The organism is Paraburkholderia agricolaris (assembly GCF_009455635.1).
Lineage (GTDB): Bacteria > Pseudomonadota > Gammaproteobacteria > Burkholderiales > Burkholderiaceae > Paraburkholderia > Paraburkholderia agricolaris.
The window spans coordinates 3,040,564-3,098,234 of record NZ_QPER01000002.1 but is presented as its reverse complement, the minus strand read 5'-3'; the positions used below and the strand labels follow the sequence as shown (position 1 = coordinate 3,098,234).

The window sequence follows — 57,671 nt, the reverse complement described above, 5'->3', positions numbered from 1 at the left end:
TTCGATGTGACCGCGTGGTTGCAACTGTTCGGCGAGCAGGGCGGCTGGCAATACATGGATGCGCTCGACAAGAACATCGCGCAGTACAACCATTCGGGCTCCGCACCGTGCACGATGGCTGCATCAGGCGAGTACCCGATCGGGATCTCGTTCGAATACCGCGCGGCAACCCTCAAGGCGCAGGGCGCGCCAATCGATCTTGTGTTTCCGAAGGAAGGGCTGGGCTGGGATCTGGAGGCGTTCGCGATCATGAAGAACACGACGAAGCTGGATGCCGCGAAAAAGCTTGCCGACTTTGCGTCAAGCCGGGAAGCGAACTCGCTGTATGCGAGAAGCTATGCGATCACGGCGGTGCCGGGAACGGCCAAGCCTCTGCCGAATGTCCCGACCAATTACGCAAGTCTGCTGGTCAAGAACGACTTTACGTGGGCGGCAAACAACCGCGCCAAGATCCTTGCACAATGGGCTCAGCGCTATTCTTCGAAGAGTGAGGCCAAGCAGTAACCCGGGAAATCAGCGCGAAGCGACAAAAAAGAAAACTTGCAGGTGCGCTACGCCGCGCCATGAATGGATCCTTGCACAGCGGCGGGCGGTGTTTTGACGTAGTGTGTTGGGGTTGGCGGATACGTGGCCCACTGTCTCTGTGTGCAACGTGCATGCCAACCCACTCCGCTATCGTGTGCGGGCGGAAAAAAACAGAATATATGGAGGTGGCAAATGTTGATTGGCGTACCGAAGGAAATCAAGAATCACGAGTATCGTGTAGGCCTCACGCCGGCAAGTGTGCGTGAGTTGACCGGGCGTGGTCATCAGGTGGTGGTGCAGACAGCAGCAGGTGCCGCAATCGGTCTTTCCGACGACACCTACGTCGCTGCTGGCGCGACCCTGTCCGACAGCGCGGCAGAGATCTTTGCGAAAGCGGACATGATCGTCAAGGTCAAGGAGCCTCAACCCGTTGAGTGCGCGATGCTGCGTCCCGGGCAGATTCTCTATACGTACCTGCACCTCGCCCCGGATCCCGAGCAGACCGCGGCATTGGTGAAGTCGGGCGCCGTTTGCATCGCGTATGAAACCATCACCGGTCCGGGGGGCGGCCTGCCTTTGCTGGCGCCCATGAGCGAGGTGGCCGGCCGTATGTCGATCCAGGCAGGCGCGGCGCATCTGGAAAAGTCAAAGGGCGGTATTGGCGTATTGCTTGGCGGTGTTCCAGGCGTGGCGCCGGCTCACGTGGCGATTATCGGTGCAGGTGTCGTGGGCACCAATGCTTTGCAGATGGCCGTGGGCCTGGGCGCCAAGGTGACGATTCTCGACACGAATGTTGACCGCTTGCGTCAGCTCGACCTGGTCTTCGGAAATCGTATTTCCACACTCTACTCGAATAGTCAGAGCATTGAGGAATCGGTTCTGGACGCGGATCTGGTGATTGGCGGCGTACTCATTCCGGGTGCGGCAGCACCCAAGCTGGTCACACGCAGCATGATCAAGGCGATGAAAGCAGGGACGGTCGTCGTCGACGTTGCGATCGATCAGGGCGGTTGCTTCGAGACGTCGCATGCGACCACCCACGCGGAGCCAACCTACGTGGTTGACGATGTCGTCCACTATTGCGTGGCTAACATGCCGGGGGCCGTAGCGAGAACCTCGGCTTTCGCGCTGAATAACGCGACGATCCGGCACGCGGTCGCACTGGCAGAAAAGGGCTGGAGACGTGCGTTGAGTGAAAACGCGCATCTTAAGGCAGGCCTGAATGTCTGCGAAGGTCACGTCACGTACGAAGCGGTCGCGAAAGATCTTGGCTATACCTACGTACCGGCAGATCAGTTGTTGAACTGAGCTGGCAAGCGAGTGTAATAACCGGTCGCGAGTGCGAGGTCAAGGCTGGTGACGCGGGTCGACGTGACTATGTCCGCAACGCCTGACCCGGGCTATCGCATTCGCAACGCGTTCCATTTTTCGCCGTAGGACGGTCGAAACGGCACCAGAATATAGTTAGACATACGAAGTTTAACACCGGGACTCGCCCGTCCATTCGACGGCCGGGAATGCATTATTTCAACAAGATGATAGTCGCGTTTGCGGCTGTCGTCGCGTACTTATCATCCTCAAGAACTCCCGCTGTTCTTACTCCGGAGGCGGTGCTGAATGGGCTGAACTCAGTGCAGACGCGACTCTTAAAACCGTGGAGGGTATGAATGTTTGAGTGTAACGACAACGAAAGGACGCAGCGCCGGGAGGTTCGTTGCGATGGCAAGCTCATCCAGGAAATACCGCGCGAACGGATCGATGATCCTGGCGTTGATGAGGTGCGCCCGCGTTGGGGGTACTACGTGGATTCCTCGGCTGTACCTGACCAGTAGTCCGGCGAGTGTAAAAGACGGCCGATATCTTTTACCGCGAGCTCCAGTGCGAGTCGAAAGAACAGGTGGTTAAGCCCGGGTTTTGACGCTCACGAGCAAGCTTGGGGTTGGAATACCCACGCAAGAAGCCGTCGACTCGCACCTGCCGCCGGTGCCGCGTTCGTATTTTCACAGGGGATTCGCAGAGACGGGAAGACATGAAAAGTACCCTCGCAGAGTTGCTTGCATTCGCTACGATTGCAGATACTGGCTCGATGACAAAAGCCGCTGAACGGCTCCTTCTGAGCACGCCGGTGATAAGCCGGATATTGCGGCGCCTCGAAAATAAGCTTGACGCGACCCTGATCCGACGCACCACGCGCAGGCTGGAGCTAACCGAAGAGGGCGCGATCTTTCTCGAGCAGGCTCGTAGCATCATTGAATCCGTCGAATTTGTGGAGGCTCAGATCGCGCTACGTCGGGAGGTGCCCGCCGGCTTACTGCGGGTCAGTGCGGCGGGGCCGTTCATGCAGCATTTGATTGTTCCGCTGATCACAGACTTTCACGCCGCCTATCCAGGTATCGAAATCGAGCTGAGCACCTGTAACGAAATCGTCGATCTGATGGAGGAGCGCACCGATGTTGCAATCCAGGTCGGTGAACTGCGCGACTCATCAGTGCATGCGCGGCGCCTGGGCAGTAGCCGTTTGCGCATTCTCGCGAGTCCGTCATATCTGACTGAACACGGCGAACCCGAGCGTGTCGCCGATTTAAGCATGCATGCGCAACTCGGTTTCTCTCAGACGGAGACATTGAATCATTGGCCGCTTTGTCATTCCAGAGGGGATTCTTTTCTCATCAAGCCAGTCTTGCGAGCGTCGAACGATGAGACTTTGCTTGCGCTCGCTGTGGCAGGCGCAGGAATCGTCTGTCTGGCCGACTACATGACGAATGCGTTCCGTGCGCGCAATGAGTTGGTCGAGATACTGGCCGACAGCACTGCGGATTGCTATCAGCCCGTCTATGCCATCTACTTCCGAAATACAAAGCTGTCTTCGTGGATGACGAGATTTCTCGACTGTGTCAGTTCGCAGCTACGCAAGTGCGATCAGATTGACCAGAAAGAACATGTGACGCGCAGCCAGCTCACCTTGATGGCGCGAGGCCTTTCTGTGGCAGTACCGATATCTGCTCCGTAACACTCATTGACTCAGACGAATCGTTATCGAACCGGGGCTGTTGTCTCACGTAATTTTCGAACCTCCAGACGTTCTCGCGGCGCTCTTCACTCGCTGTAGCAAACCATAATTTTGTTGACAGTTGACGATTTAGTCTGCTAATGTTAGACATTACTTCTGCTCGGTCTGCCATGATTGACGCGCCATCGATCGGTACAATCCAGTTGCTCAAAAAGCACTCGCTTACAACGCTTGTGCAGGACGAACTCGAACGCCTGATTCTGCGCGGCGAACTCGCTCCGGGTGACAAACTAAACGAAGCACAACTGGCCACTCGTCTGGGCGTCTCGCGTGGTCCGGTGCGGGAAGCATTTCGCGCGCTCGAACAGGCGGGATTGCTGCGCACGGAAAAGAATCACGGCGTATCGGTGAAGATGTTGTCGCTTAAGGAAGCAGAAGAGATCTACCAGGTTCGCGCCATGCTGGACGAACACATTGGCCGGTTGCTGGCCAACGGTATCTCGGCCGAGCATCTGAACTCGCTGCGCCAGATCGTCGAGTTAATGAAACGCGCGCAGAACAGCCACGACGGGCAGACTTACGGCCACCTGAACCTGCAGTTTCATGACACGATGGCTGCGGCGGTCGGTAATGAGAAATTGCTTGATACGTACCGGGGCCTCGTCCGGGAACTCAGCCTGTTCCGGCAAACAGCCCTGACGCTTGACGAAGAAGCGATCGATCAGTCTGCCCACGAGCACGAAGCGATCATCGAGGCAATTGCCGCCGGTGACTCGAATCTCACCGAGAGCTTAATCCGAAGCCACCTGGATCATGGCCGGGAACGCATACGGCGGTCTCGTCAGGTCCGCCAGGCGAACGAGCAGAGTTCGGTACCCGAGGTGAATTGAGCGGCTTGCTTGCGCAGTCGCTCAATGTCCCGCTTGCGGACGAAACGAACCTCGCCGAAACGTCACCGGCTTCTTGCCTGGATCAATACCTGTCTGCTTACCGCATGTGGTAGATCTGCGTTGAGAAACGTACGCCGATTGCTGCGGTAGAGAACGGTGTTCAGATGCAGGCGATCAACTCGACCGATATCACCTCGCCGTGAAATAGCGCTTTCAGTACGCGCAAGAGACGTTCTGCTCAATCGACCCTGCACTGCGTAGTGCCTTCAATGCGGTCGCACCTCGTCAACGCCAGGATATTCGATCCGCCCGCGCGATACTTCTTTCTCCTGCGCCCCCTACGCTGCACCGCCCCATCACATTCTGCTTACACTCGTTAGTGAGGCATTTTGAGGCAATTTCTGACGAAATGTTGCGCTCAAAATTCTGATGGAGTAGGCTTCGAAACAGTCGCCAAGTTGTCTACCGTTACGCGGGGTTCTTCTTCAATCACTTTGGATAGCGAAGCAAGTGCTGAAGGTTATTAGGCAATCGAGAAGAAGAAAACGGCGATCAGTACCTTGAAGGCGTTCGCCTGCGCGGGTGCGATTTGAAGTATCGCAATACTGGTTCGACACAGGGGCGGAGGATATCGCTGCCTACAGCGCGTCGCAGGTACGAAGTCAATCATCTTTTCAATCTGGAATGTCACGTCGTCTGTCGCATTGATGCAGGGCGCAGTTGCAGGGTCTTATGGCAGGAAGGGTACTGGAATCATGGAGAATCCAGGCCCGTGTCGATTGAGGCAAGCTGCAGAGAAATGCTCCACCTTCACTGAGGTCTTTGTGAACGGTGACAACAGAATAACTTTGTCTGGCAATAGTAAGCGCTGTTGAGTCCTTTTACAGCGGCCCAGCGTTTGACGTGTAATCAAAGTGTCAGAAACTGATAGACCGACTGACGGTGTTGTCGCTCGCTGCGACAGCCGTTGGCGGCGCGCGCGTATTGGCGATGCATCTTGACGATCTGAAAAGACAGGCGAGGCACGTTACTTTCATAAGCTGCTCCTGGAAACACATGTAGTGCCTGGACCACCATGTAGGACCTAAAACGTATCGAGGAGATGTCATGGAAAAAAGCTGGCAGAAAATTCGTTTGAGTAAATTAGGATTCCTACTAACAGCGCTCGCTCTTGGCGGAGTGTCGGGCTGCGGCGATGATCTGGGTAAAGCGGCGTCGACGGGGCAAGTTAGTCCCTCAGCGACGAACAGCCTTGCGGGCGGTTCTGGCGCGACGCAAAAGGTACTCATAGTCGGTCTTTCCGGTGTTCAATACAGCGCTCTGCAAGCCGGCATCGCAAATAATCAGCTGCCAAATTTGAAGACCATGGCAGTCGTTCCAGCCTTGGCCGGTGGATTCGGCGGCACAACGACACAGCAGGCTACCCTCTCCGGTCCAGGGTGGGCCAGTGTCTTGACCGGCACATGGGCAAATCGCCACGGCGTTCGCAGCGACTATGCGGATCAGGCACTTGAAGCCGATCCGCTTTTCAAACTCGCTCAACAGGCGGGCGCAAATGGAACGGCTGCTTTCGCCAGTTGGGGGACCATAAACGCTCTTCTTTCGCCTGCGATCGGGGCGGGCTACGTCAATACGTCAATCAACTGTCAGGGAGTGGACAGTTGCGTGATGAGCGCAGCCACTAACGCCATCTCATCGGGCGCCGACAGTGTGGTCTTTGCAAACCTGACCGGACCTCAAACGGTAGCGGCGGCATCGGGTCTGGGCGGCAACTACCCCAATGCGATCACGACAGCGGATGGTGAAATTGGTCAGTTGCTGAGCGCGATAAAAACACGCGAAGGTCAAAGTGGAGTAAATGAAAACTGGCTTGTGCTTGTCACGACCGACCAGGGGCTCGATGCAACGGGGAGCGAAAGCGGCTTGCCGCTGCTCTCGAATGAGACCGGCTTTATCGCGGCAAATCAGGCGCTGACTATCGGCAGTTCGACGGCCGCGCTCGGCACAGTACAGCCTGCGCCCACGTTGGCTCAACTCACCACCGGCGCAACGCAGGCGGATATAACGCCTACTGTTCTAACGTGGCTTGGCGCGGTGCCGAATCCGAGTACCTACGCGATCGACGGAACCTCTCTGATTGGCAATATCGGAGCCAGGTCGCTTCAGGCGGCACCACGAAGCGATCTCGCCAGTTTTAATCTGACCTGGACGCCCCCTCCGACAACGCCTTCTCAATTCCAGTTGTACCGGGGCGGGAATCTCATTGCGACATTGCCCGGGAGCACGCAATCCTACGTCGACTCGCAACTCGGCGAGAGTAGCAACGGACTCTACACGTTCAATTACACGCTGGTTGGAAATAACGCAGCGGTGTCGACTCTTGCACAAATCAACTATGTCCAACCCGTGGCATTGGATCCGACACTCGCAAGTGGCCTGATCCACTATTTCTCTTTTGACAGTGGACTATCGGACGTCATCACACCTTCGGTCGCGATCGCTCAGTTCAATTCAAGCTCCACGACCACCGCGTCGTTCGTGACTGACAATTTCAATGCGGAAGCGCTGCAGGTCGCATCGCTGAATACGGCGTCGAACGCGTTGAACGGAATGAAACTGGTGGATGACGTCACCAATAAACCCCAGTTCACCATCGGCTTCTGGTTTTACTCCGGTGACGGTCAAAACGACTCCCCCGTGGTCACGAACAAGGACTGGAGCACAGGGCTCAATCCTGGTTTCACCATTGCGGAGGAAAGCAGTGGCCAACTGAAGTTCAATATTGCAGACGGCTCAGTTCGCTCCGACGGCTCGCTGAACTTCACGAAGAATGCGTGGATCTATGTCGCCATGACTGTGGACACGACAAGTACAAAAACGGCGATTGGCTACATCGATGACCCGGTCTATGGGCTGGAAACGACGACGCTCAGTATGAGCTCGATGAATATGTCGAAGATACCTGGCGTGTATGGAACCATCGGATTCAACGAGAGCGCAACCGGAAAATACTATTCAAGCGGACAGGGCGTTCCCGGAACAATGACGTTCAATGACATGACGATGTGGAACAAGATACTGACCTCGGCGCAAATCAATTCGCTTTACGCATCGAACAAGTCTTTGTCGACACTCAACCCATAATTGCAGGTGACGTCATGAACATGAACGACTTAACTTCATCGTCTCCTGATCGGATTCGCGCTGCCATACCGGCATGGTGCGTGGTCGGAATTATCTCTGTGTGTTTGACGGCGTGTGGCGGGGACTCATCCTCGTCTTCCTCCGCCAGTTCGAGTGCTGGAGGAGCGCCAATGCAGGTCGCGGCAAATCCGGCCTCTGGCGCGAGTTCCGTGGCTCCCGTGCTCCATTGCGCCCCCTGAGCGTGATTTTCAGGCGCATAGGCGAACAAGATAAACAGAGGTGAGGAAATGCATTCCAATACACGACGCAATTTTCTGAAGATGGCAGCGGGGTCCCTTAGCGCTTCGGCAATGAGCGCCTTGATCCCCTCGCTTATCCGTGAAGCGGTTGCCGCGCCGGCGGCGAACACAACGGGAACGATCAACGACGTCCAGCATATTGTCATTTTCACTCAGGAGAATCGGGCTTTCGACCATTACTATGGTTCGTTACAAGGCGTGCGAGGTTTCAACGACAGATTCGCCATCAGCTTGCCAAACGGTGCACCGGTCTGGCAGCAGCCCACCAGCAGCACGGGCAGCTATATTCTGCCGTTTCATATCGACACTACGACTACCAGTGCGATATGTATCAACGCCGCTGCAATGGACTATCCGACCGACATCGGTATCTGGAACAAAGGTCTTTACAACGCGTGGAATACGGCGAGAACCCCCGGGTTGGGGATGAGCTACTTCACCCGCAATGATTTGCCGTTCTATTACGCACTGGCGGATGCGTTCACGATCTGCGATCAGTATCACTGTTCGACGCTAACGCAAACGAACCCGAATAGACTTCACGTGTTCAGCGGCAGCAATGGTTTGTCGGTCGGACAAACAGCGGTACTCGACAACTCGGAACCCGTATCGACGTGGCCGACGGTCGCCGAGACTTTGCAAGCTGCGAATATAAGCTGGCGCGTCTATCAGGAAACCGATAATTTCGATGACAATGCGCTCGCATGGTTCGCAAACTTCAAGAACGCTCCAACGTCCAGTCCGCTTTACAAGAACGGTCTCGCAACGGTACCGGACATCGTGCAGGCGTTCGCCGCGGACGTGGCCGCAGGAACGCTTCCTCAGGTTTCGTGGATTGTGGCGCCGGCAGCGCAGTCCGAACACGCCGATTATCACCCGTGTGACGGCGAGGATCTTACCGCTCGTTTGCTGGCGGCCCTGGTTGCCAATCCCACGGTTTGGGGGTCGACAATCTTCCTGCTTAACTATGACGAGAACGGAGGGTTTTTCGATCACGATCCGCCGCCGATGCCGCCCGCTTCCAGCACGCAGGGGCAGACGACAATGACGACACAGGGTGAGATAACAGCGGGGCAGCCGATCGGCCTCGGGTTCAGGGTGCCCATGCTCGTGATTTCACCGTGGAGTAAGGGCGGCTATGTCTGCTCCGAACTGTTTGACCACACTTCGACGATTCGCCTCATTGAAGAGCGATTTGGGATTCATTGCCCCAATATCAGCCCGTGGCGTCGGTCTGTTTGCGGTGACCTGACCTCGGCCTTTAACTTCAAAACGCCTGACGCGACCGCGCCGAGCCTCCCAAGCACCAGTACCTATGTATCGACGGGAAACAGCGAATGCAGCAACCTGCCGGCTCCAACGGTACCGACAACTCAATCGATGCCGGCACAGGAGTCGGGCACACGCCGGTCGCGCGCTTTGCCCTATGAACTCCACGCCAGTGGTCGAGTCGTACCCTCCGCTACATCGTTCTGGCTAATCGTTGCAAACTCAGGCACGGCAGGCGCGGCCTTTCAGGCTTTCGACCTCGATACGCCGTCTAATCCGCCGCGTCGCTACGCGGTAGATGCGGGCGCTCAGATTACGGATAGCTGGAGCGGAGCCACGTTGACGGGTACCCGATACTCACTCGCCCTGAAGGGACCAAACGGCTTCTACCGTCAATTCTCCGGCGACATTGCCTCCACTTCGGGAAGCAATGCCGCGAATCCAGAGATTAGAGTCTGCTACGACGTAGCGAACAGCGCGGTGTATCTGACCATGATGAACACAGGGAGCGCGAGTTGCACGTTTGTGGTGGCTGCCAACGCATACGTGAGCGGAGGGCCGTGGACTTTTCAGGTCGCTGGCGGCGCGGTGGCGGAGACTAACTGGTCCGTCACGTCGAGCGCCAACTGGTACGATTTCACCGTAACCGTTCAACAACAGTCCTCGTTTCTTCGACGGTTCGCGGGGCGGCTGGAGAACGGAAGCGACCTGACGAGTGACCCAGCGGCAGCTTGAACAGTTTTAGATCCTGCGTCTAGCCGGATATGTTGGAGCGCAGTACCGCAATACTGCGCTCCAACAGCACGGTCACGCCGCTTCTCCACCACGCGTATCGAACTCCGGACGTCATTCGATGACATCGTAAGCCGCTTGAATGTAGACGTATCAGCGGAACACAATAGTCCGGTGACCGTTGACGATTACCCGATGTTCCAGATGCCACTTCACTGCCCGTGAGAGCGCGACACATTCCACGTCACGTCCGATCATCGTCAGTTCCTCTGGATCCATCGCATGGTCGACGCGCTCGACGGCCTGTTCGATGATCGGTCCTTCGTCGAGATCGGTCGTCACGTAATGCGCGGTTGCTCCAATCAGCTTCACGCCTCGGTCGTAAGCCTGACCGTAGGGCTTGGCACCCTTGAAGCTCGGCAAAAACGAGTGGTGAATATTGATCGCGCGCCCCGTGAGCTTCTCGCACAGGTCTGGTGACAGCACCTGCATGTAGCGCGCGAGGACCACCAGATCGATCTTCTCTTCTTGTACCACGTCCCAGATCTTCGCCTCCTGTGCGGCCTTCGCTTCGGTCGAGGCTTTCATTAGCGGAAAATAGTGGAACGGGATATCGTAACTGGCGGCGAGTTGATAGAAATCCTTATGGTTCGAAACAATTGCGGGAATCTCGATGTTCAGTTGCCCGGTGCGATAGCGGAACAGCAGGTCGTTCAGGCAATGGCCGAACTTCGACACCATTAGCAGGACGCGCGGCTTGTGCGAAGCATCGGCGATTTGGTATTGAATGTTCAGACGTTGCGCGAGCGGTTCGATCTGCCTGAGCAATTCGTCGCAGGTGGCACCGCCTGCTCGCATCTGAAAATGCATGCGCATAAAAAAGCGCTCGGTGTGACGGTCGCCGAACTGCGCCGAGTCGACGATGTTGGCGCCGTTCTCGAGCAACGCGCCCGAAACCGCATGCACAATGCCGGGTTGATCGGGACACGACAACTTCAGGATGTAGCTGTTTTCAGGGTATGACATGGACGGTTCCCGTTTGATCAGCTTTTTACGCGTTCTGAACGCGGGTCGTAGGGCGCTTTCAGATGGACGGTGGCGGGCAACAGATCGCCGGCGACGTCGATCTCGTAGCGGCCGCCCGTCAGATACGCGGTGTCGGCCGTGCCATCCGGGTTGTTGATATAACCCATCGCTACCGGACAGCCGAGCGTGTGCCCGAACGCCGCCGAACTGACGAAGCCGACGGGCTTGCCGTCACGCAGAATCGCTTCGCCGCCCCACAGCATGCGATCGGCGGCGCCATCGGCGGTGAGCACCACCATACGGCGGCGCAGCGGTTCGGCGCGTAATTTCAGCAAGGCATCGCGGCCACGGAACGGAATGTCCTTGTTGAGCTTGCACGCGAACGACAGACCGGCTTCGAATGGATTGGTGTCCGGCGTCAACTCGCGGCTCCACGCGCGATAGCCTTTCTCGATACGCAGCGAATCGATGGCGTAATAGCCTGCGTTGACGAGACCGAACGCCTTGCCCGCGGCGTGCAGTGTTTCGTAGACGCCCACCGCGAATTCCACGGGCACGTACAACTCCCAGCCCAGTTCGCCGACGTAGGTGAGACGCGTAGCGCGCACCGTCGCGTAGCCGAGATCGATCTCGCGGCTCTGGCCGAACGCAAACGCCTCGTTGCTCCAGTCCGCCTTCGATACGCTTTGCAGCAGTTCGCGCGAGCGCGGGCCCATCACGGCCAGTACCGCGTACTGGCCGGTGACGTCGACCAGCGTGCAGTGTTTGTCGTGGGGGATCGACTTCTCGATGTAGTCGAAATCGCGCGTAGTCTGCGCCGAGCCGGAGACGATCAGATACTGGTCGTCGGCAAGGCGGGTCAGCGTGAAGTCGGACTCGTACGTGCCACGCTCGTTGAGCATGCCGGTATAGACGGTGGTGCCGGGCGGTACGGCAACGTCGTTGGTGACGATGCCTTGCAGCACGCTTTCCGCGTCGCGTCCCTTGACCAGAAATTTGGAGAACGACGTCATGTCGAACAGCGCGACGCCTTCACGGCACGCGCGATGTTCGGCGCCGCTCCACGGCAGCCAGTTCTGCTGGCCGAACGCGTAATCGATCTGAGCTTCGGCGGGTGTCGGCGCGAAGAAGTTGGCGCGTTCCCAGCCCATCTTGCTGCCGAAACAGGCGCCATTGTCACGCAGCAGCGAATACAGTGGCGACCGGCGAAATGGCCGCGCGCTGTCGAGTTCACGATTTGGCCACGGCATTGCATAGTGCAGGCCAAGCGTTTCCTTCACGCGATCGTGCAGCCACGTGTCGTTGCCGTTAAAGCGCGCAAAGCGGCGGATGTCGACCGGCCACAGGTCCATCGTAGGTTCGCCTGCGACGATCCATTCGGCGAGCGCCATGCCCGCGCCGCCCGCCGACGCAATTCCCATCGAATTGAAACCGGCGCCGACAAAGAAATTGCGCAACTCAGGCGCTTCGCCGAGGATGAAGTTGTTATCCGGCGTGAACGATTCGGGGCCGTTATAGAACTGCTTAACCTGCGCCGTTTCGAGGGCCGGCACGCGTTGTAACGCGCTTTCCATCAGGATCTGGAACTGATCCCAATCATCGGGCAGCAACTGGAATTCGAAATTCTCCGGGATGCCGTTCATGCCCCACGGCTTCGCATTCGGCTCGAAACCGCCCATCACGAGGCCGCCCACTTCTTCCTTGAAGTAGGTGTAGCCGTCCGGGTCGCGCATCACCGGCAGGTCCGGATGCACGCCGGCAATGCGCTCGGTGACGATGTAGTAGTGCTCGGCCGAATGTAGCGGCACGGTCACGCCGCACAGGCGGCCAACCGCCTTGGCCCACTGGCCCGCGCAATTCACGACGATATCCGCGCTGAGCGTGCCTGTTTCGCCATCCTTGTTGAGCCAGGAGACGCCGCTTGCTTCCCGGCCGACAGCTGTTTGCCGCGTATGGACCGCGGTGATGCGAGTGTTTTCGACGATGCGCGCACCGCGCGTGCGCGCCCCACGTGCAAGCGCCTGGGTCAGGTCAGTGGGGTTGGCTTTGCCGTCGCCGGGTAGCCAGACTGCACCGAGCAGGTCGTCGGTGCGCATCACTGGCCACAACTCGCCGGCTTCCTTGGGGCTGATCACATCGCAAGTCACGCCGTAGGCGCGCGCGACGGCGGCGGTCCGCTTGAGTTGCGTCATCCGTTCCGCCGTGCGCGCGACCGACAGCGAGCCACACTGCTTCCAGCCGGTCGCGAGGCCGGTCTCCGCTTCCAGTTCGGCATAGAGCGCGGTGGAGTAGCGGATCAGCTTGGTCATGCTTTCCTGCGCGCGCAATTGACCCACCAGGCCGGCCGCGTGCCATGTGGTGCCGCAGGACAGTTGACCTTGTTCCAGCAGGACCACATCGGTCCAACCCATTTTGGTCAGGTGATACGCCACGGAACAGCCGATAACGCCGCCGCCGACAATCACAACTCGAGCGTGTTGTGGGATGTTTGTTGACATGTGTTGAGTATCCGCAGGTAAATGTGGAAGATAGCCAAGCTCCGTGATCAAATGTTTCCACATAAATCCACATAAGGCAACACATTTGCAGAATTGACGAGTGAGGAGGCCGCCGGGCGGTTATGACGGCAATTGCGAAAAAAGGGCGCGATATGAACGTGCAGCCGCAGGTCGTAGCGGTCCCAGATTCGGGGAAAATCCTTGATAGCTCGCCTTTTCATACGATTTCCGGATCGAAAACCGGAGCTTGCGTCTTGACGTTTTGGCGCAATCACGAGCTAGACGCGGCTTGCGTGGCAACATGCGAAAGCGGCAGTTGCGCTGGAAAAAGTGGGAAGTCCATTAATTTTTTGTGCAATGTCGTGTACATGTGTGGTTATTGTGTTGTATTGTGTGGTTTTTGGAGGGCGATAAATCCCCTCGCGATGTCGAAGAGGTGATCTGACTGGCGGCGAGGGCTGGTTCTTGCCGTCCGGGCGAATGAGGCATGAAGTTGCGCATGACAAATGCATATCACTAAGGAATGCGAATGGACGTCCCTAAGCGAAGCGAGATCGTCATCATCGGTGGTGGGGTGATCGGCTGCAGCATCGCCTATCACCTTGCAAAACGTGGCAAGACGGATGTCGTGTTGCTCGAGCGCCTGATGCTGACACACGGCACGACTTGGCACGCGGCCGGTCTGGTCGGTCAGCTACGTTCGTCGAACAATCTGACGCGGCTTATGAAATACGGCGCGCAGCTCTACAAAACGCTTGAAGCCGATACAGGGCATTCGACCGGCTGGCACGGCGCCGGCAGTCTGCGACTGGCGGCGTCGGAGGATCGCTGGACCGAGTTGCGACGGGCCGCAACAGCAGCGAAAGGGTTTGGTTTGAACGTCGAACTGATCAGCCCGGCTGAAGCACAACAGCTCTTTCCACTGATGGAAACGGACGGCCTTATTGGTGCAGCCTGGATTGAATCGGACGGTTATGTCGATCCTTCTCAATTGACGCAAGCCTATGCCGCGGGCGCGCGTGCGATGGGGGTAAAGATTATTCAAAACGTGCTGGTCCGTGGGCTCCGTTCGGATGGCAGACGCGTGCGGGCGGTCGAGACAGATCTGGGCGAGATCGAGGCCGACGTGGTCATCAACTGCGCGGGCATGTGGGGGCGCGATATTGCGCGCATGGCGGGCGTTCGGGTACCCGTCTGCGCAGTCGAACACCAGTACCTCGTTACTGAGAAAAGTACCCGGATTCCTGACAATCTTCCAACACTGCGTGATCCCGACGCGCGCTTTTATGTGAAGCCGGAGCCCGGCGCGCTATGTGTCGGCGGGTGGGAAGATGCAACGGTGCCGTGGGGTACAACCGGCGTGCAACCGATGCCAATCGATTTTGGACCGGAGTTGCTGCAGCCAAATTTTGACCGCTTTGAACAGTATGGCGTCGATGCCGCTGCGCGTATTCCAGTTCTCAACGAGATCGGCATGCGTGACATGATCAATGGGCCGATCCCGATCACCGCCGATGGCGAACCGATCATTGGACGCTCACCGGCACATGACAATTTTTACCTATGCTGCGGATTCACATCTGGAATCGCGGCGTCGGGAGGGGCGGGCTGGGTCATGTCCAACTGGATCATCGACGGTGACCCGGGTATGGACCTTTGGGCCTTTGATGTCAGACGCTTTGGGCAACCCCATGTGGTTGAGCGCTTCATGATCGAGCGTGCTATTGAAAGCTATGCTCGCTATTACGCGGTGTCATATCCGGGCAGTGAAAACCATGCGACTCGGGGAGCCCGCTGCAGTCCACTGTTCGAGACGCTCAAGGCGCAAGGCGCGGTATACGGTGCGAAGTTTGCCTATGAGCGGCCGAACTGGTTTGCCAGCAGCGACATCCCGAAAGACGACACGCCCAGCTTTTCTCGGGGCAACTGGTTCGAAGCCGTGCGCAACGAACATCGTGCGGTGCGCGAGCGTGCGGCACTCATTGATATGAGTTCGTTCTCCAAATATGAGCTCCACGGGCCTGGTGCGCTACCGCTGCTGCAGTATCTGTGCGCGTCGAACATGGATCGTCCACCTGGCAGTGTGATCTATACGCAAATGCTCAATGAGCACGCCGGCATCGAGGGCGACGTGACCATTACGCGCCTTGCCGCGGATCGCTTCTATCTCATCACGGGGAGCGCCTTGGGCGTGCGGGACAGATCGACCCTCGAGCGTTACGTGCCGATGATCGTCGAGAAGCACGGCGCGGTGTCTATTGTGGATGTGTCGTCTGCGTATGCGGTGATCAATCTGTGTGGCCCGCGCGCGAGAGATGTTCTGGCGGCGCTGACGAGCGCGTCTCTCGACAACAATCGGTTTCCGTACATGAGCGCGCAGGAGATCGATATTGGCTATGCACCCGTGCGAGCACTACGGGTCACCTATGTCGGCGAACTCGGCTGGGAACTACACGTGCCTACGGAGTATGCGCAGGATTTGTACCGCAAGCTCCATGAGGTAGGGCAGGCATTCGGTATTGCCAACGTTGGATATCGTGCAATTTCCAGCCTGAGAATCGAAAAGCACTTCCTGGTATGGGGCAGCGATATCTCTCCTGATGACAACCCCTATGAAGCCGGGCTTGGCTTTTGCCTTGCAGCCGACAAGGTTGCAGGCAAGATCGACTTCATCGCGGCCGCGGCGATCGACTCCATCAGGCGCGGCGGCGTCAAGCGCAAGCTGTGCTGGTTTACGACAGACGGTGAGATGCAGATGTTTGGCGGCGAAGCACTGCTACGCGGAGAGCGCGTTGTGGGGAGCGTGACCAGTGCCGACTATGGACATACGATCGGCAAGAATATTTTTGCTGCGTATCTTGAAGTCAGTGAGCTCGAAGATCGCGAATTCGTGGTTGAGATCATGGGTCGGCACTTTCCCGCGCGACGCCACGACAAACCGTTGTACGACCCGGAGCGTGCTGCAATCCTGCAATGAATCTCGCATTGCATTCTGACGGGCAGGCAATCTCTCGCCAGGACGCGCATGCATAGCTCAGCATTCGAAGCGAACGATCTGGAATGTTATGCGCTTCCCGGTCGACAGGTTGATCAACATTTGAGGGAGATGAGTGTGAAGATTCTGGTATCTGTAAAGCGTGTGATTGATTCGAATGTCGCGGTACGCGTCAAAGCGGATAGGAGCGGAATTGACATTTCGAACGCGAAAATGGCGATGAATCCGTTCGACGAAATTGCGGTCGAAGAGGCCGTTCGTCTGAAAGAGGCAGGCGTTGCGACCGAAGTAGTCGTCGTGTCGTGCGGGTCGGCACAATGCCAGGAGACCTTGCGTCAGGCGCTGGCAATCGGCGCGGATCGCGCCGTGCTGGTCGAGTGTCATGAAGAACTGCAACCGCTCGCGGTGGCAAAGATTCTGAAGGCTCTCGTCGACAGGGAGCAGCCCCAACTGATGTTTCTCGGCAAACAGGCGATCGACGACGACAGCAATCAGACCGGGCAGATGCTCGCCGCACTGGCCAGCCTCCCTCAAGCGACCTTCGCGTCGAAGGTGACGATCGAAGACGGCTGCGCTCAGGTCACACGCGAAGTAGACGGTGGTCTGGAGACGCTGTCGGTCAGACTGCCGGCGGTTATCACAACGGATCTTCGGCTTAATGAGCCACGCTATGTGACGTTGCCGAACATGATGAAGGCCAAGAAAAAGCCACTCGAAATACTGACGCCGGTGGAGCTGGGTGTAGAGGTAACGCCACGGCTGACGACCGTGTGCGTGGTCGAACCGGGCAAGCGCAGCGCCGGGGTGAAGGTGCCCGACGTCAAAGCTCTGGTGCAAGCGTTGAAGTTCGAAGCCAAGGTACTCTGAAGGAGACTCGAATGACCATTCTGATTATTGCTGAACACGACAACCAGACTATCAGGAGCGCAACTTTGAGCGCCGTTGCGGCAGCAGCGCAGCTTTCCAATGCGGGCGCGGGCGACATCCATGTTCTGATCGCGGGCAGCGATGCGGCGCGAGTAGCTGACGAGGCGGCGAAGATCGCCGGCGTCAGCAACGTATTATTGGCAGACGCCCCGCATTTTTCTGATGGGCTCGCCGAGAATATCGCGGCTCAGGTACTCGCCATCGCGCACGACTATTCGCACGTTCTGGCGGCCGCCACGGCCTATGGAAAAAATATTGCGCCACGGATTGCTGCGTTGCTCGACGTTGCGCAGATTTCGGATATCACCGCTGTGGAAGCCGTCGATACATTTCAGCGTCCGATCTATGCCGGTAATGCGATTGCAATAGTTAAGAGTGGCGACAAGCTGAAAGTTATCACGGTGCGTTCCACCAGCTTCGGGCCGGTGGCGGCGGTTGGCGGCACCGCGTCCGTGTCATCTCTTGTCCCTGTCGCCGACTGCGGTGTTTCGCGGTTCGTCAGTCGTGATTTGACAAAGCTGGAGCGTCCGGAACTGACGGCGGCACAAATCGTCGTATCCGGGGGACGTGGTCTCGGATCTGTGGAAAACTATACGAACGTGTTACCTCCCCTTGCCGACAGACTCGGTGCCGCGCTCGGTGCGTCACGCGCCGCTGTCGACGCGGGCTACGCTCCGAATGATTCTCAGGTGGGGCAGACCGGCAAGATTGTCGCGCCGCAGCTATACATGGCGATCGGAATATCCGGGGCAATTCAACACCTCGCCGGAATGAAGGACTCCAAGGTGATTGTGGCGATCAACAAGGACCTGGAAGCACCGATATTTTCAATCGCTGACTATGGTCTTGTCGGCGATCTGTTTGACGTAGTGCCAGAACTAGTGAGAGAGTTGGCCGAATAGGCAGAACCCGTTTTTGAAGGTAATCACCGGATTGCACGGAACATTCAAGATGACTGCACTAAAACTGGACGGAAAAGCGCTCTCGCAGCAAATCGAGCGCGATCTTACGCAGCGCGTTTCAGCGCTAGTCAAGACGCAGCAAGGACGTATCCCGGTCCTCGCCACCATCCTGGTCGGTGACGATCCATCGTCAGCCATCTACGTTCGGATGAAACGCAATGCGTGTCAGCGGGTTGGAATGGATTCGCGTCCCGTTGTGCTGCCGAAGGAAACAACAACGCAACAGCTTCTCGACGAAATTGATCGTCTCAACGCTGACGCGGACGTACGTGGCATTCTTTTGCAGCATCCGGTGCCGAGCCAGATCGACGAAAGGCGCTGTTTTGACCGAATCGCGATCGAGAAAGACGTTGACGGTGTCACGAGTCACGGCTTCGGGCTTATGGCGCTGGGTGAGCGTGCTTTCGGCTCGGCCACCCCTGCCGGCATTATGCGTCTCCTGCATCATTATCAGATTGACGTCGCCGGCAAATCTGCCGTGGTCGTAGGCCGAAGTCCCATTTTAGGTAAGCCGATGGCGATGATGCTGTCCAATGCGAACGCAACGGTCACCATCTGCCACTCGAAGACCGTGGATTTGTCAGAAGTCGTCCGCCGCGCCGATATCGTCGTCGGTGCGGTGGGAAAGCCGGAATTCATCCGTGCGGACTGGATCAGGGATGGAGCCATTGTCATAGACGCCGGATACCACGCCGGCGGCATTGGCGATATTGAGCTTCGCGGAGTGATTTCGCGGGCTCTCGCTTATACCCCGGTGCCTGGCGGCGTGGGTCCAATGACGATCGCGGCACTTATTTCTCACACCGTGGAAGCGACGGAGGCGAGCGTCAAAGCAAGTTAGCTGGACGGCGATACGTCCTGCAAGGCCGTGACGCCTTCGCGGTCTACCAGATAGTCACGTCCAGACTAATAGAGAGCCGGCGGGATCACCTGATGCGAAAGATTTCTCGATGCCGGTGAATGCGAACTGGTAACCCTTTCCTGGTCCGGAGTGACGCTAATGCCCGGCCGCGGAGTATGAGTTCGTGAAGAACGACGACGGCAGCAAGCGGCGAGGGATGAACGTGCAGAAACGGTAATTCTCCCATTGCTGTAGCAACCCATCCGATCAACCTCCGCATGCGGCGAGGAACATCATGACTGGCAGGGATTCATTCAACGCGACATATGCTACGTCCGAACGGACGCTGGGTCCCCAAGGTCAGGCGGCAATACTCGCAGCCGAATATATGGACGTTGTCTTTATCGACGGGTTGACGATCCACACAATCATCGGTATCGACCGCGACGAACTCTATCATCCGCAACCGGTGCGAGTGAATCTGTCGATCGGTGTAAAGGTGAATCGCGCATGCAAGACTGATCGCATTTCGGACACCATCAACTACGCGTCAGTTCGTGACGCACTACATCGGCTGTTCGCATCACATCGCCTGAAATTGCTGGAGGCACTCGCCGAAGCCGTTGCACAACTGGTGCTATTGGAACACGGTGCTCAATGGGTTCGAGTATCGCTCGCGAAACCGGCCAAGTTCGACGATGTTGAATCGGTGGGTGTGGTAATCGAGCGTCGTCGCCTTCCCCAACACGATGACGATCTCCACCGCGCGCTGCCATGTCGATGAAGATGTGACCCGCGTCACAGCTCGTCCGAGTCTCCCCAACTGACCTCGAGATTAGTTTGAGCGAATATCCGCATAAGCGCTGGTGCAGGTGCACGGTCCGTGATTAGCAAATCGACCGAATCTGGCCCGAACGCGTTAACCAGCGCGCTTCGACCGAATTTGGCGTGATCCGCCAGTACGACCCGTTGTTCCGCCTGTTCCAGAACGGTCCGCGAAAGCTCTGCATCGCACAGTTGCGAATCCATGAACAGGCCCTGCGCGGTGACCGATGAAACCGAGACGATTCCGTAGCGAACTCGAAATTGGCGAATAAACGAAAGTGCAGATTCGCCGAATGCAGAGGAGTCGTCGGTGCGCAATTCACCACCGGTCATGAACACGCGATTCTCATTGCGCGGGGCCAGGATGCGGGCGATCTCCGCTGAATTGGTGACCACCGTCAGGCGGCTGCGCTGACATAACGCGTGTGCCACGTGCACACAGGTGCTCCCTCCGTCGAGGATTAGCGTTTCACCGTCCTGGATGAGCTGTCCGACACGTGCGGCAATAATCTGCTTGGCTTCGGCATTCTCGAGCATGCGTTGCTGAAACGGAGGATCTTCCAGATGCCCCGGAAGCATTATTCCGCCATGCACCTTGAGTACCAGTCCATCCGCAAGCAAGCGCTTCACGTTGCGTCGAATCGTTTCATCGGAAACAGCAAGGATCTTCGCGAGTTCTGCGATCGAGCACGTCTTGTGCACACGCACGAGGCGCATGATTTCGGACTGTCGTTGAGTTGAGAGCATAGGCAGGAGGGATTCGAGGATAAAGACGAACGAACAGGTGCAGGTTAATGACGCGGAGAACTTTGTCTGGGCCGTCAGGAACCTGAATCGCAACTTGCCGGCTGAGAATGCAGCAGGGTCCTATTATACCGTCGGCAATTGATGCGTTAGCCAGGCTTGTACGAGTGTGAATTTCGTCGACTCGCTCACCGTCCAGCAACGCTTCGTCTCATGGCATTATTTGACTATCGCCGTAGCTTCCTGGAAATTTGTCTAATAAGGATAACTATGATTGATCGAAAAAGAGTAGTTTGCAACGGCCAACTTGACAAAGCCGTTCAGCAGGATCGCGTTGAGGACCAGAATCGTTACTGAGTTTCTGACTTTGGCCAACTGTTATCGTTCTGCCGGCATCGACCGCAGCGCGCCGGGCCCCTCACAATGAAAATCGCGCGAACAGTTGCTTGTGGTTGCGAACGGCCAGCTTCGCATAGGCATTCTTGCGATGCTCCGCCACGGTGTTCGGCGCGATGCCGAGTTGCCGGGCTATTTCCTTTGCACTCAGACCAAGCAGAATCCGGCTGCAGACCTCGAATTCGCGCGCGCTCAGCATTGGGCCGATTGCGGCAAGACGCTGTTCGATGGTCGGCGCGACAGCGGCATACTCCAGCAAGCTGTTAGCGGGGATGTGCGGGTTGCTTGTGACGAGCTGCCGATGCTTGTCCGCACTGGCGGTCACGATCGGTGCCACCGTGATGAGCCGCGCGTATTCGGAGCTGTCGAAATGCCCCTGGCTCGAATCGCGATAGAGATTGACCGCGATCCAGTTGTCGGGACCGAAGTGCTGGAGCAGGGACAGGCGATCGACGATGCCCGGTTTTTCGTAGCATGACATCCGGTAATCCGCGTTCGCAATATCTTCGGCCCGTTGTCTCTGGATATAGAGTTGCCTGCCCGAGTCGACGTTCGCGGCGCGCAACTGCCCAGTGGGGTCGGCGTTGTAGTGGCCGCCCAGATAGATATAGGCCGTGTCTTCCGCACAGGCCGGCGAAAGCGTACTGCCGGTGCCCAGCAGGTCGGGAGGCGTCAGCCTTGAAAAAGACAGGATGCACAGGTGGGCAAACCTGACCACTTGCGACAGCGAATCCGTCAACTGCCTGGCGTAGCCCGGTTCGCCCATGCGCCCGATCAGATCGATGGCGACGGAAACGCACGAGGAAGCCGGCTCCCGGTGAATATCAATGGTTCGCACATCCATGACAACCTCCCCGGAGCGCTGCCGGGCGTCGGCATAGCTCCCGTGTCCTTTTACGACCTGGTCTTTCCTGCTCTCGCACGGGCGGCCGGTGATTGCTTCGCGGGCCGTTAGGGCGCGATCCCGCTGAGCGCCGCGGTAACGCACGCGCGGTGGGCGGGGCGCCCTTGCGCTGCGTCAGCGGAGATATTCATGAAATCCGCCGCCAGAAAAAGTCTGGCAAAGTCTGGAAAAACCTGACTCAATGCTCATCATTATTGAGTATGCTTTGTATTGTTGAGTATAGATCGATGATTTTGAGCGGTCAACCAAGGGGCGAGGGCGTGCAGAAGGGCGTGATCGCCGGAGCAGGTCATGACGCCGGGCATTTCCTTGCGGCTTGGGTCTTGAGCCGCGAGCCGTCGAAGCTGGCGGATGCGCAGATTCCCTTGAACGAGGTAACGAGGTAACTGGATAGAAACCCCCCATGAATAAAGGCATACAGTCGATCGAGCTGGGTTTTCTGCTGCTGGACGCCTTGCTCGAAGCCGGCGAGCCGACGCCGATGAGCCGTCTCGCGGCGAGCGCCGGGATGACGACGAGCAAGGCACGCGCTTACCTGATCAGCCTGATGAAGACCGGCCTCGTGACGCAGGTCGGCGAGGCGGGGCCCTATGAGCTTGGACCATCGGCCATCCGCCTGGGGATGGAAGCGCTGCGTCGCGTCGATGCGATGCAGACGGCGCGGCGCGTGATGGCCGAACTCGATCAGACGACGCATTTGCCGGCCGTCCTGACGATGTGGAACGGCAACGATGCCACGATCGTCGCGCAGAACGAAGGGCTGCGCGATTTCCCCGTCGATTTCCGGGTGGGGCGGGCGCTTTCCGCGTTGACCCGTACGGCAGCCGGCCGGGTTTTCATCGCTTATCTGCCGCAGGCCTGGACCGCGGCGCAGGTGCGGCGCGAGCTTGCCGGGAATCCGCGGCATGACGATACGCGTCACATCACCGCGCGCTATCTGAAAGAGCAGATCGCGTTGGTGCGAGAGAACGGCATGGCCGTCGTGGACGGGTTTCGCGTTTCCCCCGGCATCCTCCTCGACGGCTACTCCGCGATCGCCGTGCCGGTCGTCGATCAGGTCCAGCGGCGCTGCTTCGCCGTATCGATCATCTTCAATCGCGACAGCGATGCGGCGCAGCGCGCAGCGTACCTGTCCGCTGCGCAACAGGCACTGAGCCATACCGTGCCGGCCTTTCCCTTGACCGCCTGACGGCGTCTCCGGCGTTAGCACCGCCGGTTTGTTCGAACCGGCTGATCGACCTCCTGCGCGCATCGCACGGCTTCGCCGGGAGTCCGGATGCGACGCATGCCTCCTGTCGATGAGGGAGGTGGCGAGAGCCTGCCTCCTACCTCGATGGGATGCCGCGCAAGCGCCGATCGCGCTACGCTGCTCCAAATCACAAAAGGCCCAGCGTGTTGGGCCGGACGGAGACAGTCCCCATGCGTAGCTGGACCACCCGGGCGCGTGCTGTCGACGCGCGCCTGTCGATCGAGGTGATCGAATCGTTGACGCGCTCGCTCGGCACGCCTGCCTGCACGCGCACGATACTCGATGCGTTGAACCGGTTTGCGACGGTCGATCATTGCGCTTTATTCGTTCGACTGCGCGACAACGATCTACGCATGCTCGCCACCGAGAGCCGCGTATCGCGTTCGAACGCGGCCCGCGCGGCAATGCATTACATGAGCGAAATGCATCTGTACGACGCAGGCAACGACGCGTCGATTGCGATTCGCGAGACTGGCTGCGAATCGGTTCATCTCCGGTACCGGACGCGCGAAGAGGTGACCAACGCGCGTTATCGTTCGGCGTGCTACGAGCACGTTGGCATCGAGGACCGGCTCACGATGTCGAATCAGCATGCGGGCGGTACGGCAACGTTGCTCCACTGCTATCGCGACCAGAGCACCGGGCGATTTTCCGACGCGGAGCTCGAAGCGCTTACGCAGGTCGCGCCGCTCTTCCTCGCGTTCGCGCAGGCGCACGCCAGATTCACGATCCCCCGCGATATCCCGATCTCGCGCTGGCGGGAATCGCTCGACCATAACGCCGGCGTGGCGCTGTCGTCGCGCGAACTGGACGTCTGTTCGAGTCTGCTGAGCGGCCGCACGCTGGCGGACACCGGCCAGAAGCTCGGCATCAGCATCAACACGGTCATTACCTACAGCCGCAGGGCGTACGCCAAGCTCGGCGTGGGGTCCGTCCGGGAACTGCACGACCGCTTGATTCGGGCCGGCGAAACGGCCTGCGCCTGATGATCGACGCATGCTGAACGCCGGCTTGAACGAATGAAGCGGCGTTCGACAAGTACGACACAAAAAACGAAAAACACCTATTGGAGACACCGACGTGAACATCGCTCTATCGGATGAAGGAAGCGAAAGCCGGCAAGACCGTGAGGATCGGCTGTACCGCAAGATCACGCTGCGGATCGTGCCATTTCTGTTCATTTGCTACCTTGTTTCATTCCTCGACCGGATCAACATCGGCTTTGCCCATCTCGAGATGACGCGCGACCTGCGCATCAGCGAGGCAGCGTACGGTCTCGGCGCGGGGATCTTCTTCATCGGCTATGTGCTGTTCGAAGTACCCAGCAATCTGTTGCTGGCAAAAATCGGCGCAAGGCGGACGTTCTGCCGGATCATGGCGTGCTGGGGCATCGTGTCGGCTTGCACGATGTTCGTTCAGACCGCGTGGCAACTCAACGTACTGCGATTTCTGCTCGGGGCATTCGAGGCCGGTTTCTTCCCGGGGATCGTCCTGTACCTCACGTACTGGTTTCCGCCGAGGCGCCGCGCTACGGTCGTCTCATGGTTCTTCGCCGGTGCGGCGCTGGCCGGCATGCTGGGTGGCCCACTTTCCGGCTGGATCATGCACGGCATGGCGGGTGCGCACGGCCTGCGCGGCTGGCAATGGATGTTCCTGCTCGAAGGCATACCGGCCGCACTGTTGGGCGTGGTGGCCTTCTTTCTCCTCGTCGACCGCCCGGAGCAGGTGAGTTGGCTCACTGACGACGAAAACTCGGCGCTGCGGCAGGCGTTGTCAGCCGAGCAGCAGGAAAAGCGCGCGGTTTCCGCCGCTTCGGTGTTCGACGCCTTTCGCAGCGTGCGTCTCTACTGGTGCGCCTTCATCTATTTTGCGCTCGCCTGCGGTTCCTACGCGATCAGTCTCTGGCTTCCCGTGATGCTCAGGGAGGCCGGCGTCAAGGACGTGCTGATGATCGGGATGTACAGCGCCATTCCGTACGGTATCGGCGCGCTCGGTATCGTGCTGATATCGATGCACTCGGATCGCCGGGCGGAGCGGCGTTTGCACTTCACCGTGTGCTCGCTCGCCGGCTCGGCCGCGTTGATGGTCGTTGCGGCCTTCGGCGCCAGCCTGGGTGTGGCCGGGACGCTGGCCACGCTCAGCATTGCGGTCGTGTTCATCTATGCGGCGATTCCGATCTTCTGGTCGATGCCACCGATGTTTCTGTCCGGGAAGGCTGCTGCCGCAGGCATTGCCCTGGTGAGCAGTCTTGGTTCGCTGGGCGGCTTCGCGAGCCCATGGCTGATCGGGCTGATCGCGACCCGCACGGGGCGGCTGGGAGACGGTCTGTATGTGATGGCGGCGCTGATGATCGTCAGCGGGTTGTCGGTGCTGATTGCGCTGCCGCACGCAACGCGGCTCCGGAAGGCGCTGGCCTGAAACCATTCAAAAAATCATTGGAGACGCACGTGAAAAAAATATATATAGGAATGCTACTGACATTTGCTTCGATGGGCGTCGCCCGTGCGCAAAGCAGCGTCACTTTGTACGGCATCATTTCCGTTTCGATGGAGGCCGTGAACAACGCCGGCGGATCGTCCAACTACCAGATGGTAGGCGGCGTACCCCAGCCCAGCCGGTTCGGCTTCAGGGTCAGAGAGGACCTCGGCGGCAAAAGCGCGGTTATCGCCACGCTGGAAAACGGGTTCGACAACGTCAGCGGGAAGCTGGGCCAGGGCGGCAGGCTGTTTGGCCGGCAGGCATGGGTCGGGCTGACCAATCCGCAATGGGGGACGCTCACTGCGGGGCGGCAGTACGACGCGTTCTGGGATTATTTCACCTCGATGGCAACACTGGTCGGCAATATCGGGCAGGTGGACCATCCCGGCGACGCCGACAATCTCATTGGAACATGGCGATACAGCAATTCGATCAAGTACGTCACGCCCACGTACCGCGGCCTCAATGCGGAGGTGTTGTACGCGTTCAGCAACGCGGCGGGGGCGTTCGGCATCAATCGCGCGTATAGCGTGGGTGCAGGCTACCAGACCGATCGTTTCAGGATCGCCGTTGGCTATGTCCAGATCGATCAGCCGGGCATGGCTAATCCCAACGGCGCAGTGAGCAACGATTATGGCGGCGCGCCGTTCCTGCTGTTTCGAAACAGCCCGCTGAATCCGTCTGTGGGCGTGCAACGGCAGCGCAACTATGGAATTGGCGGTTACTACGATTTCGGCAACGGTTTACGGTGGGCCGCGCTGATCGATCAGGTGCATTTTACGTATCTCGATCAATCCAGTTTCACGTTGACGAACTACGACACCTCATTTTCCTACCAATTTACGCCGAGCCTTTCTGTTCTGGGCGGCTACATTTATTCGCATGGCCGATACGGCGGCCTTGATGCCCGCTCGCACTGGAATACGGCTGTGCTGAGCCTCGACTACTACCTGTCGAAGCGCACCGATATCAGCCTGACCAACAATTTCCAGCGTGGTTCAGGGAACCTTGCGACCGCCGGCTTCTATCTGAATGCGCCTTCTACGAGTGGCACGCAGAACGTCGTGATGCTCGGGCTGCGGCACAAATTCTAGCCGATACCACGCTATCGGAAGAAGTTTGCCGGCGCGCTGGCCGTGTCACGTTATCCCCTTGAAAAAGCATGCTGTTCGTCACGTCGGATGAATGGTTTGTCACCACCGCTTGATGACATGAGTGCATGTCTTGGAACGGTATGCTTAATTCTACTCAGCATCATCCTTGCAACGTCGAACGGCTCTGAGTTCAGGTCGTTCCATGCAATCAGTCGACAAGCCGTCATATCAGAGGATCGAGTTTATGCAACAAGCTGCCTCAACCGTGTTTCCGCCGAAGCTGACGCTCTACTACAGTCCCAAGGCCTGTTCGCTGGCTTCACACATTGCGCTTGAAGAATCGCGACTGCCTTATGAAGCGGTATCCGTCGATATCCGCGCTGGCGAGAACGTCGGCCCGGACTATCTGAAGATCAACCCGGGCGGCATCGTGCCGGCGCTCGTTGCGGGAGACGCTGTAATTACCGAGTCGCAGGCCATTCTGGCGTATATCGCTGACCTCGCCCCGGAGAGCGGGCTCATACCTCGTCCCGGCACCCGTGTTCGAGCAAAGGCGCACGAGTGGATGAACTGGATTTCCAGCAGCCTGCACGTCACGTATCGATCGATCTTCAGACCCCAGGCTTATGCGGGCGAGAGCCCGGATGCGATTGCCGCGGTGCGGGAGCACGCAGGAAAGAAGCTGGCGAAGATGCTCGTCGAGATCGAGAGGCGATTGGGCGATGCGCCCTATGGGCTCGGCGAGGACTTCTCGGTGGTCGACGCTTACCTGTTCGTGTTCTATCTGTGGAGCTTCGACGAGCGAATCCAGGCGGAGCTGCCGGAGCGGCCCCGGTACGCCGCGCTTGCCGCGCGCGTTTGGGCACGTGATGCGGTCCGTGTGGCGGTTACGCGCGAACGGGCAGTGCGCGCCTACGAACTGCCGCCGCAATTCGCGTCTGATCCGGTGACCGAAGAATGAGCCTCTACGCGCTGCAGAAAGCGATCTACGAGGTCAACCGCGACGTCAACGCGATGACACGCTACCGCGCAAACCCACCTGTATTTGCCGAGGGTTACGAACTGACAGTGGAAGAGGCGGCGGCGTTGAGCGAGCCGGATATCGGTTTGCTGTACATACTGGGAGTAAACGGTCAACTGCTGATGCACTTTGCTGCGGCCTGTGGCTACGAGTGGAATGCGTATATCGACGCAATGAAACACGGTCTCGAGGTACACGGCCCGGTCCGCGAAGGACTATACGCAAAGAAAGGAGTACGGCGATGAGTCTTGTTTTTGTCGGGGTCTGCAGCCATGGGCCGGGCATCACGGCGCGCAGCGAGCGTGCGGACCCGGACCAGTATGCACGCCTGCAAGCCGGATATGCGCGCATGAAACGCGCGCTGGAAGACGCGCGGCCCGACGCGCTGGTGATCATCGCCGCAGAGCACTTTGCCAACTTCTTCATGAACAACATGCCGTCGTTTGCGATAGGCATGGCGCAGCACTATGAAGGTCCGATTGAAGACCCGGAGTGGTTGCGCATTGCTCGCCGGAACGTGCCGGGAAGCACGGCGATTTCGCGCAAGCTGATCGACGGTGTGATGCAGGAGGTCGACGTCAGCTATTGCGAGGAGTGGAAGTTCGATCACGGCGTGATGGTGCCGTTGCACCACCTGACACCCGATTATGGCTTGCCGGTCATTCCCGTCAACATCAATTGCCAGTGCCCGCCGATGGCGCCGTTGCATCGCGCTTACGCCCTTGGCGAGGCGATTCGTCACGCCGCGGAAGGTATGTCTGAACGTATCGCGGTGATCGGAACCGGCGGTATCTCTCACTGGCCGTGCACACCCGATTCCGGAACGATCAACGAGGCTTGGGATAGGGATTTTCTCGAGCGATGGATGCGCAACGATCGCGCCGCATTGCTCGAATACTCCGATGAGGAAATCTACCGGGAAGGTGGTCAGGGCGGCTACGAAATACGCACCTTCATTGCGGCGGCGGGTGCGGCGCACGGCTCGCGCGGCGATATCTGGTGTTACGAACCCATTCCCGCGTTTTCCTGTGGATGCACGATAGGCGTGATGAATCTCGATCACGCATAGCGATCTGGAAAGACCGTTTTTGCGCGGTCGAATTTCAACAAACTGGAGATGACACAATGTTTTTGAAGAATTGCTGGTACGTAGCGGCCTGGAGCCATGAGCTGATCGACGACGCGCTGGTGGGAAAGACCTTGCTCAACGAGAAAGTGCTGCTTTACCGGGGGCGCGACGATAACGTGGTGGCGATCGAGGATCGCTGCTGTCACCGGGGCGCGCCGCTGTCGCTTGGCCGGCTGGAAGGGAACTGCGTGCGCTGCATGTACCACGGGCTGCTGTTCGACAATACGGGCGCCTGTGTCCAGATTCCGGGGCAGGAATCGATTCCTCCGAGTCTCAAGGTAAAGAGCTATCGCGTTGTCGACACCGGGCACCTTGTCTGGATCTGGATGGGCGATCCCGCATTGGCCGACGAAGCCGCGATTCCGGACTTCGAGTACCTAAAGAAACCCGAGTGGCACGGTATGCCGGATTATCTGCACTATGACGCGAACTATCTGCTGATCGCGGACAATCTCGCCGACTTCAACCATGTTTCGTACGTTCATACGAACACGCTCGGCGGCTCCGAACGTTATGCCGTCGAACACGAGCAGAGCCCGCTGGAAAAGCGCGACGACGGTTTCAAGCTGACCAAGTGGCACATGAACAGCGACTTGCCGCCGTTCGTCAAGAAAGTCGAAAAGAAGATGGGCAAGGTGGACCGCTGGAATACGGTGGAAATGAAGGTGCCTGCTTTCTTCTATCTCGAGTCAGGCTTCTCGCCGGCCGGCAATGGACTCAAAGAAGGCAACCGTGACGGTGTGATCGAGTTCCGGAATTTCCAGGCGATGACGCCCGAGACCGACAAGACCACCCACTTTTTCTGGGTGTACATGCACAACCAGAAAAAAGACATCGACCTGATTTCGCATTCGTTGCATGCGAGCATTCTGGAAGGCTTCTACGAGGACAAGCTCATCATCGAGACGCAGCAGAAGGTACTCGACGCGGACCCGCAATTCAAGTTGAAGGCAATCGCCGCGGATGCGCCGCTGTCGCACCTGCGATGGCTCATCGAGAAGCGCGTCAAGGAAGAAAGTCTCAAGGTCTGAGCCGCGCGTATTCGGCGGTTTGAACCATGGCGGACGGCGAAGCGACGTGCACGCCGCCTCGCCTTCGCGGTACCCCAGGATGATGATCCGATGAAAAAGATACAGGTTGTGATTGAGCGGCGCACGGACGAGGCGAAAGACGTCGTGAGCCTTGTGCTGCGCCGGCCGGACGGCGAAAACTTGCCGGCATTTTCTCCAGGCGCGCATATCGATCTATTTTTGCCCAACGGAATGACGCGCCAATATTCGCTTATCGGCGACTGCGGCGACTGCGACGAAACGGATCGCTACGAGATAGCCGTCTCGAAGGCTGCCAATAGCCGTGGCGGGTCACTATGCGTGCATGTGGCGTTGAACGAAGGCAACGCGCTTGAGATCAGCGAGCCGCGTAACAACTTTCCGCTGCAACCCGGGCACGACACGTTTCAGTTCATTGCCGGCGGCATTGGCATTACGCCGATTCTTTCGATGATCCGCCACTGCGAACGCCGCGGCTGGCCGTGGCGCCTGCTGTATCTGGCGCGCAGTCGCGCACACGCGGCCTTCCATGGGGAGCTCAGCGCGTTTGGCCCCGACCGTGTACGCTTTCATTTCGACGATGAAGCAGGGTTCCTGTTCGACTTCGCACACACTTCGTTCATCGTGGAGTCCGGCGTGCCGATCTACTGTTGCGGCCCGGCGCCTGTCATGAAAGCGGTGGAGGATTTCGCGTTGAGCCATCCGGACAACGCGGCCTTTTTCGAATGGTTTTCGCCTCCCGTGGAAAGTGGGGCGGGCGGGGTGGCCACCGGGTTCGACATCAGGCTTCAGCGCAGCGGGCAAGTCCTGCACGTACCCGAGGACAGAACAATCCTCGACGTGCTCGAAGAGCACGGGTATGCGTTACCCTGTTCGTGCCGCGAAGGGATGTGCCGCACCTGCGAAACAGGCGTGATAGACGGTGTGCCGGATCATCGCGATTACGTGCTGTCCGGCGGCGAACGCGCAGCAGGCCGCACCATGATGATATGTGTATCGAGGGCGAAAAGCCCCATGCTCGTACTTGACGTTTAAAGCCACGGTTCAAAGGACATCGGAATGGAATTCGACTACGACCTGTTTGTGATCGGGGCGGGCTCCGGCGGAGTACGGCTGAGTCGCGTAGCGGCTTCGTATGGCGCGCGGGTGGCGATCGCGGAGGACAGTCTTGTGGGTGGAACCTGCGTGATTCGCGGCTGTGTTCCGAAGAAACTGCTTGTCTATGCGTCGCACTTCCCACATGAGGTGGAAGACGCCGCGGGCTACGGCTGGTCGTACCCACCGGGTACTTTCTCATGGCCCGCACTGATCGCGGCGAAGAATCGGGAGATTGCCCGTCTCAATGGCGTGTATATATCGCTGCTCGAGCAATCGGGCGTGCAACGGTATGACGGCCGTGCAACGGTTGCCGATATCCACACCGTGGAAGTGGCGGGGCACCGCGTCAGCGCGCGTCACATTGTGATTGCTACCGGTGCGAGGCCCGTGCTGCCGGCCGTCCCGGGCATTGAACATGCCATCACGTCGAATGAGGCGCTTGATCTGGCATCCCAGCCCAGGCGAGTCGCGGTGGTGGGCGCCGGCTATATTGCAGTCGAGTTCGCGGGCATATTCAACGGCCTGGGTACGCAGGTCGACCTGTGGTATCGAGGCCGGCAGATTCTGCGGGGGTTCGACGAAGACGTCCGCGAGGCGCTGGCGGGCGCGATGACCCGCCAGGGCATCTCGATTCGAACCGAGACCGGTGTACTCGGCTTGGAGAAGCATCCGGACGGAACGATCGAACTGCTGTTCGAGGGCGGCGTGCACGGGCGCTACGACGCGGTACTGTATGCAACGGGTCGGGTGCCGAACAGCGCGCACCTGGGGCTCGAGGAGGTGGGCGTTGCGCTTGACAGCAACGGCGCCGTCGAGGTCGACGAATATTCGGCAACGAGCGTGCCGTCGATTCACGCGATCGGTGACGTGACCGCGCGTCCGCAATTGACGCCGGTTGCCACGCGCGACGCAACGCTGCTCGCCGCGACGCTGTTCGGTAACGTGCGGCGCGCGGTGGATCACGAGTATGTTCCGTCGGCCGTTTTCAGCACACCGGAAGTCGCGACGGTCGGCCTCACCGAAGAGGCGGCGCGTGAACGCTACCACGCGGTCGACATCTTCAAGACCTCGTTCAAGGCACTGCGCCACACGTTATCGGGCCGTGACGAACGCACGCTGATGAAGCTCGTTGTCGATCGCAGTAGCCAGAAAGTGGTGGGGGCGCACATGGTCGGACGCGATGCGGCGGAGATCGTCCAGGGTATCGCGATTGCGGTTAAGGCCGGAGTGACCAAAGCGCAGTTCGACGAGACGATCGGGATTCACCCAACTGTTGCCGAAGAGTTTGTCACGATGCGTTAGTTCGTGGCCGCAGAAGACGCTACCCATGTCTCTGACTTTCAAAGCGTCGGAGCCTTGCGGCGCACCCCCCCACACTCAGCCCCCTCTGATTCCACGCCCGATCTTTGCGAACGACACCAGCATCGCCGTCAATGCCGCTGCAATCGGCGACAACGGCGGGCTGGCGCGATGGACGATGCAGATCGTGTAGACCTTCTGCTGTTCGCGGATCGGAATGCGTGCCAGGCCGTCGCGCATCAGGCTGTGCGTCAATACCGCTTGCGGCAGGGGCGCGAGCAGATCGGTGCGGGCGATCAGCGACAGTGTGTCGAACAACGAGTCACACACCACGGCGACATTTGGCTGGCCGAGCCCTGCCTCGGCGAACAGGTCCAGGATGCTGCTGCCGGGCGCGCCGAGACTGTCCGCTACCCCCGTGATAACCCATTCGCAATCGACCAGTTCCTTGATCGAGCGGCTCTTCGCAAGCGGGTGATCGCGTCGGCCAACGATCGACGGTTCAGTCGGGAATAGCGGAATGATGTGCAGCCCGGTCGCGTCGAAAGGCTCCGGTACCGGCGTGATGGCGATATCGAGCTGACCTGAGCGTACCGCCGGCAATAACGAATGTGACAGGCCGTGCGTGACGTGAAGCCGTGCCCGTGGATAGCGGCGGCGAAACTCGGGCAGCACGGCCGGCACCAGATGAATCGATGGCGCGGGGGACACACCGACATCCACCTCGCCAACTTCGTCGCCGCGCAACTGGTTCAGATCCGCTTCGGCGCGGTCGCATTCGCGCAGGATGATCGCAGCGTGATCGAGCAGGCGTTCGCCGAATGCAGTGAGTGCGACCCCGCGCGAAGTACGAACGAACAGTGACGCCTGCACCGACGCCTCCAGTTTGGACACGCTTTTGGTGAGCCCCGCCTGCGACACGCCGAGCGCGCGTGCGGCCGCGCGCACCCCGCCCTGATTCACGATTGCCGTGAAATCGCGTAATTGCTGCAATGTCATGTCGGTACTCCGTGCGGCGAAAGTGATCGCTAAAGGCGAACATGATAGCTAAAAAAGGCTTTCCTGGTTATCTCCAAGATGACACGATTCAGTCAGACAGAAACCCGCGCAGTCGGGGCACGCCCACCCAGGAGCGAACTGGACAGACCCCTTCAGGAGGTTGGAGACATGCAGGAATTGTTTAAACACCGTCGCGTGATTTTTGCGTCGACGATCGGTAACGTGCTGGAGTGGTACGACTTCATCGCATTCGGTTATCTGATGGGTGTGATCTCACGCCACTTCTTTCCGGCCACGGCCGGATCGTCGGCCACTCTTCTGACCGCGGCGACATTCGGCGTTTCGTTCGTAGCGCGTCCGGTGGGCGGCATCGTGCTGGGTATCTATGCCGACCGCGCGGGGCGTAAGGCTGCACTGTTGCTGGTCATCGCGATGATGACCGTGGCAACCGCCCTGATCGGCCTTGCGCCGACCTACGCGCAGGCCGGCGTGGTAGCGACCGTCATCATGGTGTTTGCCCGAATTCTGCAGGGCATTTCGGCCGGTGGGGAGTTCGGCAGCGCGACCTCGATGCTGGTCGAATCCGCGCCTGCGAACCAGAAGGGCCTGTTCGGCAGTTTTCAGATGTTTGCACAGGCGGTGGCCGGGGTTCTTGCGTCGCTCGTCGGCGTGCTGATCACGCAGGGCCTCACGCTGGCGCAACTGGAGTCATGGGGCTGGCGGCTGCCGTTCCTGTTAGGGCTGCTGATCGGACCCGTCGGCCTCTATATCCGCAACCGGGTGGACGAACCCGAGCTGTTTCGCGTGACGCGGGAACGCGAGCCTGGCCTGCCGTTCGGGCAACTGCTGCGGACTTACTGGCGCGAAATCGTGATCGCGAGCGGCTTGGTGGCGGGCACCACCATCATGCAGTTCGTCTTCAACATTTATATGCCGACCTACGCGGTGCAGTACCTGCAGATGCCGCCGAGCACGCCGTTCGTCGTGATCGCGATATCGGGGGTGGTGCGCATTCTGGCATGTCCCGCATTCGGTGCCTTGTCTGACCGGGTCGGACGCAAGAGCGTGCTGGCGTGGGGCTTCGTGTTCAGCCTGGTCGCTGTGTGGCCGTGCTTTGCGTGGCTGAAGGCCGACCCGGTGATGAGCACGCTGCTTGCGATCGAATTGCTGTTCGGCGTGCTCGGCGCGGCGGTGCTTGGCCCGCTCTCTACCGCGCTCGCGGAGATGTTCCCCGTGAGTGGACGCTCCAGCGGTCTGTCGGTCAGCTACAACCTGTCGACCACTGTTTTCGGCGGTTTTACGCCTCTCATTGTGACGGGCCTGATTGTCGCCACCGGTGACCGGATGGCCCCGGCGTATTACGTGATTTTCGGTGTCCTGCTTGGTCTCGCCGCTGCGTTGGCGTTACCTGGCGCGGCCGCGAGCCCAACGGCGCGAGACGCGCCGCAACATGGCTGACGCGGCTCGGGCGTCGAACTCAACTCTCTCCAATTTGCAAGGAAATGACTCCATGAATATGACAGGCGGACAAGCGCTTGCGCAGCAACTCGTGCGCGAAGGAATCACCGACATTTTTGGCATTCCGGGTGTCCAGCTCGACTGGGCGGTGGAAGCCCTGCGTCAGCAGAGCGACCGGATCCGCTACTGGGTGCCGCGTCATGAACAGGCCACCGCGTATATGGCCGACGGTTACGCGCGCACGACCGGGCGCATCGGCGTCAGCATGGTCGTGCCTGGCCCGGGGCTGCTCAATGCGATGGCGGGACTATCCACCGCCTACGCTTGCAATTCACGGGTACTGGCCATTACCGGCAATATTCATTCGAGCGGGCTCGGCCGCGGCTATGGGCTGTTGCACGAAATCCCGAATCAGACCCAGGTGCTGGCCAGCGTCACGAAATGGCAAGGCAGTGCGGCGGTGCCGCAAGCCATTCCAGGACTCGTGCGCGAAGCAGTGAAGCAGTTGCGCAGCGGTCGGCCGCGCCCGGTCGGTATTGAAATTTCGCATGACGTACTGAGTGCGAGCGCCGATATCGCGCTCATCGATCCGCCTGCGAACGAGGACGATGCCGGCCGAGTGCGGCCTGATCCAGTCGCCATTGCCCAGGCCGCTGGACTTCTCGAGCGCGCACGCTTTCCCGTGATCTACGCAGGCGGCGGCGTGCTGGCCGCTGGCGCGAGCGAGGCACTGCGCCGTTGTGCGGAAAAATTGCAGGCCCCGGTCGTACTCGACGATAACGCGCAAGGCGCCTTGTCGAGCCGGCACCCGCTTGCGCTGAATACACTCGGCGGCCGCGCCGTGTTCCCGCATGCCGACGTGGTGCTGGTGGTGGGCAGCCGCTTTCTGGACATCATGACGCCTGCACCGTCGTGGCCGGGCGCGGGTATTCGCTACATCTATCTGAACGCCGACGCGGCCGACTGGTCGGCGCCACGTGCCCCAGGTCTCGGTATCGGCGCCGATGCCCGGCTCGGTCTCGAAGCGTTGTGTGACGAACTGAGCGGCGTGCGCCGCGCGCCCCCGGCCGACCTTGACATCGTGCGCGCCTGGGCACAGCGTCAGGCAGACGAAATCGAGCCGCAGAGTGCGTACACGCGCGCGCTGCGCAGCGCGATTCCGGACGACGGCATCCTCGTGAACGAACTGACGCAGGTCGGCTATTTCGCGCGGCTGATGTATCCGGTGTACCAGCCAGGCACGTTCATCACGCCGGGCTATCAGGGCACGCTCGGCTATGGGTTTGCCACTGCGCTCGGCGCGGCTGTCGGCAACCCTGATCGTGCGGTGGTCAGCATCAACGGTGACGGCGGCTTCGGCTGGAACATGCAGGAGCTGGCGACGGCGCGCAAATATGGCGTGGGCCTCGTCACGGTCGTGTTCAACGACGGCCATTTCGGCAATGTGCGTACGATCCAGAAACAGACCTTTGGCGAGAACATCGCGGTCGAACTGTGCAACCCGCATTTCGACCGGCTGGCCTCTGCCTTCGATCTCGATTTCGAGCGCGTGACCAATCCGCAGCAGCTCGAAGGGGCGGTACGCAATGCAATTGCCGCACGTGCACCTGTGGTGATCGAAGCGCAGGTCGGCGAGATGCCGAGTCCCTGGCATCTGTTCCGCCTCAAGGCGCCACTCAAGCTGGCTGGCCGTGAAGCGCCACCCAATCCGCTTGGCGAACCGGCCAAGGCGGCATAAGGGGAAGGGCGTGGAAAACTTCGATACTTTCTATTGTGACGGCGGCTGGATTCCCGTTGCCGGGCGCGCCAGGCTCGCGGCCTTCGACCCGTGCACCGAGCGTCAATTTGCTTCGATTGCCGTGTGTGACGCGGACGATGTGGATGCAGCGGTAGCCGCGGCGCGGCGCGCGTTCGATGCGTGGTCTGCCACGCCGGTCGCGCAGCGCTGCGCGGCATTGAACCGCGTGCGTGATGGCATTGCGCGCCAGGTCGATGGCTTCGCCGCCGATCTCGCCCAGGAGATCGGCGCACCGCTATGGGTGTCGCGGCAGATGCAGGTGCCGATGCCCTTGCGTAATCTCGAACTGGCGATCGAGGCGATCACTTCGATGGCGCTTGAAACACGCGTCGGCCATTCGCTTGTCGTGCGTGAAGCCGTGGGTGTGGTGGCGGCCATCACGCCGTGGAATTTCCCGTTGCATCAGATTGTCGCGAAGGTTGGCGCGGCGCTCGCCGCCGGTTGCACGGTTGTTCTCAAGCCTAGCGAGCTGGCGCCGCTGGCTGCCCGGCGCTTTGCCTCGATCGTTCACGAAGCCGGCTTGCCGCCGGGCGTATTCAATCTCGTATGGGGGGATGGGCCGGGGACGGGCGCCGCGTTGGCGGCCCATTCCGGGGTCGACATGGTGAGCTTCACTGGGTCGGTAGCGGGCGGGCGTGCGGTGGCGCGTGTGGCCGCCGACTCTGTAAAAAAAGTGGCGCTTGAGTTGGGCGGAAAGTCGGCCACGATCCTGCTCGACGACGCGCCGCTCTCCGACGCGGTGTCGACCGTGCTGCGCCAGTGCTTTACGAATAGCGGCCAGATTTGCGCGGCACAGACGCGGTTGCTGGTGCCCGATGCTCTTCTGGATGAAGTCGAAGCCTTATGTGCACAACACACCCGGGACTGGATCGTAGGCAATCCTGATGGTCAGGAAACGAGGATCGGACCAGTCTCCAACCGCCGTCAGTTCGAGAGCGTGCAACGGCATATTGACACCGCACTGTCTCAAGGTGCGCGGCTCGTGGCCGGCGGTGCCGGTCGTCCCAATGGTTGTGAACAGGGCTATTTCGTGCGGCCGACCGTGTTTTCCGCCGTGACGTCAGACATGGCGTTGGCGCGTGAGGAGGTCTTTGGTCCCGTGCTGGCGCTGATGAGCTACGCAGATGAAGAAGAAGCGGTGGCAATCGCCAACAGTACGCCCTATGGACTGTCGGGCGGCGTATGGAGTGCCGATGTGCAGCGAGCGCTCGGCATTGCCCGGCGCCTGCGTACCGGACAGGTCATCGTCAATGGCGCGCCACAGAATCTCGCCGCGCCGTTCGGCGGCTATCGGCAATCGGGCATCGGACGCGAAAACGGCCGTTACGGTGTCGAGGAATTTTTCGAGTTGAAGGCAATTCAGGGAGGATGTACTCATGCGTGATACCAGCGAAACGGCGCTGCGGCTACCGGCCCACATCCACGCGACGAAACCGTATCAGCCGGGCAAGCCGATTGACGCTTTGGCGCGTGAAATAGGCGTTGAGCCTGAGACGATCGTCAAGCTGGCATCGAACGAAAATCCGCTCGGCATGAGCGACGCCGCCCGTGCCGTTCTGATGGATGCCGGCACCGAACTGGCCCGGTATCCCGACAACGATTGCCACGCATTGCTCGATGCGTTGTCGCGCAGGTTCGACGTGCCTGCCGGCTACCTGGTGCCGGGCAACGGTTCGGAGTGCGTGCTGGGATTGGCGGCCACTGCGTTTCTTGAACCCGGTCGCAATGCTGTCTACGCGCAGTACTCGTTCCAGGCGTTCGTCAACGCCGTGCAGCGCACCGGCGCTTCACACAAGGTGGTGCCGGCACAGAACCACGGCTGCGATCTGGACGCGATGCTCGCCGCCCTTGATGACAATACCGGACTTGTCTACCTCGCCAATCCAGGTAATCCAACCGGCTCGTTCGTGTCGGGCGCAGCGCTCGAGCGTTTTATTGCCGAAGTACCGAGCCACATTCCTGTGCTGCTCGATGAGGCGTATAGCGAGTATTTGCCGCTCGACGACCGCTATGACAGTCTGGCATGGGTGCGGCGCTTTCCCAATCTGATCGTGACCCGAACCTTCTCGAAGGCGTATGGACTGGCCGGGCTGCGAGTTGGATACGGTGTTGCGCAACCTTCGTTGGCGGCCTTGCTGAACCGCATCAGACCTGCCTTTGTGGTGACGGCTCTGGCAGAGCGCGCAGCGGTCGCGGCACTTAACGACGAGGCTTTTCTGGCGCGCAGTTGCGCTGAGAACCACAAAGGGTTGGTCCAATTCTATGCGGGCTTCGACTCGCTAGGCTTGCACTACCTGCGCTCGCACGCGAACTTCGTTCTGGTTCGGGTTGGCGATACGGCCGCGGTCAACGCAAAGTTATTGCGTCAAGGTGTGATCGTAAGACCGGTGGGGGTGTATGGCCTGCCGGAATGGCTGAGGATTTCGGTCGGCACCGAAGCGGAGAACGCACGATGCCTGGCTGCATTGAGAACCGCGCTGGAAGCTTGACTTAGCCGCGGGGTATGTCGTTCGCAAGCATCGCTTGCCGCCTCGGCGATTCCGATAAAACGCGCCGCGCTTACGCCTCGTCTTCCGGGCGCACCCGATGACCGGATGCCCATTGCGCCAGATCGCGTTTCGATCTCCTGACGATGCTCGAGGCCTACACGATCAACGCGGCCTACGCGCTGCGTTTTGGCGACTGCACGGGTTCGCTCGAAGCGGGCAAGGACGCGAGCTTTGCGATACTCGACCGCAATCCGCTGTTGCACCCGGTCGAGATGCTGACGCAGGCGCGCGTGGTTCAGACGTGCTTCCGGGGCGAAGTGGTGTACGCGGAGGCGGGCACGGCACACTGAGCGTCTGCGGAAAGTGCTCGCCCGAGACGGGCGAGCACCTGTTGCTCTCTGCGATTACAGGCTCGCAGCTTGTTCAAACGGTATCGCGAATGCGGAGTCGGGGCAGGTTTCGATGAAGCTTGCCATTTTGCGCTGCAACTCCTCCGGGGCAAGCCACGGATAGGAAAACCGGCTCTGCAGCGCGTTCAATTTTTCAGCATGCGGGTCGGCGAGCGCGTCCATCCGTTCGATATGAATGTGCAACTGGACAATCATGTCCCCCTTGCCTGCGTCGGCCGAAAAGCGCCAACGGTACGTACCCTTTCCAATTCGAAGCGATTCGGTCGCCTTCTCCCGCATGATCACAAGCCATGGCATCTCGCATGTCCGGCTCCCGTTCAGGTGCGGCTCGATACATAGATAGTAAGTACGACACCGGTCAAAGCGCTCGCCGAAGTCGGCCACCAACGTTTTGGCGATCGCGGGAGCGCCTGTCACCACGCGAGGAAAATCGATGTCGTCGGTTGCGATCGAAAACGTCAGTTCGGCGTCTGCGGCAAAACATTCGGATATCAACGCCGGCTGGTTCAGGTCCTTGGCGCGCAGATAGCACTCCAGCAGCGAGCGGACGGAAGAAAGCGGTGGGGAAGTGACCATAAATAACTCTCAGGACGAGGCGCAGGGGGATCGGTGCACAGCCGTGGTGCATATTGCTTTGAAGTATAATTAGCTTTCAAAGCTAAAACGTGTTGTTCCTCCAGGGAGCGGAGTTGTCATGGCGAAAAATCAGGAGGAGTCTATTCTGACGGTAACAAATCCGGCCTGTCTGGTCGACGGCGCGGACGCAGAATTCCGCCATCTCATCAACGGACTGTTGCCCTTCGCAGCCCGGCTGCTCTCGATTCGCGACGGGTTCGGAACCTTGATCGGTCTCACCGGAATCCAGTATTCGCTGCTCATTGCGGTCGCGCATCTGTCGCACGAAGATGTCGTGACCGTCAACCGGCTGGCGGACCATCTGCACCTGAGCGGAGCGTTTGTCACGGTCGAGACTGGAAAGCTCAAAAAGCTTGGCGTTATCGACAAACGCTCGGATCCTGACGACAAGCGCAAGATGCGCCTGACCATCACGTCAGCCGGCTCAAAACTGCTCAAGGAGCTTGCCGCCAGGCAGCAGCACATCAACGACGTACTGTTTGAAGGCGTGACCAGAACGGAGTTCAAGGCGCTGTGCTCCGTAGTGGACCGGCTGGTGACCAATGGCGATCGCGCCACGCTCGATCTTGCCCACCTGATTGCGCGGCAGGACTCGCGATAGTCTGTCAGTGCGCCGCCCACTGAATGCTGCTGAGGTCGATCCCCTCGAGGTGCATATCCCACAGCGGGCTCAACGCGCGCAGTTTCTCCACGGTGTTGTGTACCTGCAGCACGACCTGATCGACTTCTTCTTCCGTGGTGAAGCGTCCAAGCGTAAAGCGAATCGAGCTGTGCGCCAGCTCGTCGCTCCGGCCCAGTGCCCGCAGCACGTACGAGGGCTCCAGTGAGGCGGAGGTGCAGGCCGAGCCGGAGGACACCGCAACGCCCTTGATGCCCATGATGAGCGATTCGCCTTCCACGAAGTTGAAGCTGACGTTCAGGTTGTGCGGAATACGGTGCGTCATGTCACCGTTGACGTAAACCTCCTTCATTTGCGTCAGACCGTTGAACAATCGATCGCGCAAAGCCTCGACACGACGGCTCTCGGACGCCATTTCTTCTTTCGCGATTCGAAACGCTTCACCCATGCCGACGATCTGATGGCTGGGCAGCGTTCCGGAACGCATTCCCCGTTCATGGCCGCCGCCATGCATCTGCGCTTCGATCCGCACGCGCGGCTTGCGGCGCACATACAGAGCACCCACTCCTTTCGGGCCGTATACCTTATGGGCGGTCACGGTCAGAAGGTCGATATTCAGTGCGTTGACGTCGATCGCGATCTTCCCCGCTGCCTGCACGGCGTCGCAATGAAAGACGATGCCTTGAGCACGGCACATCGCGCCGATCTCCGCGATGGGTTGAACGACCCCGGTCTCGTTGTTGGCCATCATGACCGAAACGAGGATCGTGTCGGGGCGCAGCGCTTGCCTGACGGCGTTCAGGTCTAGCAGGCCGTCCTGCTGGACGTCCAGGTACGTCACTTCAAAACCCTGCCGCTCCAGCTCGCGGCACGTGTCCAAAACCGCCTTGTGTTCGGTTTTCACCGTCACGATATGGCGGCCCTTTCCCTTGTAGAAGTTCGCTGCGCCCTTGATCGCCAGATTGTTGCCTTCGGTCGCGCCCGAGGTCCAGACGATCTCTCGCGGGTCGGCCCCAAGAAGGCTCGCGACGTGTGCGCGTGCTGTTTCCACGGCTTCGTCTGCTTCCCACCCGTAGCTGTGGCTTCGGGACGCGGGATTGCCAAAACACTCGTTCAGGAACGGAAGCATGGCTGCCACGACCCGTGGATCGACCGGTGTCGTTGCACTGTAGTCCATATAAATCGGACGCGATGACTGTTTGGTTTGCATGGTTTCTATTCCTCAAGACTCGGTCGAGTCGCGCCGGACAGGCACGAAGCAACGCAGCGGACGGAGTTTAGCGTGGAGTCCGCCGGATTCTGCCGAACATCCATCCGACGAGTAGGGTCGTCGCTTTCCCGTCTCCCTTGAACCGGGGTTTACGATAGCTTGCTTAGCTTTATAGAGCAGCATGTAATAAAAGCTAAGTAACAAAGCTAATAAACATGGCTTTGTGTGATGAATTTTAGCATCGCTGGAACATTGGTGCGATGTAAGGAGAGCGAGATGGCTGAAAGCACTGTGACGTCAAGCGACAACCCGGACGCGCAGCGCCGGTTCCGGGCGGCGCTGTCGATGTTCGCGACGGGGGTTGCCGTGATCACGGCGCCGAGAAAGAACGGACCGCCGATCGGGATCACCGTCGCATCGTTCAACTCCGTTTCGCTGGATCCGCCGTTGATTCTGTTTTCCGTCGACCGGCGCAACCTGAGCCTGCACGACCTGAGTGCAGCGGGCACCTATGCGGTGAATGTTCTGGACGAAGCCCAGCAGGATCTATCGAACCGCTTCGCAAAGGCGAATAGCGACAAGTGGGCGTCCTTGCCGGGCGTGCCTATCGAACGTGCTGACGTCGTGCTGCTGCCCGACTCGCTGGCGACATTCGAATGCGAACCGTATGCCCAGTACGACGGAGGAGATCACGTCATCTTCGTGGGCCGCGTCAACCAGCACCAATCCCGGTCGGAAGGGCGGCCGCTGGTCTTTTTTGGCGGGCGGTACCACACGCTCAACGGTGCTCATCGGCCTTCGGCCTGAGCGCACATCCGACCTCAATTACCGGAGAAACATCATGATCAAGAACGGGACTCAACATATCGCGTCGCTGCGCGATGGACGGCAGGTCTATATCAACGGTCAGGCAGTGGGCGATGTGACTACGCATCGCGCGTTCCGCAACTCGATCCGTAGCTACGCCAATCTGTACGACTTTCAGGCACGCGCGGAGAACATTGAAAAAATGACCTTCGAGTCGCCTGACACGGGGCGCCGCATCAGCAAGATCTGGCAATTGCCGACCTCTTATAGCGAGTTGGTGGAACGGCGGACCGCGCTTGAGGCATGGACGGAGCTTCACTACGGTTTTATGGGGCGTTCGCCGGACCACGTCGCTTCGTGCATCTCGGGTATGTACATGGGCATCGACGTATTCGAGCAATACGACCCGGCGCGCGCCGGCGCCCTGCGCGATTACTACAAGTATGCCCGCGACAACGATCTCTTCCTCACCTATGTGATTGTCAATCCTCAGGCTAATCAGGCGAAAGCGGCGCACGAGCAGGAGGACAAATACCTTGCCGTCGGTATCGTCGATCAGGACGCGGAAGGGATCACCGTGCGTGGCGCAAAGATGCTTGCGACCAGCGGCATTATGGCGAACGAGGTGTTCTGCAGTTGCATCCAGCCGCTGCGCCAGGGCGACGAAATGTATGCGCTGTCGTTCGCGATCCCCATGAATGCGAAAGGCATGAAGGTGATGTCGCGCAAATCGTACGAGGAGAACGCGCCCTCGGTCTTCGACAATCCTTTGTCGAGCCGGTACGACGAGAACGACGCAGTGCTCTATTTCGACGACGTCAAGGTGCCGTGGGAGCGCGTTTTCGTGGCCGGCGACGTGGCGATGTGCGCAAAGCAATTTCACGCAACGCCCGCGCACAGTTACCAGAACTACCAGTGCCAGGTGCGCTTGATGATCAAGTTGCGCTTCCTCGTCGGTCTCGCGCTGAAGATCACGGAGATCAACGGCACCAACAGTTTTCCGCAGGTGCGTGAAACGCTGGGCCAGTTAGCGTCTGAAGCCGCGATGGTGGAAGCCTGGGTGTACGGCATGGAGGCCAAGGGCCGCATTGAGAACGGCTACTACGTGCCTGACCGCAACATGCTGTACGGCTCACAGGTTGTGACCCAGCAGTTGTATTCGAAGGTACTCAACACGCTGCGCGAACTCGCCGGCGGCGGAATGATCATGCTCCCTTCCAGCATTCGCGATTTCGAGAATCCGGATCTCCTGAAGATCATCGAGAAAACCCAGAAGTCGCCGGTTTGCGATGCAGAGGAGAGAGTCAAGTTCTTCAAGCTCGCGTGGGACGCCGTTGGCTCCGAGTTCGCATCGCGTCACAACCAGTACGAGCTTTTCTACGCGGGCGCGTCATTCGTGACGAAAGGCCACGCGTTCCGCACCTACGACTGGCCGCGCGCGACCGGTCTCGTCGACGACCTGCTGTCGACTTATTCGCTCGATGCGGAGTTGGCGACATTGCAAGCCGCCTGATTCCAATTCACCCCCATTCCAATTGACACAGGAGAACGCTATGGCGATCAACAAACTTCACGATGAGTTTCGCACACTGGGCATGGAGCAGGGCTGGCAGTTGCCCGAAGGCTACGACCCGGCTTCCGGCGCGCAGGAGCTGATCCTCTCCGGCTCGCTGGATACCGTCAAACGGGCGGGCAGCCGCACACGCCTGTTGCGCCTGCCGGGCGGCCTCTATACGAAGAAACCGTTCGTGCACGACTACTGGGAAGAGGTGTTTCTGGTGGAAGGGGACCTGACGGTCGGCAACGACGAGCGCGGCGAGGGCGGCACGCCGTTCAAGGGCTACACCTATGCGGTGCGCCCGCCTGGCGCGTATCACGGCCCGTTCAAGTCGGAGAAGGGCTGCGTGCTGCTGGAGATTCACTACTATGATCCGGCCTGATCATGCTGCCTGCAATCGACGTCTTACGCACTCAGCTCGCCGATCGCCGTCTCGACGCGCAGGCGCTGCTTGCCACGTGTCTCGGGAATATTGAAGCCGATGCAGGTGAGGGTTCGCGGGTGTTCCCTCACGGGGTCAGTCAGGCGGCGCAGACGCAGGCAATGGCGAGCGATGCGTTGCGTCGATACGGCGTCGCCGGGCCGCTCGCCGGGATTCCCATTTCGGTCAAGGATCTGTTCGACGTGCAGGGGGAGATCACGCGGGCGGGTGCGCGTGTTTTGCCGGAGCAGCCGGCGATCCGCGACGCCGTGTCGATTGGTCGATTGCGTGCAGCGGGAGCCGTGTTAGTGGGCCGAACCAACATGACGGAGTTCGCTTACTCGGGTCTCGGCATCAATCCCCACTACGGTACGCCGGCGAATCCCTTCGATCGCGAGGTTGCGCGTATCCCAGGCGGATCCTCGTCGGGGGCGGCGGTGTCGGTGACGGATGGCATGGCAGCCGCCGCGATCGGCTCCGACACGGGTGGATCGTGCCGGATTCCAGCGGCTTTATGTGGCGTGGTGGGTTTCAAGCCCACCGCGTCACGCATTCCGCTGGACGGCGCGGTGCCCTTGTCGTGCAGTTATGATTCGATCGGGTCGATGGCGCCGAGCGTCGCTTGCTGTGCCTCGATCGATTCGATCATGGCGGACGAACCGGACACACCGTTGCCGCCTGTCGATCTGGCTGGCCTGCGGCTGGCGGTGCCGGCGAATCTCGTGTTCGACCATATCGACGCGCATGTGGCCACCACGTTCGAGCACGCCATCTCGCGACTCGCTGCGGCGGGGGTGATTGTGCGGAACGTGGAATTCGGGAGCTGGAACGCGCTTAGCGGCTTGGGGCAGCACGGCGGCCTGGTGGCGGAGGAGGCGTGGGCATGGCACGTCGATCTGATCGCGAGGCAGGCGAATCGGTATGACCCGCGGGTTTTGTCTCGCATCCGTTTCGGCAGCCAGCAAAGTACGGCTGAGTACCAGCGTACCAAAGCGCGCCGCACGCTGCTATGCCGGCAGGCTGACGTCGAGTTGCAGCCGTTCGATGCGGTGGTGTGTCCTACTGTGCCTATCGTTGCCCCACGGATTGTGGATCTGGCTGATGAAAGTGTCTATACGTCGACAAATCGGCTGCTGCTGCGCAATCCGGCAATTGCCAACATGCTCGATCTATGCGCGTTATCCGTGCCTTGCCATGAGGCAGGCAGGGCACCGGTTGGCCTGATGTTGATGGGGCGGCACATGGGCGACCGGCGTCTGCTTGCGATCGGTGCCAGTGTCGAAGCGGTTCTGCGTCAAACCGGCTGACTTCGTGCATGGGATCGGTGCATGGCGCCCCTTCGCTATCTCCGAGAGCGCGATCCTGGCGGGCCGATCCCTGCGGCCTCATGCGCCGTAATGCGCGTCCGTCGCTCGCGGCCCTCATCTACCCTAAGCGTCCACTCCATGATTGAAGTCCCGCACCGCTTGATAGATTTGCTCTGCTGTATTCACGACGAATGGACCGATTGAACCGGTGGCCGCGCCGTTGTCGCTGCGCCGACGGTGTGGGCCGCGGAGCTGCAGTCGTCGTTTCTCCCTAGTCGAGATGGACTACGTGCGGTTCAACCTGCCATGTTAGCCTCGCCATGCACAAAATCGGCGGTCCCGATCGCGGGATACGCCGGTTCTTTTGCCAATGGGCCGTGATGGGTGATCGCAGGTTCATCGATTCAATCTGATTTAGTTCGGTATACAAAATAATTGAAATGTGTATCGAAAAAATCAGCTTGTTAAAACACAATTAAAAGGGAAAGGAATGTCAAAACGCACCTGGATGCGCACACTTTTCGCTGCCATTTCTACCGCCTTAATTGGCGTTATCGTTACCGCATGCGGCTCGTCATCCTCATCGATCGCGCAGACCGGGCAGCAGCAGATCCGCCACGTCTTCGTCATCACGCTCGAAAACGAAAACTACGCGACCACGTTTGGCGCCAGCAGCAAGGCACCGTATCTGTCGCAGACGCTGGCATCGCAAGGCGCGTTGGTGCAGCAGTATTACGGCACTGGGCACGTGAGCCTCGACAACTACATCTCGATGATCAGCGGTCAGGCGCCGACGCCGGAAACGGATAATGATTGCCCGATCTATCAGGATTTCACGCTCACCGGCATGACACCCGATGGTCAGGCGATCGGCTCGGGCTGCGTGTATCCGGCCAGTATCAAGACGTTGCCGGACCAGTTAAAGGCCGCCGGCTACACCTGGAAGGGCTATGAAGACGACATGGGTAATGACCCGACGCGCGAAGCCGCTACGTGCGGTCACCCGACGCTCAACACGACCGACCTCACGCAGATTGGAGAAGCACCGAGTGCAGCGGTACCACAGGGCGATCAGTACGCGACGCGTCACAACCCGTTCATGTACTTCCACTCGATTATCGATTCGCCCGATTGCGGCCAGAACGTCGTGAACCTGAACAGGCTCACCACCGACCTGCAGTCGATCTCGACCACCGCCAACTTCAACCTGATCACGCCGAACCTGTGCGACGACGGTCACGATTCGCCGTGCGTGAACGGCCAGCCGGGCGGGCTGACGAGCGCAAACACGTTCCTGCAGAAGTGGGTGCCGATTATCACCGCCTCGCCGGCATTCCAGAAGGACGGCCTGCTGATCATCAATTTCGACGAAAGCAGCTATGCGTCCGTGACCCAGCCTTCGGCGGGCCAAACGCAACTGACCTTTGCAGGGACAACCTGCTGTAGCCAGCAGCCCGGTCCGAATCTGCCGGCGTTCCCGCAGACTTCGTCGCTGTCGTACAAGGGCGCGACGATCAACCTGACCAAGCAGAGCTTCGGTGGCGACCAGACCGGCGCGGTGATGATTTCGAAGTTCATCAAGCCGGGTACGGTGTCGACGGTGCAGTACAACCACTACTCGATGCTCAAGAGCATTGAAGACATCTTCCAGCTGGGTTATCTGGGCTATGCAGGGCAGGCGGGCCTGGTCGGATTCGGCAACGACATCTTCACGAACCTCTAAGCCGATGATGGTTTCCGCAACGCGATTCGCAGCGCGCGCTGTACTGGCGGGCGCTGCACTGCTACCGATGGCAGCGGGCGCGACGCCGAACGACGCGCAGCCCGTCTACAGCGATGCCGCGGCGCTCGGCAAGCTGATGTTCTTCGATGCGTCGTTGTCGGCCTCGGGCAAGATGTCGTGCGCGAGCTGCCATAGTCCGTCGCATGCGTACGGCCCGCCTGACGGGCTGGCCGCGCAACTGGGCGGCCCTGACATGCACCGGCAAGGCACGCGCGCCGTGCCGAGCCTGCGTTACGTGCTGAACCGCACGCCGATGTGGAGTCATGCGCAGGCGGCCAGCCTGTCCGAACGGCTGAGCGAGACGGATAACGCGCCGGTTGGCGGCTTCGGCTGGGACGGACGCTTTAACCAGTTGCACGATCAGGCGAGCTTCCCGCTGTTCAATCCCGACGAGATGGCCAACCGGGACCCGGCAGCCCTCCTCGCGAAACTGGAGCGGGCGCCGTATGCCGCCCGCTTCAGGGAAGTGTTTGGCCAGAACATTTTCGTGGACCGCACGAAAGCGTTCGCCCAGGCGATGGCTGCGATCGAGCGTTTCGAGCTCGAAGACCCGAGCTTCCATCCGTACACCAGCAAGTTCGATTACTACCTCGATGGAAAAGTGCAACTAACGGCACAGGAGTTGAGAGGCAAAAAACTGTTCGACAGCCCGACGGGCGGCAATTGCGCCTCCTGCCACATCGACCAGGTGGGTGTCGACGGCTCGCATCCGCTTTTCACCGACTTCAACTTCCAGGCGCTCGGCGTGCCGCGCAATCCGGAGTTGCGTGCGAACGCGGACCCGAAGTACTTCGATATGGGATTGTGTGGGCCGTTGCGCACCGATCAGGCGAGCGATAAAAGCAACTGCGGACTTTTCAAGTCGGTGTCGCTGCGTAACACGGCGACGCGCCAGGTGTTCTTCCACAACGGCCGCGTCCATACGCTGAAGGACGCGCTGCGTTTTTACGTGCAGCGCGACACCAACCCGGCGAAGTGGTATCCGAAAGACGCGCACGGCAAGGTCGATAAATTCAACGACCTGCCGGTTGCGCTGCGGGTGAATGTCGACACGACCGATGAGCCGCTTACGCGTAAAGCGGGCGAGCGTCCCGTGTGGTCGGAGCAGGATATCGACGACGTCGCCGCGTTTCTTGCGACGCTAACCGATGGATACAAGCGCTAACGGCTTGCCGTCGCGAGGCGCGCAACCGGTGTGAACCCATAACGTGTGAGTACGTCTTGTGCTTCCGGGCTCATCAGATACAAGGCCAACCGGTACGCGGCATTGCGGGTGGTAGCGGTCTGCGGCTGTTCCAGAACTGTCATGCCGTAGTCGGCAGAGAGGCTCAGGTTGGCGGGGAGTTCGACTTGCACAAGAGTCGAATCGGGCTTGGTTTCGTGAGAGCTGCAATAGCCGATGAAGACATCGACACGCCGCGTCGCCATAAAGTACTTCACGGCATTCTGACCGGCAGGAACCTGAGGCGCTGTTGGGCCACCAACCAGTTGCTGTGCTTTCGCTTCCAGAATCTGCTTCGCGCCAGGGTGAACCGAGTCCGCCTTCGCGAATAACTCCCATGCATAGTCGCCGCCCGGGTCTGCCTTGGGTGTCGAGGTGCCGATCTTTACATTCGGATCAAGCAGTTTGTCGAGCAGATTGTCCGTTGTGAGGCCGACGTCCGGGCGAGCCTGAACACACAGCCGATTCCTCGCAAAGACAACAGTGGGCGCAGCTTTCCCTTCTGCTGTCAGGCGCTGTGGATGCGCCATATTCGCGGAAATGAAAACATCGGCTTTGGCGGCACGCTCGATTTTGTCCAATAGAAGACCGGCGGGTCCGGTAACGAGATCGATTTTCTGGCCAGACTCCGCCGTGTATTGATGCGTGATAGCGGTGAGCGCGCCGCTCATGCTTCCGGCAGCATAGATCGTGACAACCGCCGGGGCGGCCGCCTGCTGTGCCCACGCGATGCTCATGGTGCTGCCGAGAACGGCGGCAAGGAGGGTGCGAAGTACCATACGTCGTTCCTTGTTCAGAGATTGATTTGTAGCGAAGCGCGGAAGGTGCGGGGTGCGCCAAGCGTGCCTGTACCGTTGTCGGCGCCGCTGTAGCCGTTTTGCCCGCTCGGCGTGATGTTGGCCCAGTACTGGCGATTAGTGATGTTGTCGACAGCAATACGCAGCGTTACTGATTTGCCGGCAATTTTCGTTCGGTAGCGGGCACCGAGATCGAAGACGGTATAGCCGTCGACATAATCAGTGTTCGTATAGTTGCCTGGCCGACGGCTTGCGTAGTTCATATTGATGTTGAACCCGAGGCCGGCAACGGACGGCACGGAGTAGTCGAGGAGCGCATCGAATACGACGCGCGAGAGCCCAAGAATCTGCTTGTCGCTGGTAGACGCCGATCCCGTGTCGAACAGACGGGGATCGAGTAGAGAGATCCCTGTGAAGATGTTGAGATCTCTCGTAATCGCGCCTGTCGCGGTCAGTTCGAGCCCACGGTTGACCTGTTGACCCTGTTCGGCAAAAACGTTGTTTGCGCCGACATAGGCGTACGGTCTCTCGATGCGGTAAAGGGCGGCGCCGAGCGTAACCTGGCTCACATCGACCTTGTAACCGAGTTCCCACTCCCTGCTTCGGTATGGCGCGAGGCTATCTCCCGCATTTGCCGATCCGGCCGGCGCATTGTCGCCCTGTTGAAGACTGTCAGCGTAAGTCAGATACGCAGTCATATTGTCGACCGGCTTGAACATCAGACTGGCCGTCGGGCTGATGCCGCTCGCGTTGTACTTGCTGGTCGTCGCTCCCTGCTTGCTGTAGTTCTCGGTGTGTATCCAACTCTGGCTCGCGGCCAGTAGCGTGGACCAGTGTTTGCCGAATCCAATCGTGTCCCCGACACTGATCGACTGCTGGACCGTGCCGGTGGACAGATATCGATTTGAGAAATCGGGCAACGGAGGTTTCGCGAAAGACAGTGGGTCGTTGATGCTTGCACTGCCGAGCGTAATCGCGCCAGTCTGAAACGGCGTGTATCGATTCCAGAAGAAACCGGTGTTCGATACGAAGACGTCGTGCGACAGGCCCGCAAGTTCCGTGTGGCCATTCAGCGCGACGGTGTTGCTGACGATCGTGTCCAGGCTGTACGTGGTTGTCGCCGTGGTCGTCGTATAGGCGCCTGTCCTGCTGGTGATGGTGTTGGTCGGCACCGTCGACGCCCGGTCGTTCGTCTCTCTCAACACGCCGGCGCTGACATGCCAGTCCTTGTTGAAGTCGTGTTTCAGGGTGGCGCTGAACATGTTGGTGACGTTATCGTCGCCGGCCCACGATTGGCCGTAACCTGGACGTGTCGGGTCGGGCGCGCTGGGAAAGGGCACGTTGCGCGCTAAAGCAAACGTTCCCGGGAATCCAGTCGACAGATAGTGGTATGTGCTGAAATTGGTCTCAAGCTTCGTGTCCGGGGAGAAACGAATGTCGAACGCGAGGCTTGCCAGTTGCCTGCGCAGGCGGCTGCCTTCCACATACCCCTCACCGTTCTGATTGAGTAAATTCAGCCGGAACCCGAAGCGGTCGTCGTTGCCAAAGTGTCCTCCGAGATCCAGATGTTCAAGCAAGGACTGGCGAGAGGCGTAGCCGAGCGTGAATTCGCGTAAGGGCTCGGCTGTAGGCCGTTTCAGCACATAGTTGAACGTGCCGGCAGGACTGGCCGGCCCGTACAGGGCGCCAGCCAGTCCGTTCAGAACCTCAATCTGCTCGAATTGCTCGATTGGATAGTCGGTTGTCGCCGCGATATTCATGCCATCGATTCGCGTGTTCTGGACAACCCCGGCTTGCAGCCCTCGGCTCTGGGGGCGGATATTTTCGCCCTGAACCGACGGGATGAAACGAAACGCTTCCCGCACGCTCTGGAGTTGCTGATTTTCCGCAAGCGACGCGGGGACGATACTAATCGAGTACGGCGTATCAAGGAGCGCCTTCTCTCCTAGAGGTCCAACTTTTGTCCGGTCGATCTGGTACGACGGGTATTGGGTGGGGGATATTCCTGTGATGACCACGGGTGTGAGCTGGATTCCATCGTCCTGGGCATGGACTGAGAATGTTGTACCCATTCCTGCTGATACGAGTGCGAGCGCCTGAAAGGCGTTGATTGAGCGAGTCATGGACCTTGATGTATCTATTCTTGTGACGTTATATCTTGCTATATATAACGCGATACATAGGCTCGCAACAAGTAGGGGCTTGTAATAGATGGAATTCGGCCAGAAGTGCCGCGCCGTCAGGAACCGGCGCGGCACATCACGGCATGGCGCTATGGCGGCTCAAGCACGGCTAATGGAAACACCGCCGTCGACCAGCATGGCGGTGCCCGTCATGAAGCTCGAAGCTTCGGATGCCAGATGCAGGACTGAGCGGGCAATCTCTTCCGGCCGCGCGAGGCGCTTGAGCGCATGAAGATTCTGGACATACTCGCGAGCTTCCGGCGTGTTGGCGACTGCCCGTCCCATCGGTGTGTCGGTTCCATCCAGTATCGCGTTGGCTCGTATCCCCTTGTCGCCGAACTCTGCCGCGATCACCTGCATCATTCCGATCAGTCCGGCTTTACTGGCCGCATAGGCGGCCATGCCGGGAAACCCAACCGTGTTTCCTTCTCCAGAGTGACGCCGGCAACGATGCCAGCGCAGAGATAGCGCTGAGGCACCTCAGGAGTGGCACTCCGATTCTTGCGGTCATATTCCGCGCGGCAAATCGTACGCAAGCCGGGAGTGCGTCATTGCAATGAAATCAATTTTCTTCATTCAACCCGCCGTAGCGAACCAGAACGACTATTAAATTGATCGCGCGCGCACACTCCGGTGCGGCGCACCCGATTGCAGCCATAGTGAAAGCCTGTCAACTCAGTAAGTTGGGGCAAGTCAGTGGCAACACGCTATAGCGCAGGTGAGGTATTCGACTACATCGTCATCGGAGGCGGCTCGGCCGGCTGTGTGATGACGAACCGGCTGGTTAGCGCCGGCCATCGCGTTCTGCTGCTGGAAGCCGGTCCGCCGGACAACACCCCCTACATTCATACCCCGGCGACCTTCGTGCGGGTGATCGGCACGAAACGCACGTGGGTCTACGAAACCGAACCGCAAGCCGCGGCGGCGGGCCGCACGATGTACGTGCCGCAAGGGCGCACGCGCGAGCCGATCAGCCTTGCGGGACAAGACCGCGGATTGAACGCACTGCGGCACGGCGCCGAATCCGCGTTTTTCAAAAGCGGTCTGCTGACGTCGAACGTGGTGGAGAGCGGCGGCTTCTTCGATACCGGCGCGACGGGACGCCCGGACGAGCAGTTCCACGTGCTGCCCGTGCTGGCAGGCGGCGTGGATCGGGCGCCGCTGGCGGGGCACGGCATCTACCGACGATCGCCGCCATGCCGGCGATCGCAACCAGGTGCTTTTTCATCAATGTCTCCGTCCGTTATAGGTTTTTATTGAGAAGTGACTTCTCTTGTATTTACCTGCCGGAGCGGAGTGTGCGATATGAAGGGCGGCGCATCTTTCTCGACGGCGCACAAACACTGTTCCGACGGCGCACGGGTCGAAACAGCGCGAAGTTGCGGGGTAGGGTCAGAACTTGACCGTGGTGTCTGGAGTCGTGAGCACCAGGAGAACTTCGGTCTCGTCAGGTTGTGGAGTGACGTACGCGTGAGGCGTGGAACTGTCGAACAAGGCGCTTTCCCCACTGAAAAGCGTGACCGGTTCCTTGTCCTTCAGGTGCAATTCAAGGGCGCCCTTGAGCACGTAGCAAAACTCCGTTCCTTCATGACCCGCGAGGCCGCCGGCCTCGCCGAGGCCGGTGGCATATACGCGCAGAAGCAGGCTAACAATTCCACTGGCGTTTCTCTGATGCAGAACGGAGTAGCCGTACGGTATGTCGGCGAGGCGGGTGGTGGCGGTGCTGTCGAGGCGGGAAATACTGATTGCCGAAGGTGCGCGAGGCGATGTGGTGAGAATGTCCTGCCATTTGAAACCTAGGCCTTCAACAATCTTGTACAGCATGCCGAAGGTGGGCGACATCTTGTTGGTCTCGATGCGCGACAGCGTCGCTTCGGGCACGCCGGTGAGGCGGCTCGCGTCGGTCAGCGACAGGTCCCGGGATTTTCTGAGTTCTCTCAGACGTCGGCCGAGTTCTTCGGCGGGAACGCGCGGCGCAGATCTCTTTTTCGGCGAAGCCGGCAGGGCCGAAAGAATGGAGGCGGCGCGGGATTTCTGGGTCATGAATGGTCCTGAGAGCATGCCTTTAGCAGATGGCGGCGCGACAGCGTGGCCGCCGGCTCTGCCGCGGCGCAAATTAATTTTTACATATACGTACAGAAAAATATCATTTAAAACATGAGCTTGCAAGAAAAATTGAAAATTCTGTTTGCCGAGCTTCCGCAAATTGATTAAAGTGGTTTGCGGGGTTGGTTCGGCTCGCGTGGGCATTCGATAAGCCACGCTTGATGTTCAGCATCGCCACACCTCGAGCATAGCGAGGCGAAACACCATGGTTCGTGCCGACATGAGTAGGCACGGCTGGTGCACGCCCCTGTTTTTACATATATGTAAATTTTAGGAGTGGGAATCGTGGATGCAAAAGTGACTTCACAAGGGCGTTATCAGAAAGAAGGTTGGGTGCAATGGCCGGACGAGTCGGAACTGAGCTTTCAGTTCGCGCGCACGCTTGGTGGCGCACAGGAAGGGGCCAGTCTGATCAGCGAATGTTTCTTCGCGGCCTCGCGCATGACACCGGGCGACACCGAAAGCTGGTATCGCGAATGGCAGGCGCTGGCACAAACCAGTGAGCGGCGCGCAATCGATGCGTTCGAACGACGTTGTTTTCGGACCGCCAGCAGTAACTGGCTGCGTGCGGCAAATTATTATCGGTCGTCCGAGTTTTACCTCGGGCACGACGATGTCAGGCGGTTAGATACATTCGACAGCGTCGAGCGTTGCTCGCATCGCTATCTCGCCGGGCTAACGCCGGCGGGAGAGGTTGTAAAAGTCCCGTACGAAAACGGTGCGCATCTCGACGCCTATTTCATTCCGTGCGCCGGGAAAGATGTGCGTTCGCCCGTCGTGATCGCGTTTGGTGGTCTTGACGAGTACAAAGACGAGTTGCTGCATGAAATGCCGAAGCATGCACTGACGCGCGGCATGTCTTTGCTGCTGGTGGATTTGCCGGGTCAGGGCGCCACGCTACGCCGGCAGAAGATTGTCAATCGTCCCGATACCGAGGTGCCGGTGGGCGCCTGTGTCGATTATCTGCTGACACGTGCCGACGTCGATCCCAGCAAAATCGGCTTGTATGGCGCGAGCGTCGGCGGCGTCTATGCCGCGCGTGCGGCTTCGTTTGAAAAGCGTGTCGTCGCGGTGGTTTCTGACTCCGTCATGTTCGATATGTCGTCGTTGTTCGCCGGTTGGCTCGATGCGCCCAACAAGCTTATCTGGGGACACCTGAAATGGGTGTTCGGCTGCGCCACGCTGGAAGACGTGGTCGAAAAGGCAAAGGTGTTCAGCCTCGAAGGCGTAATCGACAAGATCACCGTGCCGTATCTGGTGTTGCAGGGTACGGAGGACTGGCTCGGTCTAAAGACGGCGACTGACACCTATGATTATGCAAAAGCCCACGGCGTGAAAGCTGAACTCAAACTGTTCGACCCGGACGAGACAGGGGCTGCGCATTGCCAGATCGACAATCCGACTTTGGGTCAGGAATTCATCTGCGACTGGCTGGCAACCCAATTGGGCGTCGATCAGAGTGCAGTGCGCTCGCGTGTGCTGGCTTTGGCCTGAAATGGACGCGAGGGGTTAGCGGCACCGGCCCGTGCCCTGACCCCTGCAGTCGGCAGATCGACAACTCGGTATTTCAGCAGCAAATATCGGGCATGCCGCTACTGCTGCGCATTAGCGTGCCGCTCCTGAAGGGCGCTATAACGCCGCCCCCGTGATACTCTCAATCTGCTGGCAATGTAACAAGCCCCCGGAAACGAAGACAGTCCGTGTTCGACTTTTTCCTGTCCTGCAGACGCTCGTTCAATTCGCTATCCCTTTCTGATTCATTGCATATTCCATGAACCAAAAATCTCCCCGTATTGCCGTTGTTGGGGCAGGCGTGATCGGCTTGTCGGTGGCACGTTCACTCGCTTTGCTTGGTGCGCAAGTGTCGATCTTTGAGCGGTCGCATTTGGGTTCGGGTACGAGCAGCACAACTTTCGCGTGGATTAACTCGAACGGGAAGAATCCAGAAAGTTACCACGCACTTAACTGCGCGGGTATGGAGGAACACGTCACGCTGCAGAATGGCAGCCCCACGGAAGCCCGCTGGCTGGATGTGTGCGGCACCTTTGAATGGGCGGTCGATCCGGTTCAACAGGAGCGGCTTGGCGCTCGCGTGCAATCACTGAAGTCGTTGGATTATCCCGTACAGGAAGTCTCGCGTGCAGCCTTGCAGGAGCGCATCCCCGAATTGCGCATCGATCCGCGTAGCGGGGATATCTGGCATTTTCCCACGGAGGCGCTGGTATCGCCGTCGGTATTGATGGCGCGCCTTTGGTCAGAGGCACGAAGCCACAGTGTGGACTTGCGCGAGAATATCGGCGTGGTCGATGTCGCGGAAACACCGGACGGCGTAACGCTCCAGCTATCGACTAACGAGCGCTGGCAGGGCGACTATTGCGTCCTTGCGACTGGACGCTGGACACCCGAGCTTATCTCGACGTTAGGTGTGTCGTTGGCCATGCTTGATGCCAACCGGCCCGACAAGCGGGCATGTGGTTTCCTTGCTTCCACCGCGCCGCAATTCGTGCAATTACGCGCCAATATTATCGGTCCGGATATGAACGTGCGCCCCGACGGCGGTGGGCGTCTGCTACTCCAGGCCCCCGACCTGGACGACCGGGCCGACCCCGCGTATCAGGCCGCGGTGGACGGATTCATCGGGCAGCAGATGCTGATGCGTTTGCGCCGTCTATTTTGCAACACGGACTATGCGCGGATCGAGCGCTTGTCGGTTGGTCAGCGTTCACGTCCGGCTGACGGACTCCCTGCGGTGGGCTTCATAACGAATCAGCAACGCGCGTACGTTGTCGCCACTCACAGCGGCATGACACTCGGCCCCTTGCTTGGACGCCTGGTTGCGGAGGAGCTAGTACATCAACGCAGAGATAGCTTGCTCAACGACTATTCGCCGGGCCGTTTGATCAACCACGATCCCAAGGATTTTTCGCCGATCGCGAGCATTCACTATCCAGCGGAGCAGTAGGCGGATGTAGCTGTACGTTGCCGCTATAACACCTCCTCAGTCTCTGAAAACGATTGCCTGCGCATTAGGATAGTTAACCTCAAGCTTCCTGCTCTCGCCACTGACCTGAAGGAATCTGATCGTGAACGTATGGATTCCGGCTGGCACCTCGAAGACCGTTGACCCGTCGAGCGCCTGCCGGTCAAACTGATACTTCTGCAGCGTGGTCACACTGGGTGAGCCGACATTGATTCGCTTGATCACTCTCGGATCGCCGCCGTCCATTGCCACCATCGCCCGGATGGAACACGGGCAGCCGTCCGGGACTTCGGCGCTGACGGTACTGGAGAATTGAATCAGTACCCTGGCGTCTTTCGTTACGGAGACTTTGAGTCTCGCAACGTCCGTAGGCTCCTTTCCACTAACGAAGGTCGTGACATGGGCATCTGGCGAGTTCGAATAGGAAATGACCGTGTCTCCTGCTTTTCCAGAAGATGCGGCACAGGCAGATAGCGAGAAAGCC

At 59.4% G+C, this 57,671-nt stretch carries 44 protein-coding genes and 4 pseudogenes (2 of these 48 only partly in view); 36 read left to right on the top strand and 12 right to left on the bottom strand.

Annotated elements, in window-relative coordinates; genetic code table 11:
- The 6 genes from GH665_RS35125 to GH665_RS35100 all read left to right on the top strand — a co-directional run.
- Positions 1 to 504, top strand: the 3' end of a protein-coding gene (locus tag GH665_RS35125) for a putative 2-aminoethylphosphonate ABC transporter substrate-binding protein (protein WP_153142463.1). The gene continues 504 nt to the left of window position 1, outside the view; only the last 504 of its 1,008 coding nucleotides appear in the window; the start codon falls outside the window, past its left edge; the stop codon is at positions 502 to 504.
- Between the two features lie 213 nt (positions 505 to 717).
- The gene (gene ald, locus GH665_RS35120; RefSeq protein WP_153141649.1) at positions 718 to 1,833 is read left to right on the top strand and encodes an alanine dehydrogenase; all 1,116 of its coding nucleotides are present in this window, start codon (positions 718 to 720) and stop codon (positions 1,831 to 1,833) included.
- Positions 1,834 to 2,554: 721 nt separating this feature from the next.
- The gene (locus GH665_RS35115) at positions 2,555 to 3,535 is read left to right on the top strand and encodes a LysR family transcriptional regulator (protein WP_153141648.1); all 981 of its coding nucleotides are present in this window, start codon (positions 2,555 to 2,557) and stop codon (positions 3,533 to 3,535) included.
- Between the two features lie 173 nt (positions 3,536 to 3,708).
- The gene (locus GH665_RS35110; RefSeq protein ID WP_153142462.1) at positions 3,709 to 4,425 is read left to right on the top strand and encodes a phosphonate utilization associated transcriptional regulator; all 717 of its coding nucleotides are present in this window, start codon (positions 3,709 to 3,711) and stop codon (positions 4,423 to 4,425) included.
- 1,107 nt (positions 4,426 to 5,532) lie between these two features.
- Positions 5,533 to 7,569, top strand: a complete 2,037-nt coding sequence (locus GH665_RS35105; RefSeq protein WP_153141647.1) for a hypothetical protein — start codon at positions 5,533 to 5,535, stop codon at positions 7,567 to 7,569.
- Between the two features lie 287 nt (positions 7,570 to 7,856).
- Complete coding sequence (locus GH665_RS35100; protein WP_153141646.1) at positions 7,857 to 9,872, top strand: phosphocholine-specific phospholipase C; 2,016 nt, start codon at positions 7,857 to 7,859, stop codon at positions 9,870 to 9,872.
- 150 nt (positions 9,873 to 10,022) lie between these two features.
- On the opposite strand, the gene purU is transcribed toward GH665_RS35100, so the two are convergent.
- Complete coding sequence (gene purU / locus GH665_RS35095) at positions 10,023 to 10,895, bottom strand: formyltetrahydrofolate deformylase (protein ID WP_153141645.1); 873 nt, start codon at positions 10,893 to 10,895, stop codon at positions 10,023 to 10,025.
- Positions 10,896 to 10,912: 17 nt separating this feature from the next.
- Complete coding sequence (locus GH665_RS35090) at positions 10,913 to 13,393, bottom strand: GcvT family protein (RefSeq protein WP_153141644.1); 2,481 nt, start codon at positions 13,391 to 13,393, stop codon at positions 10,913 to 10,915.
- A 529-nt stretch (positions 13,394 to 13,922) separates the two neighbouring features.
- Between GH665_RS35090 and GH665_RS35085 the strand changes: the two genes are divergently transcribed.
- The 5 genes and pseudogenes from GH665_RS35085 to GH665_RS35065 all read left to right on the top strand — a co-directional run.
- A complete protein-coding gene (locus GH665_RS35085) occupies positions 13,923 to 16,370 on the top strand; it encodes a GcvT family protein (RefSeq protein ID WP_153141643.1) in 2,448 nt (815 codons plus the stop codon).
- Between the two features lie 135 nt (positions 16,371 to 16,505).
- Complete coding sequence (locus GH665_RS35080) at positions 16,506 to 17,255, top strand: electron transfer flavoprotein subunit beta/FixA family protein (protein ID WP_174771776.1); 750 nt, start codon at positions 16,506 to 16,508, stop codon at positions 17,253 to 17,255.
- 11 nt (positions 17,256 to 17,266) lie between these two features.
- Positions 17,267 to 18,217 (top strand): electron transfer flavoprotein subunit alpha/FixB family protein, encoded by a 951-nt coding sequence (locus GH665_RS35075; RefSeq protein ID WP_153141641.1) that lies wholly within the window; start codon positions 17,267 to 17,269, stop codon positions 18,215 to 18,217.
- Between the two features lie 49 nt (positions 18,218 to 18,266).
- Entirely contained in the window at positions 18,267 to 19,118 is an 852-nt protein-coding gene (locus tag GH665_RS35070) for a tetrahydrofolate dehydrogenase/cyclohydrolase catalytic domain-containing protein (RefSeq protein WP_153141640.1), read from the top strand.
- A gap of 388 nt (positions 19,119 to 19,506) precedes the next feature.
- Positions 19,507 to 19,854 (top strand): annotated as a pseudogene (locus GH665_RS35065) (dihydroneopterin aldolase); the annotation flags it as partial.
- A gap of 62 nt (positions 19,855 to 19,916) precedes the next feature.
- On the opposite strand, the gene GH665_RS35060 reads toward GH665_RS35065, so the two are convergent.
- Positions 19,917 to 20,690 (bottom strand): DeoR/GlpR family DNA-binding transcription regulator, encoded by a 774-nt coding sequence (locus GH665_RS35060; protein WP_153141638.1) that lies wholly within the window; start codon positions 20,688 to 20,690, stop codon positions 19,917 to 19,919.
- Positions 20,691 to 21,105: 415 nt separating this feature from the next.
- The gene (locus GH665_RS35055) at positions 21,106 to 21,927 is read right to left on the bottom strand and encodes a helix-turn-helix transcriptional regulator (RefSeq protein ID WP_153141637.1); all 822 of its coding nucleotides are present in this window, start codon (positions 21,925 to 21,927) and stop codon (positions 21,106 to 21,108) included.
- Between the two features lie 463 nt (positions 21,928 to 22,390).
- Between GH665_RS35055 and GH665_RS35050 the strand changes: the two genes are divergently transcribed.
- The 10 genes from GH665_RS35050 to gor all read left to right on the top strand — a co-directional run bounded on the left by GH665_RS35050 (position 22,391) and on the right by gor (position 32,407).
- A complete protein-coding gene (locus tag GH665_RS35050; protein WP_153141636.1) occupies positions 22,391 to 23,176 on the top strand; it encodes an IclR family transcriptional regulator in 786 nt (261 codons plus the stop codon).
- A 230-nt stretch (positions 23,177 to 23,406) separates the two neighbouring features.
- Positions 23,407 to 24,222: a helix-turn-helix transcriptional regulator gene (locus GH665_RS35045; protein WP_167531043.1), complete on the top strand. Its 816-nt coding sequence runs from the start codon at positions 23,407 to 23,409 to the stop codon at positions 24,220 to 24,222.
- 94 nt (positions 24,223 to 24,316) lie between these two features.
- Complete coding sequence (locus GH665_RS35040; protein WP_153141634.1) at positions 24,317 to 25,654, top strand: MFS transporter; 1,338 nt, start codon at positions 24,317 to 24,319, stop codon at positions 25,652 to 25,654.
- 50 nt (positions 25,655 to 25,704) lie between these two features.
- Entirely contained in the window at positions 25,705 to 26,808 is a 1,104-nt protein-coding gene (locus tag GH665_RS35035; RefSeq protein ID WP_153142461.1) for a porin, read from the top strand.
- Positions 26,809 to 27,052: 244 nt separating this feature from the next.
- Positions 27,053 to 27,769, top strand: a complete 717-nt coding sequence (locus tag GH665_RS35030) for a glutathione S-transferase family protein (protein ID WP_153141633.1) — start codon at positions 27,053 to 27,055, stop codon at positions 27,767 to 27,769.
- Positions 27,766 to 28,074: an aromatic ring-opening dioxygenase subunit LigA gene (locus tag GH665_RS35025; RefSeq protein ID WP_153141632.1), complete on the top strand. Its 309-nt coding sequence runs from the start codon at positions 27,766 to 27,768 to the stop codon at positions 28,072 to 28,074. The genes GH665_RS35030 and GH665_RS35025 overlap by 4 nt, the downstream gene beginning before the upstream one ends.
- Positions 28,071 to 28,898, top strand: a complete 828-nt coding sequence (locus GH665_RS35020; RefSeq protein ID WP_153141631.1) for a DODA-type extradiol aromatic ring-opening family dioxygenase — start codon at positions 28,071 to 28,073, stop codon at positions 28,896 to 28,898. The genes GH665_RS35025 and GH665_RS35020 overlap by 4 nt, the downstream gene beginning before the upstream one ends.
- Positions 28,899 to 28,954: 56 nt before the next feature.
- Positions 28,955 to 29,989 carry an aromatic ring-hydroxylating dioxygenase subunit alpha gene (locus GH665_RS35015; RefSeq protein ID WP_153141630.1) on the top strand — a complete coding sequence of 345 codons (1,035 nt, stop codon included), beginning with the start codon at positions 28,955 to 28,957 and terminating at the stop codon, positions 29,987 to 29,989.
- A gap of 90 nt (positions 29,990 to 30,079) precedes the next feature.
- A complete protein-coding gene (locus GH665_RS35010; protein WP_153141629.1) occupies positions 30,080 to 31,042 on the top strand; it encodes a PDR/VanB family oxidoreductase in 963 nt (320 codons plus the stop codon).
- Between the two features lie 24 nt (positions 31,043 to 31,066).
- A complete protein-coding gene (gene gor / locus GH665_RS35005) occupies positions 31,067 to 32,407 on the top strand; it encodes a glutathione-disulfide reductase (protein ID WP_153141628.1) in 1,341 nt (446 codons plus the stop codon).
- A 75-nt stretch (positions 32,408 to 32,482) separates the two neighbouring features.
- Here gor and GH665_RS35000 read toward each other — a convergent pair whose 3' ends face one another.
- Complete coding sequence (locus GH665_RS35000; protein ID WP_153141627.1) at positions 32,483 to 33,403, bottom strand: LysR substrate-binding domain-containing protein; 921 nt, start codon at positions 33,401 to 33,403, stop codon at positions 32,483 to 32,485.
- 168 nt (positions 33,404 to 33,571) lie between these two features.
- On the opposite strand from GH665_RS35000, the gene GH665_RS34995 reads away from it, so the two are divergent.
- The 5 genes and pseudogenes from GH665_RS34995 to GH665_RS34975 all read left to right on the top strand — a co-directional run.
- Positions 33,572 to 34,861 (top strand): MFS transporter, encoded by a 1,290-nt coding sequence (locus GH665_RS34995; RefSeq protein ID WP_153141626.1) that lies wholly within the window; start codon positions 33,572 to 33,574, stop codon positions 34,859 to 34,861.
- A gap of 52 nt (positions 34,862 to 34,913) precedes the next feature.
- Complete coding sequence (locus GH665_RS34990) at positions 34,914 to 36,599, top strand: thiamine pyrophosphate-dependent enzyme (RefSeq protein WP_153141625.1); 1,686 nt, start codon at positions 34,914 to 34,916, stop codon at positions 36,597 to 36,599.
- 10 nt (positions 36,600 to 36,609) lie between these two features.
- Positions 36,610 to 38,043 (top strand): aldehyde dehydrogenase family protein, encoded by a 1,434-nt coding sequence (locus GH665_RS34985; RefSeq protein ID WP_153141624.1) that lies wholly within the window; start codon positions 36,610 to 36,612, stop codon positions 38,041 to 38,043.
- On the top strand, positions 38,036 to 39,148 hold the full coding sequence (hisC, locus tag GH665_RS34980; RefSeq protein WP_153141623.1) for a histidinol-phosphate transaminase: 1,113 nt from the start codon (positions 38,036 to 38,038) through the stop codon (positions 39,146 to 39,148). Before GH665_RS34985 ends, hisC begins: the two co-directional genes overlap by 8 nt.
- A 131-nt stretch (positions 39,149 to 39,279) precedes the next feature.
- Positions 39,280 to 39,498: pseudogene (locus GH665_RS34975) on the top strand (amidohydrolase family protein); the annotation flags it as partial.
- Positions 39,499 to 39,552: 54 nt separating this feature from the next.
- On the opposite strand, the gene GH665_RS34970 reads toward GH665_RS34975, so the two are convergent.
- Positions 39,553 to 40,134, bottom strand: coding sequence for a nuclear transport factor 2 family protein (locus GH665_RS34970; RefSeq protein ID WP_153141622.1), 582 nt, complete (start codon positions 40,132 to 40,134; stop codon positions 39,553 to 39,555).
- A 118-nt stretch (positions 40,135 to 40,252) separates the two neighbouring features.
- Between GH665_RS34970 and GH665_RS34965 the strand changes: the two genes are divergently transcribed.
- Positions 40,253 to 40,795, top strand: a complete 543-nt coding sequence (locus tag GH665_RS34965; RefSeq protein ID WP_153141621.1) for a MarR family winged helix-turn-helix transcriptional regulator — start codon at positions 40,253 to 40,255, stop codon at positions 40,793 to 40,795.
- 4 nt (positions 40,796 to 40,799) lie between these two features.
- On the opposite strand, the gene GH665_RS34960 is transcribed toward GH665_RS34965, so the two are convergent.
- The gene (locus tag GH665_RS34960; protein ID WP_153141620.1) at positions 40,800 to 42,023 is read right to left on the bottom strand and encodes an IscS subfamily cysteine desulfurase; all 1,224 of its coding nucleotides are present in this window, start codon (positions 42,021 to 42,023) and stop codon (positions 40,800 to 40,802) included.
- 276 nt (positions 42,024 to 42,299) lie between these two features.
- Between GH665_RS34960 and GH665_RS34955 the strand changes: the two genes are divergently transcribed.
- The 6 genes from GH665_RS34955 (at position 42,300) to GH665_RS34930 (ending at position 49,064) form a co-directional block, all read left to right on the top strand.
- Positions 42,300 to 42,830, top strand: coding sequence for a flavin reductase family protein (locus tag GH665_RS34955; protein WP_153142460.1), 531 nt, complete (start codon positions 42,300 to 42,302; stop codon positions 42,828 to 42,830).
- 34 nt (positions 42,831 to 42,864) lie between these two features.
- The gene (locus GH665_RS34950) at positions 42,865 to 44,343 is read left to right on the top strand and encodes a 4-hydroxyphenylacetate 3-hydroxylase family protein (protein WP_153141619.1); all 1,479 of its coding nucleotides are present in this window, start codon (positions 42,865 to 42,867) and stop codon (positions 44,341 to 44,343) included.
- Positions 44,344 to 44,383: 40 nt separating this feature from the next.
- Positions 44,384 to 44,770 (top strand): cupin domain-containing protein, encoded by a 387-nt coding sequence (locus tag GH665_RS34945; RefSeq protein WP_153141618.1) that lies wholly within the window; start codon positions 44,384 to 44,386, stop codon positions 44,768 to 44,770.
- 2 nt (positions 44,771 to 44,772) lie between these two features.
- Complete coding sequence (locus GH665_RS34940; RefSeq protein ID WP_153141617.1) at positions 44,773 to 46,116, top strand: amidase; 1,344 nt, start codon at positions 44,773 to 44,775, stop codon at positions 46,114 to 46,116.
- A 490-nt stretch (positions 46,117 to 46,606) separates the two neighbouring features.
- Positions 46,607 to 47,839, top strand: a complete 1,233-nt coding sequence (locus GH665_RS34935; protein ID WP_246216466.1) for an alkaline phosphatase family protein — start codon at positions 46,607 to 46,609, stop codon at positions 47,837 to 47,839.
- Between the two features lie 4 nt (positions 47,840 to 47,843).
- Entirely contained in the window at positions 47,844 to 49,064 is a 1,221-nt protein-coding gene (locus GH665_RS34930; protein WP_425496064.1) for a cytochrome-c peroxidase, read from the top strand.
- On the opposite strand, the gene modA is transcribed toward GH665_RS34930, so the two are convergent.
- From modA to GH665_RS34915, 3 genes and pseudogenes are all read right to left on the bottom strand, one after another.
- Positions 49,061 to 49,900: a molybdate ABC transporter substrate-binding protein gene (gene modA, locus GH665_RS34925; protein ID WP_217361931.1), complete on the bottom strand. Its 840-nt coding sequence runs from the start codon at positions 49,898 to 49,900 to the stop codon at positions 49,061 to 49,063. The genes GH665_RS34930 and modA overlap by 4 nt on opposite strands.
- A gap of 14 nt (positions 49,901 to 49,914) precedes the next feature.
- Complete coding sequence (locus tag GH665_RS34920; RefSeq protein WP_217361930.1) at positions 49,915 to 52,041, bottom strand: TonB-dependent receptor; 2,127 nt, start codon at positions 52,039 to 52,041, stop codon at positions 49,915 to 49,917.
- A 159-nt stretch (positions 52,042 to 52,200) separates the two neighbouring features.
- A pseudogene (locus GH665_RS34915) lies at positions 52,201 to 52,527 on the bottom strand (SDR family oxidoreductase); the annotation flags it as partial.
- Positions 52,528 to 52,869: 342 nt separating this feature from the next.
- On the opposite strand from GH665_RS34915, the pseudogene GH665_RS39730 reads away from it, so the two are divergent.
- A pseudogene (locus tag GH665_RS39730) lies at positions 52,870 to 53,061 on the top strand (GMC family oxidoreductase); the annotation flags it as partial.
- Positions 53,062 to 53,493: 432 nt separating this feature from the next.
- Here the strand turns inward: GH665_RS39730 and GH665_RS34905 are convergent.
- Entirely contained in the window at positions 53,494 to 54,351 is an 858-nt protein-coding gene (locus GH665_RS34905) for a helix-turn-helix domain-containing protein (protein ID WP_153141616.1), read from the bottom strand.
- Positions 54,352 to 54,492: 141 nt separating this feature from the next.
- Here GH665_RS34905 and GH665_RS34900 point away from each other — a divergent pair, with 141 nt between their 5' ends.
- Both GH665_RS34900 and GH665_RS34895 read left to right on the top strand, forming a co-directional pair.
- Positions 54,493 to 55,701, top strand: coding sequence for an alpha/beta hydrolase family protein (locus GH665_RS34900; RefSeq protein WP_153141615.1), 1,209 nt, complete (start codon positions 54,493 to 54,495; stop codon positions 55,699 to 55,701).
- Between the two features lie 277 nt (positions 55,702 to 55,978).
- Entirely contained in the window at positions 55,979 to 57,169 is a 1,191-nt protein-coding gene (locus GH665_RS34895; protein ID WP_153141614.1) for an NAD(P)/FAD-dependent oxidoreductase, read from the top strand.
- A gap of 36 nt (positions 57,170 to 57,205) precedes the next feature.
- Here GH665_RS34895 and GH665_RS34890 read toward each other — a convergent pair whose 3' ends face one another.
- On the bottom strand, positions 57,206 to 57,671 hold the 3' portion of the coding sequence (locus GH665_RS34890) for a hypothetical protein (protein WP_153141613.1). The gene runs 41 nt beyond the window's last position; 466 of the gene's 507 nt are visible here — the last part of the coding sequence; its start codon lies off the right edge, out of view; its stop codon occupies positions 57,206 to 57,208.

Bases quoted from the DNA above. Each gene is read 5' to 3' on its own strand.
- GH665_RS35055 (WP_153141637.1), bottom strand. From the start codon at position 21,927: ATGGATGTGCGAACCATTGATATTCACCGGGAGCCGGCTTCCTCGTGC.
- GH665_RS35010 (WP_153141629.1), top strand. From the start codon at position 30,080: ATGAAAAAGATACAGGTTGTGATTGAGCGGCGCACGGACGAGGCGAAA.
- purU (WP_153141645.1), bottom strand. From the start codon at position 10,895: ATGTCATACCCTGAAAACAGCTACATCCTGAAGTTGTCGTGTCCCGAT.
- modA (WP_217361931.1), bottom strand. From the start codon at position 49,900: ATGGTACTTCGCACCCTCCTTGCCGCCGTTCTCGGCAGCACCATGAGC.
- GH665_RS34935 (WP_246216466.1), top strand. From the start codon at position 46,607: ATGTCAAAACGCACCTGGATGCGCACACTTTTCGCTGCCATTTCTACC.
- GH665_RS35030 (WP_153141633.1), top strand. From the start codon at position 27,053: ATGCAACAAGCTGCCTCAACCGTGTTTCCGCCGAAGCTGACGCTCTAC.
- GH665_RS34950 (WP_153141619.1), top strand. From the start codon at position 42,865: ATGATCAAGAACGGGACTCAACATATCGCGTCGCTGCGCGATGGACGG.
- GH665_RS35100 (WP_153141646.1), top strand. From the start codon at position 7,857: ATGCATTCCAATACACGACGCAATTTTCTGAAGATGGCAGCGGGGTCC.
- GH665_RS34920 (WP_217361930.1), bottom strand. From the start codon at position 52,041: ATGACTCGCTCAATCAACGCCTTTCAGGCGCTCGCACTCGTATCAGCA.
- GH665_RS34960 (WP_153141620.1), bottom strand. From the start codon at position 42,023: ATGCAAACCAAACAGTCATCGCGTCCGATTTATATGGACTACAGTGCA.
- GH665_RS35045 (WP_167531043.1), top strand. From the start codon at position 23,407: ATGCGTAGCTGGACCACCCGGGCGCGTGCTGTCGACGCGCGCCTGTCG.
- GH665_RS34955 (WP_153142460.1), top strand. From the start codon at position 42,300: ATGGCTGAAAGCACTGTGACGTCAAGCGACAACCCGGACGCGCAGCGC.
- GH665_RS35020 (WP_153141631.1), top strand. From the start codon at position 28,071: ATGAGTCTTGTTTTTGTCGGGGTCTGCAGCCATGGGCCGGGCATCACG.
- GH665_RS35025 (WP_153141632.1), top strand. From the start codon at position 27,766: ATGAGCCTCTACGCGCTGCAGAAAGCGATCTACGAGGTCAACCGCGAC.
- GH665_RS34940 (WP_153141617.1), top strand. From the start codon at position 44,773: ATGCTGCCTGCAATCGACGTCTTACGCACTCAGCTCGCCGATCGCCGT.
- GH665_RS35085 (WP_153141643.1), top strand. From the start codon at position 13,923: ATGGACGTCCCTAAGCGAAGCGAGATCGTCATCATCGGTGGTGGGGTG.
- GH665_RS34905 (WP_153141616.1), bottom strand. From the start codon at position 54,351: ATGCCCACGCGAGCCGAACCAACCCCGCAAACCACTTTAATCAATTTG.
- GH665_RS35070 (WP_153141640.1), top strand. From the start codon at position 18,267: ATGACTGCACTAAAACTGGACGGAAAAGCGCTCTCGCAGCAAATCGAG.
- GH665_RS34965 (WP_153141621.1), top strand. From the start codon at position 40,253: ATGGCGAAAAATCAGGAGGAGTCTATTCTGACGGTAACAAATCCGGCC.
- GH665_RS35000 (WP_153141627.1), bottom strand. From the start codon at position 33,403: ATGACATTGCAGCAATTACGCGATTTCACGGCAATCGTGAATCAGGGC.
- GH665_RS34970 (WP_153141622.1), bottom strand. From the start codon at position 40,134: ATGGTCACTTCCCCACCGCTTTCTTCCGTCCGCTCGCTGCTGGAGTGC.
- GH665_RS35090 (WP_153141644.1), bottom strand. From the start codon at position 13,393: ATGTCAACAAACATCCCACAACACGCTCGAGTTGTGATTGTCGGCGGC.
- GH665_RS34930 (WP_425496064.1), top strand. From the start codon at position 47,844: ATGATGGTTTCCGCAACGCGATTCGCAGCGCGCGCTGTACTGGCGGGC.
- hisC (WP_153141623.1), top strand. From the start codon at position 38,036: ATGCGTGATACCAGCGAAACGGCGCTGCGGCTACCGGCCCACATCCAC.
- GH665_RS34995 (WP_153141626.1), top strand. From the start codon at position 33,572: ATGCAGGAATTGTTTAAACACCGTCGCGTGATTTTTGCGTCGACGATC.
- ald (WP_153141649.1), top strand. From the start codon at position 718: ATGTTGATTGGCGTACCGAAGGAAATCAAGAATCACGAGTATCGTGTA.
- GH665_RS34895 (WP_153141614.1), top strand. From the start codon at position 55,979: ATGAACCAAAAATCTCCCCGTATTGCCGTTGTTGGGGCAGGCGTGATC.
- gor (WP_153141628.1), top strand. From the start codon at position 31,067: ATGGAATTCGACTACGACCTGTTTGTGATCGGGGCGGGCTCCGGCGGA.
- GH665_RS34945 (WP_153141618.1), top strand. From the start codon at position 44,384: ATGGCGATCAACAAACTTCACGATGAGTTTCGCACACTGGGCATGGAG.
- GH665_RS35115 (WP_153141648.1), top strand. From the start codon at position 2,555: ATGAAAAGTACCCTCGCAGAGTTGCTTGCATTCGCTACGATTGCAGAT.
- GH665_RS35105 (WP_153141647.1), top strand. From the start codon at position 5,533: ATGGAAAAAAGCTGGCAGAAAATTCGTTTGAGTAAATTAGGATTCCTA.
- GH665_RS35075 (WP_153141641.1), top strand. From the start codon at position 17,267: ATGACCATTCTGATTATTGCTGAACACGACAACCAGACTATCAGGAGC.
- GH665_RS35050 (WP_153141636.1), top strand. From the start codon at position 22,391: ATGAATAAAGGCATACAGTCGATCGAGCTGGGTTTTCTGCTGCTGGAC.
- GH665_RS35060 (WP_153141638.1), bottom strand. From the start codon at position 20,690: ATGCTCTCAACTCAACGACAGTCCGAAATCATGCGCCTCGTGCGTGTG.
- GH665_RS35035 (WP_153142461.1), top strand. From the start codon at position 25,705: ATGCTACTGACATTTGCTTCGATGGGCGTCGCCCGTGCGCAAAGCAGC.
- GH665_RS35015 (WP_153141630.1), top strand. From the start codon at position 28,955: ATGTTTTTGAAGAATTGCTGGTACGTAGCGGCCTGGAGCCATGAGCTG.
- GH665_RS34990 (WP_153141625.1), top strand. From the start codon at position 34,914: ATGAATATGACAGGCGGACAAGCGCTTGCGCAGCAACTCGTGCGCGAA.